The 55,738-nt window shown below is 70.8% G+C and carries 60 protein-coding genes (1 of these 60 cut by a window edge); 33 read left to right on the top strand and 27 right to left on the bottom strand.

What is annotated here, in order from left to right:
* From IT355_19205 to IT355_19190, 4 genes are all read left to right on the top strand, one after another.
* Positions 1-323 carry the final stretch of a class D sortase gene (locus tag IT355_19205; GenBank protein MCC7055410.1) on the top strand. 382 nt of this gene lie to the left of the window's left edge, so the window shows 323 of its 705 coding nt (coding positions 383-705); its start codon lies off the left edge, out of view; the stop codon is at positions 321-323.
* A gap of 51 nt (positions 324-374) precedes the next feature.
* Positions 375-1,301 (top strand): pseudouridine-5'-phosphate glycosidase, encoded by a 927-nt coding sequence (locus tag IT355_19200; protein MCC7055409.1) that lies wholly within the window; start codon positions 375-377, stop codon positions 1,299-1,301.
* A gap of 158 nt (positions 1,302-1,459) precedes the next feature.
* The gene (locus tag IT355_19195) at positions 1,460-2,572 is read left to right on the top strand and encodes a tetratricopeptide repeat protein (GenBank protein MCC7055408.1); all 1,113 of its coding nucleotides are present in this window, start codon (positions 1,460-1,462) and stop codon (positions 2,570-2,572) included.
* Positions 2,569-5,178: an insulinase family protein gene (locus IT355_19190; protein ID MCC7055407.1), complete on the top strand. Its 2,610-nt coding sequence runs from the start codon at positions 2,569-2,571 to the stop codon at positions 5,176-5,178. The genes IT355_19195 and IT355_19190 overlap by 4 nt, the downstream gene beginning before the upstream one ends.
* Before the next feature lie 6 nt (positions 5,179-5,184).
* Here IT355_19190 and IT355_19185 read toward each other — a convergent pair whose 3' ends face one another.
* Entirely contained in the window at positions 5,185-6,663 is a 1,479-nt protein-coding gene (locus IT355_19185) for a hypothetical protein (protein MCC7055406.1), read from the bottom strand.
* A 219-nt stretch (positions 6,664-6,882) separates the two neighbouring features.
* Between IT355_19185 and IT355_19180 the strand changes: the two genes are divergently transcribed.
* From IT355_19180 to IT355_19170, 3 genes are all read left to right on the top strand, one after another.
* Positions 6,883-7,458, top strand: a complete 576-nt coding sequence (locus tag IT355_19180) for a CDP-alcohol phosphatidyltransferase family protein (GenBank protein MCC7055405.1) — start codon at positions 6,883-6,885, stop codon at positions 7,456-7,458.
* Positions 7,459-7,484: 26 nt separating this feature from the next.
* Complete coding sequence (locus IT355_19175; GenBank protein MCC7055404.1) at positions 7,485-7,964, top strand: hypothetical protein; 480 nt, start codon at positions 7,485-7,487, stop codon at positions 7,962-7,964.
* Between the two features lie 143 nt (positions 7,965-8,107).
* Positions 8,108-8,950 carry a hypothetical protein gene (locus IT355_19170; GenBank protein MCC7055403.1) on the top strand — a complete coding sequence of 281 codons (843 nt, stop codon included), beginning with the start codon at positions 8,108-8,110 and terminating at the stop codon, positions 8,948-8,950.
* A 111-nt stretch (positions 8,951-9,061) separates the two neighbouring features.
* Here the strand turns inward: IT355_19170 and IT355_19165 are convergent, their stop codons facing one another.
* Together IT355_19165 and IT355_19160 are read right to left on the bottom strand one after the other, a co-directional pair.
* The gene (locus IT355_19165; GenBank protein MCC7055402.1) at positions 9,062-9,430 is read right to left on the bottom strand and encodes a hypothetical protein; all 369 of its coding nucleotides are present in this window, start codon (positions 9,428-9,430) and stop codon (positions 9,062-9,064) included.
* Between the two features lie 67 nt (positions 9,431-9,497).
* On the bottom strand, positions 9,498-10,439 hold the full coding sequence (locus IT355_19160; GenBank protein MCC7055401.1) for an alpha/beta hydrolase: 942 nt from the start codon (positions 10,437-10,439) through the stop codon (positions 9,498-9,500).
* A gap of 211 nt (positions 10,440-10,650) precedes the next feature.
* On the opposite strand from IT355_19160, the gene IT355_19155 reads away from it, so the two are divergent.
* Positions 10,651-11,388, top strand: coding sequence for a thioredoxin domain-containing protein (locus tag IT355_19155; GenBank protein ID MCC7055400.1), 738 nt, complete (start codon positions 10,651-10,653; stop codon positions 11,386-11,388).
* A gap of 98 nt (positions 11,389-11,486) precedes the next feature.
* Here the strand turns inward: IT355_19155 and IT355_19150 are convergent, their stop codons facing one another.
* Both IT355_19150 and acs read right to left on the bottom strand, forming a co-directional pair.
* Positions 11,487-11,855 (bottom strand): hypothetical protein, encoded by a 369-nt coding sequence (locus tag IT355_19150; GenBank protein MCC7055399.1) that lies wholly within the window; start codon positions 11,853-11,855, stop codon positions 11,487-11,489.
* Positions 11,856-11,922: 67 nt separating this feature from the next.
* A complete protein-coding gene (gene acs / locus IT355_19145) occupies positions 11,923-13,887 on the bottom strand; it encodes an acetate--CoA ligase (GenBank protein ID MCC7055398.1) in 1,965 nt (654 codons plus the stop codon).
* A 108-nt stretch (positions 13,888-13,995) separates the two neighbouring features.
* Here acs and ccmA point away from each other — a divergent pair, with 108 nt between their 5' ends.
* From ccmA to hemC, 6 genes are all read left to right on the top strand, one after another.
* Positions 13,996-14,745 (top strand): heme ABC exporter ATP-binding protein CcmA, encoded by a 750-nt coding sequence (gene ccmA / locus IT355_19140; GenBank protein MCC7055397.1) that lies wholly within the window; start codon positions 13,996-13,998, stop codon positions 14,743-14,745.
* Positions 14,742-15,437, top strand: a complete 696-nt coding sequence (locus tag IT355_19135; GenBank protein MCC7055396.1) for a heme exporter protein CcmB — start codon at positions 14,742-14,744, stop codon at positions 15,435-15,437. Before ccmA ends, IT355_19135 begins: the two co-directional genes overlap by 4 nt.
* A 101-nt stretch (positions 15,438-15,538) precedes the next feature.
* Positions 15,539-16,276: a cytochrome c biogenesis protein CcsA gene (ccsA, locus tag IT355_19130; GenBank protein ID MCC7055395.1), complete on the top strand. Its 738-nt coding sequence runs from the start codon at positions 15,539-15,541 to the stop codon at positions 16,274-16,276.
* Positions 16,276-16,416, top strand: a complete 141-nt coding sequence (locus IT355_19125; protein ID MCC7055394.1) for a hypothetical protein — start codon at positions 16,276-16,278, stop codon at positions 16,414-16,416. Before ccsA ends, IT355_19125 begins: the two co-directional genes overlap by 1 nt.
* A gap of 37 nt (positions 16,417-16,453) precedes the next feature.
* Positions 16,454-17,266, top strand: coding sequence for a uroporphyrinogen-III synthase (locus IT355_19120; GenBank protein MCC7055393.1), 813 nt, complete (start codon positions 16,454-16,456; stop codon positions 17,264-17,266).
* Entirely contained in the window at positions 17,263-18,225 is a 963-nt protein-coding gene (gene hemC, locus IT355_19115) for a hydroxymethylbilane synthase (GenBank protein ID MCC7055392.1), read from the top strand. The genes IT355_19120 and hemC overlap by 4 nt, the downstream gene beginning before the upstream one ends.
* Before the next feature lie 102 nt (positions 18,226-18,327).
* On the opposite strand, the gene IT355_19110 is transcribed toward hemC, so the two are convergent.
* Complete coding sequence (locus IT355_19110; protein MCC7055391.1) at positions 18,328-19,029, bottom strand: PEP-CTERM sorting domain-containing protein; 702 nt, start codon at positions 19,027-19,029, stop codon at positions 18,328-18,330.
* A gap of 319 nt (positions 19,030-19,348) precedes the next feature.
* Here IT355_19110 and hemB point away from each other — a divergent pair, with 319 nt between their 5' ends.
* From hemB to IT355_19095, 3 genes are all read left to right on the top strand, one after another.
* Entirely contained in the window at positions 19,349-20,386 is a 1,038-nt protein-coding gene (gene hemB / locus IT355_19105) for a porphobilinogen synthase (protein MCC7055390.1), read from the top strand.
* Between the two features lie 85 nt (positions 20,387-20,471).
* Positions 20,472-21,020: an inorganic diphosphatase gene (locus tag IT355_19100; GenBank protein ID MCC7055389.1), complete on the top strand. Its 549-nt coding sequence runs from the start codon at positions 20,472-20,474 to the stop codon at positions 21,018-21,020.
* Positions 21,021-21,218: 198 nt separating this feature from the next.
* Positions 21,219-21,698 carry a hypothetical protein gene (locus IT355_19095; GenBank protein MCC7055388.1) on the top strand — a complete coding sequence of 160 codons (480 nt, stop codon included), beginning with the start codon at positions 21,219-21,221 and terminating at the stop codon, positions 21,696-21,698.
* 138 nt (positions 21,699-21,836) lie between these two features.
* Here the strand turns inward: IT355_19095 and IT355_19090 are convergent, their stop codons facing one another.
* From IT355_19090 to IT355_19055, 8 genes are read right to left on the bottom strand one after another with little or no spacing between them, the layout of a single operon-like run.
* On the bottom strand, positions 21,837-22,505 hold the full coding sequence (locus IT355_19090; protein ID MCC7055387.1) for an aquaporin: 669 nt from the start codon (positions 22,503-22,505) through the stop codon (positions 21,837-21,839).
* Between the two features lie 39 nt (positions 22,506-22,544).
* A complete protein-coding gene (locus IT355_19085) occupies positions 22,545-23,789 on the bottom strand; it encodes a beta-ketoacyl-[acyl-carrier-protein] synthase family protein (GenBank protein ID MCC7055386.1) in 1,245 nt (414 codons plus the stop codon).
* 28 nt (positions 23,790-23,817) lie between these two features.
* Positions 23,818-24,354, bottom strand: a complete 537-nt coding sequence (locus IT355_19080; protein ID MCC7055385.1) for an SRPBCC family protein — start codon at positions 24,352-24,354, stop codon at positions 23,818-23,820.
* 40 nt (positions 24,355-24,394) lie between these two features.
* The gene (locus IT355_19075; GenBank protein MCC7055384.1) at positions 24,395-25,096 is read right to left on the bottom strand and encodes a methyltransferase domain-containing protein; all 702 of its coding nucleotides are present in this window, start codon (positions 25,094-25,096) and stop codon (positions 24,395-24,397) included.
* Positions 25,097-25,105: 9 nt separating this feature from the next.
* Positions 25,106-25,582, bottom strand: coding sequence for a flavin reductase family protein (locus tag IT355_19070; GenBank protein MCC7055383.1), 477 nt, complete (start codon positions 25,580-25,582; stop codon positions 25,106-25,108).
* 4 nt (positions 25,583-25,586) lie between these two features.
* Complete coding sequence (locus IT355_19065; GenBank protein MCC7055382.1) at positions 25,587-26,849, bottom strand: FAD-dependent monooxygenase; 1,263 nt, start codon at positions 26,847-26,849, stop codon at positions 25,587-25,589.
* Complete coding sequence (locus IT355_19060; GenBank protein MCC7055381.1) at positions 26,846-27,652, bottom strand: DUF92 domain-containing protein; 807 nt, start codon at positions 27,650-27,652, stop codon at positions 26,846-26,848. The genes IT355_19065 and IT355_19060 overlap by 4 nt, the downstream gene beginning before the upstream one ends.
* Entirely contained in the window at positions 27,649-27,930 is a 282-nt protein-coding gene (locus IT355_19055) for a zf-HC2 domain-containing protein (GenBank protein ID MCC7055380.1), read from the bottom strand. Before IT355_19055 ends, IT355_19060 begins: the two co-directional genes overlap by 4 nt.
* A gap of 280 nt (positions 27,931-28,210) precedes the next feature.
* On the opposite strand from IT355_19055, the gene IT355_19050 reads away from it, so the two are divergent.
* From IT355_19050 to IT355_19030, 5 genes are read left to right on the top strand one after another with little or no spacing between them, the layout of a single operon-like run.
* Entirely contained in the window at positions 28,211-28,816 is a 606-nt protein-coding gene (locus IT355_19050) for a hypothetical protein (GenBank protein MCC7055379.1), read from the top strand.
* A gap of 31 nt (positions 28,817-28,847) precedes the next feature.
* Positions 28,848-30,032, top strand: a complete 1,185-nt coding sequence (locus tag IT355_19045; GenBank protein MCC7055378.1) for an aminopeptidase P family protein — start codon at positions 28,848-28,850, stop codon at positions 30,030-30,032.
* The gene (locus IT355_19040) at positions 30,033-30,944 is read left to right on the top strand and encodes a cation transporter (GenBank protein ID MCC7055377.1); all 912 of its coding nucleotides are present in this window, start codon (positions 30,033-30,035) and stop codon (positions 30,942-30,944) included.
* Entirely contained in the window at positions 30,945-31,673 is a 729-nt protein-coding gene (locus tag IT355_19035; protein ID MCC7055376.1) for a DUF2490 domain-containing protein, read from the top strand.
* Positions 31,674-31,689: 16 nt separating this feature from the next.
* Positions 31,690-32,529: a hypothetical protein gene (locus IT355_19030; protein ID MCC7055375.1), complete on the top strand. Its 840-nt coding sequence runs from the start codon at positions 31,690-31,692 to the stop codon at positions 32,527-32,529.
* Between the two features lies 1 nt (position 32,530).
* Here IT355_19030 and IT355_19025 read toward each other — a convergent pair whose 3' ends face one another.
* The 4 genes from IT355_19025 to IT355_19010 are packed head-to-tail and all read right to left on the bottom strand — an operon-like array spanning position 32,531 to position 35,603.
* The gene (locus tag IT355_19025; GenBank protein MCC7055374.1) at positions 32,531-33,442 is read right to left on the bottom strand and encodes an alpha/beta fold hydrolase; all 912 of its coding nucleotides are present in this window, start codon (positions 33,440-33,442) and stop codon (positions 32,531-32,533) included.
* 36 nt (positions 33,443-33,478) lie between these two features.
* The gene (locus IT355_19020; protein ID MCC7055373.1) at positions 33,479-34,378 is read right to left on the bottom strand and encodes a protoheme IX farnesyltransferase; all 900 of its coding nucleotides are present in this window, start codon (positions 34,376-34,378) and stop codon (positions 33,479-33,481) included.
* A complete protein-coding gene (locus tag IT355_19015; protein ID MCC7055372.1) occupies positions 34,375-35,349 on the bottom strand; it encodes a COX15/CtaA family protein in 975 nt (324 codons plus the stop codon). Before IT355_19015 ends, IT355_19020 begins: the two co-directional genes overlap by 4 nt.
* Entirely contained in the window at positions 35,346-35,603 is a 258-nt protein-coding gene (locus IT355_19010; GenBank protein MCC7055371.1) for a hypothetical protein, read from the bottom strand. The genes IT355_19015 and IT355_19010 overlap by 4 nt, the downstream gene beginning before the upstream one ends.
* A 148-nt stretch (positions 35,604-35,751) precedes the next feature.
* On the opposite strand from IT355_19010, the gene IT355_19005 reads away from it, so the two are divergent.
* The gene (locus tag IT355_19005) at positions 35,752-37,101 is read left to right on the top strand and encodes an amino acid permease (protein MCC7055370.1); all 1,350 of its coding nucleotides are present in this window, start codon (positions 35,752-35,754) and stop codon (positions 37,099-37,101) included.
* 367 nt (positions 37,102-37,468) lie between these two features.
* Here the strand turns inward: IT355_19005 and IT355_19000 are convergent, their stop codons facing one another.
* The 5 genes from IT355_19000 to IT355_18980 all read right to left on the bottom strand — a co-directional run bounded on the left by IT355_19000 (position 37,469) and on the right by IT355_18980 (position 42,670).
* Complete coding sequence (locus tag IT355_19000) at positions 37,469-37,759, bottom strand: MscL family protein (protein ID MCC7055369.1); 291 nt, start codon at positions 37,757-37,759, stop codon at positions 37,469-37,471.
* A 392-nt stretch (positions 37,760-38,151) separates the two neighbouring features.
* Entirely contained in the window at positions 38,152-39,054 is a 903-nt protein-coding gene (locus tag IT355_18995) for an MCE family protein (GenBank protein ID MCC7055368.1), read from the bottom strand.
* Positions 39,051-39,896 (bottom strand): ABC transporter permease, encoded by an 846-nt coding sequence (locus tag IT355_18990; protein ID MCC7055367.1) that lies wholly within the window; start codon positions 39,894-39,896, stop codon positions 39,051-39,053. The genes IT355_18995 and IT355_18990 overlap by 4 nt, the downstream gene beginning before the upstream one ends.
* Entirely contained in the window at positions 39,896-40,969 is a 1,074-nt protein-coding gene (locus IT355_18985) for an LptF/LptG family permease (protein MCC7055366.1), read from the bottom strand. Before IT355_18985 ends, IT355_18990 begins: the two co-directional genes overlap by 1 nt.
* A gap of 3 nt (positions 40,970-40,972) precedes the next feature.
* Complete coding sequence (locus tag IT355_18980; GenBank protein ID MCC7055365.1) at positions 40,973-42,670, bottom strand: LptF/LptG family permease; 1,698 nt, start codon at positions 42,668-42,670, stop codon at positions 40,973-40,975.
* A 178-nt stretch (positions 42,671-42,848) separates the two neighbouring features.
* On the opposite strand from IT355_18980, the gene IT355_18975 reads away from it, so the two are divergent.
* The 8 genes from IT355_18975 (at position 42,849) to IT355_18940 (ending at position 51,290) form a co-directional block, all read left to right on the top strand.
* Complete coding sequence (locus tag IT355_18975) at positions 42,849-43,823, top strand: M28 family peptidase (GenBank protein MCC7055364.1); 975 nt, start codon at positions 42,849-42,851, stop codon at positions 43,821-43,823.
* Positions 43,824-43,935: 112 nt separating this feature from the next.
* Positions 43,936-44,493 carry a helix-hairpin-helix domain-containing protein gene (locus IT355_18970; protein ID MCC7055363.1) on the top strand — a complete coding sequence of 186 codons (558 nt, stop codon included), beginning with the start codon at positions 43,936-43,938 and terminating at the stop codon, positions 44,491-44,493.
* Positions 44,494-44,573: 80 nt separating this feature from the next.
* Positions 44,574-46,463 (top strand): Flp pilus assembly complex ATPase component TadA, encoded by a 1,890-nt coding sequence (gene tadA, locus IT355_18965; GenBank protein MCC7055362.1) that lies wholly within the window; start codon positions 44,574-44,576, stop codon positions 46,461-46,463.
* Between the two features lie 200 nt (positions 46,464-46,663).
* Entirely contained in the window at positions 46,664-47,854 is a 1,191-nt protein-coding gene (locus tag IT355_18960; protein MCC7055361.1) for a type IV pilus twitching motility protein PilT, read from the top strand.
* A gap of 14 nt (positions 47,855-47,868) precedes the next feature.
* Entirely contained in the window at positions 47,869-49,059 is a 1,191-nt protein-coding gene (locus IT355_18955) for a type II secretion system F family protein (GenBank protein ID MCC7055360.1), read from the top strand.
* Positions 49,060-49,127: 68 nt separating this feature from the next.
* Positions 49,128-49,325 (top strand): hypothetical protein, encoded by a 198-nt coding sequence (locus tag IT355_18950; protein MCC7055359.1) that lies wholly within the window; start codon positions 49,128-49,130, stop codon positions 49,323-49,325.
* Positions 49,326-49,340: 15 nt separating this feature from the next.
* Complete coding sequence (locus tag IT355_18945) at positions 49,341-49,949, top strand: hypothetical protein (GenBank protein MCC7055358.1); 609 nt, start codon at positions 49,341-49,343, stop codon at positions 49,947-49,949.
* A 90-nt stretch (positions 49,950-50,039) separates the two neighbouring features.
* Positions 50,040-51,290 (top strand): amidohydrolase family protein, encoded by a 1,251-nt coding sequence (locus tag IT355_18940; protein ID MCC7055357.1) that lies wholly within the window; start codon positions 50,040-50,042, stop codon positions 51,288-51,290.
* 17 nt (positions 51,291-51,307) lie between these two features.
* On the opposite strand, the gene IT355_18935 is transcribed toward IT355_18940, so the two are convergent.
* A complete protein-coding gene (locus tag IT355_18935; protein ID MCC7055356.1) occupies positions 51,308-51,637 on the bottom strand; it encodes a hypothetical protein in 330 nt (109 codons plus the stop codon).
* Positions 51,638-52,192: 555 nt separating this feature from the next.
* Here IT355_18935 and IT355_18930 point away from each other — a divergent pair.
* Positions 52,193-52,762 carry a hypothetical protein gene (locus tag IT355_18930; protein MCC7055355.1) on the top strand — a complete coding sequence of 190 codons (570 nt, stop codon included), beginning with the start codon at positions 52,193-52,195 and terminating at the stop codon, positions 52,760-52,762.
* A 199-nt stretch (positions 52,763-52,961) separates the two neighbouring features.
* Here IT355_18930 and IT355_18925 read toward each other — a convergent pair whose 3' ends face one another.
* From IT355_18925 to IT355_18915, 3 genes are read right to left on the bottom strand one after another with little or no spacing between them, the layout of a single operon-like run.
* Complete coding sequence (locus IT355_18925; protein ID MCC7055354.1) at positions 52,962-53,462, bottom strand: hypothetical protein; 501 nt, start codon at positions 53,460-53,462, stop codon at positions 52,962-52,964.
* A complete protein-coding gene (locus tag IT355_18920; protein ID MCC7055353.1) occupies positions 53,459-53,890 on the bottom strand; it encodes a hypothetical protein in 432 nt (143 codons plus the stop codon). Before IT355_18920 ends, IT355_18925 begins: the two co-directional genes overlap by 4 nt.
* Positions 53,887-54,480 carry an RNA polymerase sigma factor gene (locus IT355_18915; GenBank protein ID MCC7055352.1) on the bottom strand — a complete coding sequence of 198 codons (594 nt, stop codon included), beginning with the start codon at positions 54,478-54,480 and terminating at the stop codon, positions 53,887-53,889. Before IT355_18915 ends, IT355_18920 begins: the two co-directional genes overlap by 4 nt.
* Before the next feature lie 234 nt (positions 54,481-54,714).
* On the opposite strand from IT355_18915, the gene IT355_18910 reads away from it, so the two are divergent.
* Positions 54,715-55,710, top strand: a complete 996-nt coding sequence (locus IT355_18910) for a DUF4349 domain-containing protein (protein MCC7055351.1) — start codon at positions 54,715-54,717, stop codon at positions 55,708-55,710.
* Positions 55,711-55,738 lie beyond the last annotated feature (28 nt).

The following is a 55,738-nucleotide window of genomic DNA, read 5'->3' as shown; positions in this document are numbered from 1 at the left end:
GCGAGAACGGCAACTCCGTCATCTCCGCACACCGCGACCGGCACTTCCACCGGCTCGACGACGTGCGCGTCGGGGACGTGATCGAGACGCAGACGCTGGCGATGAGCGTCATGTGGCGCGTGAAGGAACGCCAGATCGTGGACAAGGATGCGAAGGTGATCTTCGAGGCCGCGTCACCGCGCCTCACCCTCACCACCTGCTGGCCCACGCGCTACATCGGCTCCGCCCCCGATCGCCTCCTGATCATCGCGGAGCCGATCTCGATGCGCGAGCGCACCATCGGGCAGCCCGCCGCACAACCGGCCGCCGCTGCCGCGCAGTAGTATTCCCGCGGTCCTGCACCACCAGACCGCTCCCGACCGACGCACATCCGCATGACCACGCTTCGCGTGCTGCCGCACATCGCCTCCGCGCTCGAACGCGGCCTGCCGGTGGTGGCGCTGGAAACATCCGTCCTGGCGCAGGGACTGCCCGTGCCGCACAACGCCGATGCCGCCGCCCGAATGCTCGGCGCCGTCGAGCGGGCCGGCGCCGTGGCCGCGCTCACGGCAGTCGTCGCCGGCACCGCCACGCTCGGCCTCACCGATCCAGAGTTGCAGCGATTCCTGGCGCGCACCGGCGTGCGCAAGGTCAGCGCGCGCGACCTCGCCGCGTGCATGGTGCAGGGGGCCGACGGTGCCACCACCGTGGCGGCCTCGCTCACGCTGGCCCACGCCGGCGAACTCCGGGTGTTCGCGACCGGAGGCATCGGTGGTGTGCACCGGGGTGCCCCCTTCGACGAATCCGCCGACCTGCAGGCCCTGGCACGGACGCCGCTGGTGGTGGTCTGTGCCGGCGCGAAGTCGATCCTCGACCTGCCTGCCACGCTCGAGCGCCTCGAGACGCTCGGGGTGCCCGTGGTGGGCTATCGCACCGACGAGCTGCCGGGCTTCTTCACCACCGGCACGGGATTGCGCGTGCCGCAGCGCGCCGACTCTCCACTGGAGATCGCACGCATCGCGCGGACGCACTGGGAGCTTGGCGAGCGGAGCGCCGTACTGGTGGTGCAGCCGCCGCCGGCCGATGCGGCACTCGAGCGCGCGCTGGTGGACGCGGCGGTGGCCGGTGCGGTGCGTGAGGCCGAGGCGGCCGGCGTCACCGGCGCCGCCGTGACGCCGTTCCTGCTCGGCGCCGTGCTGGCCGCCACCGACGGGCGCTCACTGCCCGCCAACCTCGCGCTGCTCGAGGCGAACGCCGCGCTGGCGGCGCAGGTTGCCGTGGCGCTCGCGGCGCCGCTGCGCAGCGACCGCGGCGCGCACTGACGCCGGCTGCGCACTGCGGCCTGCCCGGAGGAAACCGGGCGCGGAGCGTCGGGTGATCCGGAACACGTGTGTGGTGTACCATCTGGACGGCGGGCTGGCTGGCGGGACGTCCCGCGGTCTATCTTCCCTGCTGACTCTGTGCCCGGAGGACTGCCGCGATGGCTTCGCAATTCCTGTCGTCCGAAGAGTACGACGAGCGCGCACACCAGCTCTACAACGAGGGCCGCTTCGATGACGCCCTCGCCGTGCTGCGTGAGGGCCTCGTCCTGTACCCGACCTCGGTCGAGCTGCACGTCGGGGAGGGGTCTGCCCGCCTCGCGCGCGAGGAGTACGCCTGGGCGCGCCGCAGCTTCGAGGAGGCCCTCACGCTCGACTCGGAGCACGAGGACGGGCTGGCCGGCATGGGCGAGACGCTGCTGCGCTTCGGCCAGGTGGAGCATGCGCGCAAGAACTTCCGCCGCATCCTCGAGCTCGGGTACCAGGACGACGTCGAGCTGATGCTCCAGGTGGGGCGTGCCCTCTTCCGCGACAACCTCGTGGAGGACGCCGCGCAGTTCTTCGACATCGCGGTGCAGCAGGAGCCCGGCTCGGCCGAGGCGGTGAGCTGCATGGGGTACGCACAGCACCGCTCCGGTGAGGACGATGCGGCGATCTCCACGCTGCGCCGCGCGCTCAAGCTGGATCCCGACTACATCGAGGCCCGCATCTACCTCGCGAACCTGCTCTACGACAAGCAGGAGTACGAGGCGGCGCTCTACCAGTTCGAGAAGTCGTCCCCCGAGGACCACTGGGACGAGCTGGGCATCTGGCGCCTGATCGAGCTGAAGAAGGCGGCCTACCGGCTGCAGGACGACGACCCCGACCTCGCGCCGTGGCAGGCGCAGCTCGAGGAGCTGAACGCCGGCACCGACAGCATCGACGAGATGCTGTCGGAGATCGAGGCGAAGGTGATGGGCGAGGGGGACGACGACTCGGACTCGAAGGGGCAGCTCGAGCTGTTCGGCACGCTGCTGGCGGAGATGCGTGACAAGAAGGAGACGGCGATCGAGCACAGCGTGCTCACGCGCACGGGTGACACCTTCGTCGGCAGCTGGGACGACATCGTGACCGAGATGCGCGACGCGATGTCGGGCGGGAAGTCGCTCTACGAGTTCATGCTCTTCGAGGCGGCGCGGGTGCTGGCGCAGACCGGCCAGCGCGTGCCCACCGATTCCGCCGAGGCGTTCCTGCGCGGCAGCGCCGACGCCGGCGTCCTGAAGATCCTGCATTGACGCTCACCACCCGCACCGTCTTCCCGAACGGCTTCACGCTCCTCGTCCGGGAAGACCGCGCGGCGCCGGTGGTGGCAATCGTCACGCGCGTGAAGGCCGGCTACTTCGACGAGCCGGACCACGAGATCGGCATCGCGCACGTGCTGGAGCACATGTACTTCAAGGGCACGCCGCGGCGGGGGCCGGGGGAGATCGCGAGCGCCACCAAGGCCGTCGGTGGCTGGCTGAACGCGCACACGATCTACGACGCCACGACCTACATCACCGTCCTGCCGGCGGCGAGCTGGGCGCAGGGTGTGGACATCCAGTTCGACGCGTTCGCGCACTCCGCCATCGACGACGGTGAGCTGCGCCGCGAACTCGAGGTCATCATCCAGGAGGCGGCGCGGAAGGAGGACACCCCCGCCGCCGTCACGGCGGAGACGCTCTACGAGGTGCTGCACGACCGGCACCGCATGCGACGCTGGCGCATCGGGCGTGAGGCGGGACTGCGCACCTTCACGCGCGGGATGGTGCACGGCTTCTACCGCAACTGGTACACGCCGTCGAACAGCATCCTCGCGATCGTGGGTGACGTGGATGCCGACGCCGTCTGCGACGCCGTGGCGGCGACGTACGGTGCCCTCCCGGCGCGCGATCCGGTCCCCGACCACGGCCCCGAGGAGCCGCGCTGGCTGGGCGCGCGCTACCGCGCACTCAGGGCGGACGTGCAACAGTCGCACCTGACCTTCGGCTGGCGCACGGTCGGCCCGCTGCACCCCGACACGCCGGCGCTGGACGTGGCCTCCGCACTGCTCTCCACGGGACGGTCCTCGCGGCTCTATCGCGCGGTGCGCGAGCGCGGGCTGGCGATGCAGGCGAGTGCGTACCACTACACCCCGACCCAGACGGGGGTGTTCGCGATCGGCGTGGCCGGCAGCGATGCCACCATCGGTGAGGCGGCGGCCACCGCCTGGAGCGTGCTGCGCACGCTGCAGCACGAGGGACCGTCCGCGGAGGAACTCGAGCGCGTGCGGCACGTACTGCGCACACGCCGCCTGCGCTCCGCCGAGTCGATGGAGGGGCAGGCGAGCGAGATGGTGGCGTGGGAGGCGCTTGGCGGCGCCGACGTGGGCGAGGACTACTGGCGTGCGGTCGGGGCGGTGACGGCGGCCGACGTGCAGCGGGTGCTGGCCGCGTCGTGCCGCGACGACACCGTGGGCGTGGTGAGTCACCGGCCGGCGGGCACCGCGCCGCTGGCCGTGGACGGCACTGCGCTGGTGCAGGCGTGGAACGCAGCGTCGGTCGAGCCGCTGCCGGTCGTGCCGCCGGCCGGGATCATCGCGCCGTCGCCGGCCGCGGTGGAGCCGGAACGGCGCGAGGGTGCGGTGCACGTGTTCCGCACGGCGCACGGCCTGCCGGTGCTGGTGCGGCGGAAGGCCGGCGCGCGCATCGTGCACATGGGCTGTTTCGTGCAGGGTGGTGCGGTGTGCGAGCCCATGGCGCAGGCCGGCCTCACCACCGTGATGGCGCGGTCGTCGCTCAAGGGCACACTCACGCGCACCGCCGCGCAGGTCGCCGAGGATGCCGAGCGGCTGGGGGGCAGTGTCTCGGTGTCGGTCAGCAAGGAGCTCACCGGGTGGTCGATCAGCGTGCCCGCCGGAGATGCCGCTGCGGCGGCCGCGCTGCTCGCGGACGTCGTGCAGTCGCCGGTGTTTCCCGCCGCGGCCGTGGAGGCCGAACGCGCCCAGCTCCTCAGCGAGCTTCGCGCCCGCCGCGACGACATGCTGCGCTATCCGCTGATGCTGGCGCGGCAGGCGCTGTTCGCGGGGCACACGTACGGGCTGGACGCGCTCGGGACCGACGACAGCGTGGCCGCGCTCACGGTGGAGGCAGTGCGAGCGTGGCACGCCGCGACGGTGCAGCAGGGCGACGCGGTGCTCGCGATCGTGGGCGACGACGATCCGGCGGTGCTGGCCGCGCTGGTTGCGGCGTCGTTCACGGGGATGTCGCCGGTGGCACCGGCGGCAGTGCACGCCCCGCCACTGCCGGCCGCGCCGGTGGAGATCGTGGAGCCCCGCGAACGGCAGCAGAGCGCCGTCGCGATGCTCTTCCGCGGGCCGGCCCGCCGCGACGTGGCGCGCTTCGCGGCATCGCTCATGACGGGCGTGGCCAGTGGCCTGGGCGGGCGCTTCTTCGAGTCGCTGCGCAGCCGGCAGTCGCTGGCCTACACCGTGTTCGTGAGCCTCTCGACGCTGCGCGATGCGGGGATGATCTCGTCCTACATCGCCTGTGCACCGGAGCGCGAGCTCGAGGCGCGCGCCGGCCTGCTGGCGGAGTTCGCCGCGTTGCGCGACGCGCCGGTGGGTGCCGAGGAACTCGAGCGTGCGCGCACCTACGCCATCGGCATGTGTGCACTGCGGCAGGAGAGCGCGGGGGCGCAGCTCGGCGACATGGTGGATGCGTGGTGCGCCGGCAGCGGGCTGGCCGAGCTGGAGGACGAGGTGCCTCAGCTGCGTGCCGTCACGGCGGCGGATGTGCAGGGCATCGTGTCGACGTGGTGCGATCCGTCGCGACGCGTCGAGGCGGTGGTGCGGGGCGTGGCCAGGGACGCCCTGCTGCCGTGAGTCGCGTCAGCGCGCAGACTCGTTGAGCCCACGGATCGCCCGGCGCAGCGAGGTGTTCGCGAGCCGCAGCCGGCCCCCCGGCCCGCGCAGGCCGCGCCGCGTGTCGTAGTCGCCGGCGTCGCCCACGATCACGCCACCGATCGTCGGCCGCGCGCTGGCCCACGCCAGCACACCCCAGATCGCGCGATCCTGCGCCTGCTCCCCCTGCGTCCACGGGAAGCCCGCCGCGCGGAGCACCCATTCGTCGGCACGGCGCGGCCCCGGCTGCCGTGCGCGCGCCACGCGCCAGCGATCGGCGGCCTGCAGGCGCGCCTCGAGGCTCACGCCGCCGCGGAAGCCCGGCTGCAGCACGTACCCGATGCCGTCGATCCCCGACGCCGGTGACGTGGCCCACGCCGCCAGCACGCTGTCGCGATCGTCGAACGTGGCGATGGACGCCAGCACCCGCACCCGCGGCCGCAGCGCGTGGGCCGTCTTCGCCGACTCCTGCAGCATGGCCTGCCACTCCGATGCCTCGCGGAACCCGACCATCTGGTTGCCCAGGCCATTCGGGTCGTCCAGCGGCACGAGGATGTCGGGACGCAGGCGGCGCATCACCTGGTCCACCAGGGCGATGCGCTCGCGCTGCCACGCCGTGGGCGCGAGTGTCGCGCGCAGCGCCTCACGGAGCTCCCACCCGAGCGTGACCACCACCAGCGTGCTGTCGGCGCGGTAATCGTCGAGCACGCGCGAGAGCGAGTCGAGTGCGCGCGGCGTCGCGCCACCGGGCGCGATCGTCATCGCGATCACGTCCACGCCGGCGCTGTCCGCGAGGTCGGTGTCGTAGCGCAGCGCCAGCGGCGCCGGTGTGCCCCGCAGCACCGGGAGGATGTGCACCCCCACCAGCAGCGGCGCATCGACCGGGCGCTCACGCAGCGGGGCCAGCGTCCAGCGCGAGAAGCTCTGCACCGCGCGGATCGCCTGCGGCAGCTCGCTGGCGAAGGCCCCCACACCGACCAGCGCATAGAGCGCGATCAGGCCGCGCACCGAGGCGTTGACCGCCCAGCGCGCGCGATACGCGGGTGCCACCACGGGCGGCGCGATCGCCAGCGGTGACCAGAGCGCCGCAGTGCCGGCCACGTACCCCATCGCGCCCGCGGTGGCCGTCGGCACGGCGTGCAGTGACACCGGCAGCGCGATCCCGGTGCCGGCGGCGTACTCGATCCAGGCGCTGGCCGCGATGATCGCGTCGTACACGACGATCGGGGCCACGATCGCGCGCGCACCGAGCCCGCGCGCGAGTGTCAGCACCGCCTGCGACGCGACGAGGGTCAGCACCAGCGGCCACAGCCAACCGAGCGCGGCCACGGTGCGGCCGTCGAGCAGCGAGCTGCCCACCACCCGGATCAGCGCCGCCGGAATGAGCAGCAGCCCCGTCACCGCCGTGAGCGTCGCCCACCCGCGCGGTGCCTCGGCCACCCGCGCCAGCCGGCCGGCCAGGCCCACGTCCCACAGCAGGATCAGGACGGCGACGACCAGCGCCAGCAGCGGCAGTGCGGTGGTCAGCAGGCGCAGGCCTGTCGCTGGGACGGATCGGGTGACAGCACGGCGGGAACGGCGCGGGAACGGGGAATGACGGGCACTGATGACTGGGGCAGCCTATGCCGGCCGCGCATGTCAGGCAACTGCTGGCCGTCCAGCACACGTCTTGCTTTCTTGTCCGGCATGCGCCGAAGTGAAGTCCTCAACACGCCCAACCTGATCTCGCTCTCCCGGCTCGCGATGGCCGGCGCCTTCCTTGGCGTCCGCGACGACGAGTGGCGGCTCTGGATGGTGCTGCTGGCGATGGTGTCGGACGTGCTCGACGGCGTGATCGCGCGCGTATCGCGGAGCACCACGCGCATCGGCGCGCTCATCGACCCGATCGCCGACCGCATCTTCATGCTGGTGGCGTTCATCACCGTGACGGTGGACGACCTGATCTCGCCGTGGCAGCTCGGCCTGCTCATGCTGCGCGACGTGATGACCGTGATCGGCTGGTTCGTGGCGCGCAACGTGAGCTGGCTGCGCAACATCACGTTCCAGGCGCGCTGGCCGGGGAAGGGCGTGACGGTGCTCCAGTTCGTGACGCTGCTCGCCGCGCTGCAGGCGCCGCGGCTGGTGGCGGGGCTGGCGCTGGCCTGCGGCATCCTGGCCGTGGTGGCGACCACGGACTACACCCTGATGCTCTGGGTGAACCGGGCCGGCGGCCCGCGGGACACCGAGGCGCCGGTCACCCCCCGCACCGATCTCGCCGGGTGAGCGACCGTCACCGGTGGCGCACACCGATGTCGCTGCTCCTCCTGGCGCTGGCCGCTACGCCCTGCGGAGGGCAGCGCGTGGGGCCGGTGGTGCCCCGCCCGTCGCGCCTGCAGCCCACGCTGCGAGCCGACCTGCTGGCGGGTACGGACCCGGCGGTGCAGCTGGCTGCAGGCCTGCAGGTGTCGGCGGCCTACAACGTTCGCATCGCCGTCGAGTCCGGCGTCGGCGCGGTGAGCCGTCCCGAAGGGTGGCGACGCTCGGGTCGAGTGGATCTCCTCCTGCGCTGGCTCGCCGACCCGTTCCGGGCCTCGCGCCACGGACTGAACGCCGGCGGCGGGCTTGGCCTCCTGGTGGAGGATGGGCGCGCGCCACGGCCGGTGGCGATCCTGACCGTCGGGATGGACGGCTCGGGCACCGGCCACTGGCTGAAGGGCGTCGAGCTCGGGCTCGGCGGCGGCGTGCGTGCCGGCCTGACCCTGCGCCGCGCCCCTGGCCGCCGGCGCTGAGCGTGTCGGGCTGCGCCCGCGGGCGGCAGCGTGGTGCGGTGGCACTCAACTCCGCCGGCCACGGGACGATACTCAACGGTTGAGCCCGCCGACACAGCACCCGTGCCGGTGATCTGCACATCCCTGCGTACCACCCATCGCCGATGGCCACCGACAGCGCTCCCACCCGGTCCGACGCCCAGGCTCGCGCCACCTCGCTCGTCGCGCGGGCGCGAGGATTGCGCCGCGCGCAGGCGGAGGTGCAGGAGCTCACGGTGCGCGAGGTGCAGGTGATGGCGAAGACCGCGGCGAGTTTCTTCGATGCGATCCCGCTCGTGGAACTGACGCCGTCGCTGATGCCGCACACCGTGCGCGGGCTGCACCGCATCCGCCATCGCATCGTCCAGCGCACGATCGAGGAGACCGGAAGCGGCATGCAGATCCGCGCGCTGCTGCTCGGGCGCGACGGCGTGCTGCGCCTCTTCTCGGCGCGCTCCGCCGATTCACGCGACCTGCTGCAGATCCTCGAGCCCGGGCGCGTGCTCCCCGCGGGCGTGACGCGCGACGTGGTGGACTGGTCGCCGCTGCTGCGGGTCGACGGCTTCCGCCCGTTCGAGATCCTCGACCGCCTCTCCGCATCCCTGGATGCCGTCGAGCAGCAGATCACGGTGGCCGAGGAGCGGGTGCAGGTGCAGAAGGCGGCCCTCACCAGCGGCAACCTCGCCGTCCTCAAGCCGGTGGCAGCGCCGCCGCGGAGCGTGGAGTCGGTGCTGCGGTCACTCGGCGCCGGCCGCACCACCGGCGAGCCACGGCCGCCACTTCGCATCGCTCAGCCACCAATGGTGGAGCCGGACCCGCTCGACCTGTTCGTGCAGGTGGAACAGGTGGCGGATGCGGTGCGGGTGCCGGACGTCACGGAGGACGAGCCCCAGGAGTGGGATGATCCGCCACGCGCGCGGCCCCCGCGGGGCGCGGCCGGCAACGATCGCGTGACGAAGCAGGCCTGACGCCGCGCGTCGGTGGCCCGGTGTGCGGCGCACGACGGCAGACGCCCCCCGCATCAGTGATGATGCGGGGGGCGTCTGCCGAACGTCTCGCACCGGGCGAGGCGCAGCGTGTCAGGCGGGCACTGTCTCCGCGTCTTCCACGTCTGCCGACTCGGTCGTGGTTTCCGTGCCGGTCTCGTTCCCGACCAGTGCGTCGATCGCCTCGGACTCGGGGCTCGCCTCGGCCGTCGTGGTGACGACAACCGGCGTGGCCTCCTCGACGACTGCGGCGGCCTTCGGCGGCTGCACGAACCGCTCGCCAAGCTGGCGCAGGTCGTTCACATCTGCCGGCTTCAGCTCCGGGTACCGCTCGGCGAAGTAGGCCATCGTCTCGGTGAACCATTCCACCTGGTGCTCAGGTGCCGCACCGATGACCTCACACCGCATGATCTGCTGGAACAACTCATCCCGCGCCTGCTCGAACGGGGTCGGCGGCGTCACGACGCGACGCTGTCGATTCTTTTTCGTCAAATTCACCTCATGGGTTGCAGCTTGTAATCCCGGGAATCTAGTCGATTGCATCGCCGCCTTCCAGCGAGACGGGTGAATCCGTCGTGGCGTGCACCCGCTCGAGGATCAGCGCGGCGAGGGGTTCCGGGCGTTCCATCGGCAGCAGGCGCCTGGCGCCCGGCAAACGGATGAGCGCCGCGGAGGCCGGCGCCACCATCGGATCCTCCTCCCCAGTGACGCGCAGCACCCGCGGTTCGCTGACGTCGCCGGCCGCCGCCTCCTCTTCCTCGCCGACGGCGCGGGCGAGATCCAGCAGGTGCCGCGCTCCCTGGCTGCCAGTGTAGGGCGCCGAGAAGCGGGCCACGAGGCGGTCCGGCATCTGCGCCGGATCGGCGACGGCGGCGCGTAGCACCGGACCCAGCAGGTCGACGACACCGAGCGGTCGGCTCGAGATCTCGAGGAGGGCCGGGCCGGCCTGGCCCTGGACGGCCTCGATCTCGGGGCCGGCGGCGCCGCGGCCGGGGGTCGGGGAGCAGAGCACCAGCGCATCGACGCGCTCAGGGCGCATGGCGGCGAGGCGGCGGAGCACCACGCCGCCGAGGTCCTGCCCCACGGCCACGACGCGGCTCACGCGGAGCAGGGCGAGCGCACGGTCGATGTAACGCGCCTGGGCGGCGATGGTGTACGGGCCCCCGACCGGGCGGTCGGATTCGCCGAACCCGAGCAGGTCGGGCACCAGCACCTGGCAGCCGCTGGCGAGCAGGATCGGCGCGACGCGCTGCCAGAGCGGCGTGCTGGTGGTGAAGCCGTGCAGGAGGAGGACGGCAGGGCCGCCGTGGCCGTAGCGGAGCGCATGCAGCGCGCCCGGGCCGACCGGTAGCCGGACGCAGTCACCGTCGAGGTGTGCATGCGGCAGCACGATGCGCGACAGCGGCAGCCGCCGCCGGACGGGCTGGATCGGCGTGAACGTGGGTGTGGCGATGACGGGCGGACGCGGCACGTGCGGAATCTACCATGCCGGCGGGACGACGGCGGATCTGCCGGGTGAACTAGCGGACGCCCCTGCTGTACACCTACCCTTGTGGGCCGCTGCCGAGACGGCTGGGCACTCCGTGCGCGGTGATGCCGTGTCGTCAGGCCGGCGCCGTTCCATGCCAACCACCAGGGGGCGCCCGTTCGGGGGCCCCGGTCACACCTGAGGACGACCCATCGTGAGTGCGCAGGTACGCAAGCAGTCGAGCAACAAGGGGTTCCTGATCGCGCTCGGCGCGATCTTGGTGGCCGGCGGCGCCTTCATCTACTGGAAGATGCAGCAGGATCCGCCGGCCGAGGTGCTGGTGATGCCGACGGTGGCCGATTCCGCGCTCGCCGCCAAGGCGCACGGCTACACGATCGGCTCGGCCACGGCGCCGGTGGAGATCGTCGAGTTCGCGGACTACGAGTGCCCGGCGTGCGGCAACTACTTCACGCTCACCGAAGTCGACGTGCGCAAGAACCTGGTCGAGACGGGAATGGTGAAGTACACGTTCTACGACTTCCCGCTGCTGAATGCGCACCAGAACACGATCCCGGCGTCGATGAGCGCGGCGTGTGCGGACGACCAGGGGAAGTTCTGGGAGATGCATGACGCCCTGTTCACCGACCAGCTCGAGTGGAGCGGCGTCTCGACCAGCAACCCGCGCGGCGTGATCACCGCGTATGCGCAGCGCATCGGGCTCGACATCGGCAAGTGGAACGCCTGCATGGATGCGCAGACGCACGCGGAGCGCATCAAGGCGAACTACGCGCTTGGCCTGGTGAAGCAGGTGGGCAGCACGCCGACGTTCTTCGTCAACGGCGTGAAGATGGTGGGCGCCCCGCCGTACGACGAGATGAAGGCGGCCGTGGACTCCGCCGCTGCGAAGGTGGCCCCGGCGGCCGCAACGGCCCCCGCCCCCGCCGCGAAGTAACACGCCACGGCGCCCGGCGCAGGCAGGACGGCTCCGGTACGACGAAGGGCAACCGCAGCGCGGTTGCCCTTCCGGCGTTCACGGCCCTGCGCGCCGGTTCAGCGGCGGCGTGACGAGTTGTCGGCCGCGATCCGCACCATCGGCAGCACGTCATCGGCCACCATGCTGTCGGCCAGCGGCGTGTTGCGCTCGGGCACGACGTCGTCACCCAGCACCACCAGCGTGCGCGTGGCCACCGTGCTCGCCAGCGGCTCGGGCACGCCCAGCATGCGGATGTAGGTCTCGATGGCGCGGTCGAACGGCAGCTCGCCGGCGAGCGTGTCCACGTAGAGCAGCGCATTGCGCACATGCGTCTCCAGCACGGCCTCCTCGGCACGCGCCTGCGCCAGGCGGAGCCGCCGCTCGGCGGCGTCGCTCAGCTTGCGGGGGAACAGCGTGTCGGGGAAGAGGCGACCGAGAAGGCTCATGCCGGGAAGGGTAAGCGCCCCGTGCGGCCGGTGCCACTGAGCCGCGCCGGCCGGCCGCCCGCCGCCGTCACGACTCCTGGGCCTCGTACTGCTCCTTCAGCCCCGCCACCACCGTCGGATCGGCCAGCGTGGTGGTGTCGCCCAGTGCGCGCCCCTCGGCGATGTCCCGCAGCAGGCGCCGCATGATCTTCCCCGAGCGGGTCTTCGGCAGGTCGGCGCTGAACAGGATGTCGTCGGGCTTGGCGATGGCGCCGATCTTCTCGCCGACGAAATCGCGCAGCTCGTCCCGCAGCGACGACGAGGCGTGGAATCCTTCGCGAAGGGTGACGAATGCGGCGATCGCCTGGCCCTTGAGCTCGTGGTCCTTGCCGACCACGGCCGCCTCGGCCACCGCCGGATGGCCCACCAGCGCGCTCTCCACTTCCATGGTCCCGATGCGGTGGCCGGCCACGTTCAGCACGTCATCCACGCGGCCGAGGATCCACCAGTAGCCATCCTCGTCGAGCTTGGCGCCATCGCCCGCGAAGTAGAGATCGGGGCGTCCCGGCCACTTGGCGAAGTAGGTGTCCACGTAGCGCTGCCGGTCACCCCAGATCGTGCGCAGCATGCTCGGCCAGGGGCGGGTGATGGTGAGCAGGCCGCCGCCGACCGGGATCGGGTTGGCGGCCTTGTCGACCAGCGCCACGCTGTAGCCGGGCAGGGCGTGGGTCGCGCTGCCGGGCTTGGTCTCGGTCACGCCGGGCAGCGGCGAGATCACGATCGCGCCGGTCTCGGTCTGCCACCACGTGTCCACGATCGGGCAGCGCTCCTTCCCGATCACGCGATGGTACCACATCCACGCCTCGGGGTTGATCGGCTCGCCGACGGTGCCGAGCAGGCGCAGGCGCGAGAGGTCGTGCGCATTGGGGAACTGCTCGCCCCACTTCATGAATGCACGGATGGCGGTGGGCGCGGTGTAGAACACCGTCACGCCGTGGCGTTCGCACATGTCCCACATGCGATGGCGATCGGGCCAGTCCGGGGCGCCCTCGAAGAGCAGGCAGGTGGTGCCGTTGGCCAGCGGGCCGTAGACCACGTACGAATGCCCCGTGACCCAGCCCACATCGGCGGTGCACCAGAAGACATCCTCGTCCTTGAGGTCGAACACCTGCCGGGTGGTCGTCGCGGCGCCGGTGAGGTACCCGCCGGTGCTGTGGACAATGCCCTTCGGCTTGCCGGTGGTGCCGGAGGTGTAGAGGATGAAGAGCGGATCCTCGGCGTCCATCACCGCCGGCTCACAGTAGCGGGGCGCCTTCTGCATCAGGCGGTGCCACCAGGAGTCACGCCCTTCCTGCATCTGTGCGAAGGTCTCGTCACTCATCGCACCGGCGCGGCGCTGCACCACCACGCAGTGCTCGATGCTGGGCGTGTCCTGCATCGCGGCGTCGGCATTGCGCTTGAGCGGCACCACCTGGCCGCGGCGGAAGCCGCCGTCGGCAGTCACCAGCACGCGGCACTGCGAGTCGTTGATGCGGTCGCGCAGCGACTCGGGGCTGAAGCCGCCGAACACCACGCTGTGGATGGCGCCGATGCGTGCGCAGGCGAGCATCGCGATCGCGGCCTCGGGGATCATCGGCAGGTAGATCGCGACCCGGTCGCCCTTCCGCACACCAAGGCTCTGCAGGACGTTCGCGAACTTGTTGACCTCGATGTAGAGCTGCCAGTAGGTGAGGGTGCGCTGGTCGCCGGGCTCGCCCTCGAAGATGATGGCGGCCTTGTTGCGCCGGGCGGTGCGGATGTGCCGGTCCAGGCAGTTGGCGCTGACGTTGAGCTGGCCGTCACGGAACCAGGTGGCGAATGGCGCCTCCCACTCCAGGCCCTTGGTGAAGGGCCGGATCCACTCCAGCTCGCGCGCCATGCGCTCCCAGTAGGCGTCCGGGTCGGCGGCGGCCTCGGTGGCGAGCGTCGCGTCTGCCACGATCGCGTCGCGGGTGAACGCGGGCGGTGCGGGGAAGCGGCGATTCTCGGTCAGCAGCGCGTCGATCTCGGACATGGCTCGGTGTCTGGTGAGGGGTGCACTCCGGGAGGCGGAGTTTGGAGCCACGCGCGGTGGCTGGCAACCGCTGCGGCCGCCGGTGGCATCGGCAGTTAGCTTGGCGCCATGACTACGCCGCACCCGACTCGTCCGCTCGCGCCGGCTCCCGTCTGCGAGACGGTGGCGCTGGTGCGCCGCTTCGGGCGACGGCGAGCGGTCTCCGGGGTGGACCTGGCGATCGCGCCAGGCGAGTGTCTGGCGCTCTTCGGGCCGAACGGCGCCGGCAAGACCACGCTGCTGCGCCTGCTCGCCGGCCTCCTGCGGCCGACCAGCGGCGAGGTGCGCCTGCTGGGCCGTCCGCTGAAGGGCGACGCGCGGGCCGAGCGGGGCCGGGTGGGGCTGATCAGTCACCAGAGCATGTTGTACGACGTGCTCACGGTGTCCGAGAACGTGGCATTCGCGGCGCGGCTGCACGGGCTCCCCGACGTGCAGGGTGCCACGGCCGCCGCCCTCGATCGGCTCGGCCTCACCAACCGCGCCCTGACCCCCGTGCGCGCGCTGAGCCGCGGGTGGCAGCAGCGGGTGTCCATCGCCCGCGCCATCGTGCACGGTCCGGCACTGGTGCTGCTCGACGAGCCTTACACCGGCCTGGACGTCGCCGGCGCCCGGGCCCTCACCGACCTGCTGCTCGCGCTGCGACACGACGGCGCCGCGCTGGCCCTCGTGACCCACGCCGTGGACGAGGGGCTGGCCCTCGCCACCCACTCGGCCATCATGCTGGACGGGGCGATCCGCCGGCATGCCAGCACCGCCGGCGTGGACGCGGTGGCGTTCGCCGAGGAGTACCGGGCCCTGGCACTGGAGCCGGCCGCGTGAGCGCTGGCGGCACGCCCGGCACGCTGGCGGTGGCGCTGCTCATCGCCCGGAAGGACCTCGCCATCGAGTACCGGACGCGCAGCGCCTTCTTCGCGTCGCTGGTCTTCTCGCTGCTCGGCGTCAGCATCTTCTTCATGGTCTGGGATCCCTCGGCGGTGCGACCGATCGACATCGCGCCCGGGGTGCTGTGGACGATCTTCGCCTTCGCCGGCATGCTCGGCCTGCACCGGGCGTTCGGCCTGGAGCTGCAGACGCGCGCCATGGACGGGCTGCTGCTGGCCCCGGTGTCACGGGAGGCGATCTTCCTCGGCAAGGCGCTGGCGAACCTGGTGTACGTGACCGCCGTGCTGGCGATCACGATCCCGGCCGTGGTGCTCTTCTACAACCTGGAATTCGGGAGCGGGCTGCTGATCCTCGGCGCCATCGGCCTGCTGGCGGCGATCGGCCTCGTGACCGTGGGCACGCTCTTCAGCTCCATGACGGTGCACACGCGGTTCGCCGAGCTGCTGCTGCCGATGCTGGCCCTGCCATTCTTCATCCCGGTGGTGGTGCCGGCGGCCCAGGCCTCGGCCAAGTTGCTGGTGGGGGCCGACCTGGCCACCGTGATGCCGTGGATCCAGGTGCTGGTGGCGTTCGACCTGATGTTCGGCGTGGCCTGCGTGCTGGCCTTCCCGTTCACGATCGAGGATTGACGGTGCGCCCCGGCGTTCGCGCCGGGATGCAGTAACTTTTTCCCCTTGCGAACGGTTGAATCGGGACGCCGATTCAGGGCAGTACCCTTCTATCGCCTTCCATGTCTGATACTCTTGCGCGCCCGCTGCCGTCGGCCGGCGCCGGACGCCCCTCGCGGGCGCCGGTGGCGGTCTTCGACTGGCTGCTGGCGCTGGCAGTCGTCGCACTCGTGGCCGTCACGGCCCGTGCGATCTGGTTCACCCCGCCTGAGGCGATGCAGGGCGAGGCGCAGAAGATCTTCTACATCCACGTGCCGGCGGCGGTGATGGGGCTCTACGTCGCCTGCCCGCTGGTGGCGATCGGCGGGGCGATGTACCTGTGGCTGCGTGACGACCGCCTCGACCGGCTGGCCGAGAGCTCGGCCGAGATCGCGCTGGTGTTCCTGACGATCGTGCTGGTGACGGGTCCGATGTGGGCGAAGCCGATCTGGGGCGCCTGGTGGACGTGGGACGCGCGGCTGACGAGCACCCTCTTCCTCTGGTTCATCCTGCTGGGCTACACGGTGCTGCGAGGGGCCATCGAGGACCGGCAGCAGCGGGCGCGCTACTCGGCGGTGCTGGGCATCCTGGCCGCGATGCTGGTGCCGTTCATCCACCTCAGCGTGCGCCTGTTCCGCACCATGCATCCGCAGCCGATCGTGCTCGCGCCGGAGAAGCCGAAGCTGTCGGCGGAGATGGGGATGACGCTGTCGCTCGCGTTCCTCGCGTTCGCGCTGCTCCTGGTGGCACTGCTCCGGGCGCGGCTGAAGTATGCGGCGCTGCGCGACCGCGTCGAGGCCCTCGAGATGGGAGAGGCCTGATGCCCGAGAATGCCGGCTACATGTTCGCGGCGTACGGCACGGCCGCACTGCTCTGCATCGGCTACGTGATCGCGCTCGTGCTGCGGGCCCGGGAGATGACTCGCCGCGGGGACGCGATCGATCCAGCTGCGCGGCAGTGAGTGCCCGGGTCGTGCGCGTTCCGCAGGGCGGGTGGCGATGACCGCCGATGGCGCGCGGCCGCTGTCGGGGGCGACGATCGTGGTGACGCGGGCGGCATCCCGTGCCGACCAGCTGGCCGGGCCGCTCGAGGCCCTCGGCGCGACCGTGCTCACGTATGCGGCCACGCGCATCGTCACCCGCGATGTCGAGGCGCTGGGGCAGGCAGCGCGCGAGCTCGCCCGCTATGACTGGGTGCTGTTCACGAGTGCGACGGCGGTGGCACTGACGTTCGAGGCCACCGCGGCCTGCGGCGTGACCGCGGCCGACTGGGTGCACACCCGCGTGGCGGCCGTCGGCACCTCGACGGCGAGTGCGATCCGCGAGCGGGGCGTGGAGCCGACGCTGGTGCCGGAACGGTTCGTGGCCGAGGGGCTGCTCGAGGCCTTCGCGGCGCGGAACGACGTTGCTGGCACACTGGTGCTCTATCCCGCCGCCGCCGGCGCGCGTCGTGAGCTGACCGATGGCCTCAGCGCGATGGGGGCGACGGTGGATCGCGTCGAGGCCTACGACAGCGTCGCCACCGACGAGGACGTGGCCGAGGTGCTGGCGGCGCTGCGCGAGGGGCGCGTGAACGCCGTCACGCTCACCGCCAGCAGTGCTGTCGCCGCGTGGGTCGGCGCCATGTCGCCCCTCCATGACGTGGCCGACGCGGTCTCGATCGGTCCGGTGACCACGCAGGCCGCGCGCGCCGCGGGCATGCGGGTGGCCGCCGAGGCCATGCCCTCAACACTCGATGGGCTGGTGGCCGCCGTGGTGCGCGCCGTCCAGGCCCAGCGTGACCGTCAACATCACCAGACACACCAGACATGAGCTCAGAGTCGCGGTCACTGAAGATCGGCACCCGTTCCTCGGCGCTGGCCCTCGCGCAGGCACACCAGGTGCAGGCCGAGCTGCTCGCGATCGGCGTGGCGAGTGAGCTCGTCACCTACACCACCGTCGGCGACCGGCGGCTCGACGTGGCGCTGACGGCGATCGGCAGCAAGGGACTGTTCACGGAGGAACTCGAGCGCGACCTGCGCGACGGGGTCACCGACCTCTGCGTGCATTCGCTGAAGGACCTGCCGACGGAGGAGCCGGCCGGGCTGACGGTGGTGGCGCAGCTCCCGCGCGAGGATTCGCGTGATGCGCTGGTGGTGCGCGACGACGTGCCCGGGGCGCTCCTGCACGAGCTGCCGCATGGCGCGATCATCGGCACCTCGAGCCTGCGGCGCCGGGCCCAGCTCAAGGCGTTGCGCCCCGACTGCACGGTGGTGGACCTGCGCGGCAACGTCGGCACGCGACTCTCGAAACTGGACAAGGGGCTCTGCCATGCGGCGATCCTGGCGTCGGCCGGCCTCAATCGCCTTGGCCTGGCGTCGCGCATCCGCAGCTACCTCGGGGCGCCGGAGTGGCTCTCGGCGGCGGGCCAGGGGGCCATCGCCATCCAGGTGCGGGGTGATGACACGGCGGTGCGCTCGATCATCGAGCGGCTGAATCACCAGCCGACGATGGACGCCACCACCTGTGAGCGTGCCTTCCTGGCCGCGCTGGACGGGGGCTGTCAGGTGCCGATCGGGGCGCTGATGACGGAGTCGGAAGGCGGCCGGCGCACGCTGCATGGTCTCGTGGCCGGTCTGGACGGCACGCCGATGCTGCGTGCCAGCGCGGTGGTCGGGGCGGACCTGGTGGCCAGTGCGGAGGCGCTGGCGGCCGAGTTGCGCGAGGCCGGGGCGGCCGGCATCCTGGCCACCGCCCGGGCAGCGACGGCGGCGGCGCGCGACGCAGGGTGATATCCACGCTGGTGGCACGCTGCGGCGGGGCCGGATGCCTTGGCGAAACACGAGCGGGGGGACACCGGTTGGTGTCCCCCCGCTCGCATAGCTCCGGAGAACTCAGGCCTTGCGGCGGCGGCGTGCGGCGACGCCCAGCATCCCGAGGCCGCTGAGCATCAGCGTCCAGGTGGCCGGCTCCGGCACGACGGTGCCGGCGGCGATGCCGATGTTCACGTCGTCGATCATCGGGCCGACATTGTCGTCGCTCGTCGTGCCGATGCCGACGGTGAAGCTGCCCGCATTCGCGGCAACGAACTGGATGGTCCAGAGCGAGAACGCTTCCGAGCTGCCGATGAGCCGGCCGACGCCGTATCCGCCCCCGACGAGCAGCGGTCCACCGGAGAACGCGGCGCCGCCGAGGTCCACCGCGTAGGACGCAAAGGTGGTGGACGACGAGAAGTTCAGCGTGAGGTTCAGCAGGTCATCGGCATAGCCGCGCTGGTTACCGCTGGCCATGAACGAGACACCCACGAGGTCGCCGGCGCTGAACGAGAAGGCGGTCTTGCTGATCAGGCTGCCGCTCGAGCTGGCGGTGCCGCTCAGGTCCACGCAGGCGCCGACGCCGCCGACGCAGGAGATGCCGAAGTCGCCGCTCTTCACGAGGTCCACGGCACCGACGACGTTCCACTGGCCGAAGGTGGCGTAGTTCAGGGCGGAGTTGCCGCCGTTCTCGGCGTCGAAGGTGTCGAGCAGGAGCGTCTGGGCGCCGGCCGTGGAGGTGGCGAGCATGGCCGCAGCGGCAAGACGAAGGGTACGCTTCATGGAAGGCTCAGAAAATGGGAGGCAGTCACAACGCCGGTATCTGGACCTCACCAGCGCACTAGCCGTGCCTGACGGGACGGGCAGGTACGGGAGATTGGCCGCTCCCAATCAGCGGACCCAGCCGGAGCGCAAGATCCTGCAGGGCATCGGGTTACCGGCCCCGGCGTTCGCCGCGGCGACGCCTGACGGCACCGTGCGCGGTGGGTGGGCGTGCGACAGGGTGTCGCTCGGCACCAACACTCTGCCGGGGCGGTGCGTCGGTGCCACACCAGCGGCGGGCCCGCTGGACGGTCCCCGATCGATGGGTATTCTCTGCGGTATGGCTTCCACACTCCCGACCCCGTCCCTGGGCAGTGCCGCTGCCCCTCCGGCTGGCGCGCTCTTCCCGGCAGTCCGGCTGCGCCGGCTCCGGAGCACCCCCGCGATGCGGGCTCTGGTGCGCGAGACGCACCTCCATCCGTCACAATTCATCCTCCCGCTCTTCGTGCGGCCGGGCGCCGGCATCCGCCAGCCGATCTCGTCGATGCCGGGGTGCGCCCAGACGTCGGTGGACGAGTGCGTGAAGGATGCGGTGGCAGCGGCGGCGGCGGGCGTCGGGGGGGTGATCCTGTTCGGGATCCCGGCCACGAAGGACGCCACGGGGTCGGGGGCCTGGGACGCCGATGGCCCGGTGGCCGAGGCGATCCGGGCAATCAAGGCGGCGGTGCCGGGGCTGCTGGTGATCACCGACGTCTGCATGTGCGAGTACACCGACCACGGGCACTGCGGGCTGCTGCATGGCGAGCAGGTGGACAATGACAGCACCCTGGAGCTGCTGGCGCGCGAGGCGGTGATGCATGCCGAGGCGGGGGCGGACATGGTGGCACCCAGCGACATGATGGACGGGCGGGTGGGCGCGATCCGTCAGGCGCTCGACGAACACGGGCATGCACACATCCCGATCATGTCGTATGCGGCGAAGTACTCGAGCGCCTTCTACGGACCGTTCCGGGAGGCGGCGGAGAGCACACCCGCCTTCGGAGACCGCCGCGCGTACCAGATGGATCCGGCCAACTCCGACGAGGCGATCCGGGAGGTGGCGCAGGACATGGCGGAGGGTGCCGACATCCTGATGGTGAAGCCCGCCGGTGCATACCTGGACATCATCCGGCGCGTGAAGGACGTGACGGGCATGCCGGTTGCTGCGTATCAGGTGAGCGGGGAGTACGCGATGCTCCACGCTGCGGCGGAGCGGGGCTGGCTGGACCTGGAACGTGCGATGCTGGAGAGCCTGATGGCGATCCGGCGGGCCGGGGCGGACATCATCCTGACGTACTTCGCCGTCGCGGCGGCGCGGGCGATCGCTGCCGGCCGCTGAGTCCGCCGTCGCCCTTCCGAGGTCTGCTATCCTGTTGGTGTGCCGCGGAAGGACCCGCGGCGCGCCCCTCACGAATTCCATGTAAATGTTCAATCCATGGCACGACCTTCCGCCCGGTGACAAGCCGCCCGAGCACGTCACGGCGGTGATCGAGATCCCGGCGAAGAGCCGGAACAAGTACGAGCTCGACAAGCAGAGCGGCCTGCTGAAGCTCGACCGCGTGCTCTACTCGGCGGTGCACTATCCCGGCGACTACGGGTTCATCCCACGCACGCTGCACGAGGACAACGACCCGCTCGACATCATGGTCCGGATCAACGAGCCCACGTTTCCGGGGTGCCAGATCGACGCGCGTCCGGTCGGCGTGCTGAAGATGCTCGACAAGGGCGAGCCCGACGACAAGGTGCTGGCCGTGCCGATGCACGACCCCATCCACGACGAGGTCCACGACCTGGAAGACCTGCCGAGCCACTTCCTGCGCGAGGTGGAGCACTTCTTCAAGATCTACAAGGACCTCGAGGGGAAGCGGGTGGAGATCATCGGCTGGTTCGACGCCGCGGAAGCGATGCGGATCATCACGCAGAGCATCGACCGCTACGACGCGAAGTACGGTGCGGGTTCGGCGGGTGCCTGAACCGGTGGGACTTTAATTGAAGAGCTCGCCAGCCCACGGAGGATGGCGAGCTCTTCTTTTTGTGCCCGTCACACGGTGTGACCCGTTGCCGCGGCACATGGTATGCTTGGGAGAAGACACGGGCCGGCGCCGTGGTGCGCCGCATCGCGAACCGTGCCCGTCGCTCGAGTGTACCGAACGCCGATCTGGAGATCTGACGTGATCAATCTTGCCCGAACTGCCACTGTCCTCGCCGCCGCCTTCCTGGCGGCGTGTGCCTCCGATGGAACGACCAACCCCGCCTCCTCTTCGCCGACGTTCGAGACACGGTTGTCTGCGGCCGCATCGGCGCCGACGGCGTCGCTGGCCGACTCCGTGCTGACGCTGAACTTGGCGGTCACGAATTCGCTGTCGGAGACGGTGTCCGGCGGGATCTGCGCCACGATGGTGCAGGCGCGTGCGGCGAGCGGCACGACCTGGACCGACGTCACCTCTTCCATCGCGTCCTGCCCGCAGTCGGCGGTCCTGCTGCCGCCGGGTGCCACAGTGAACTTCCGGGCCACGGCGGATCCTGCCAAGGTGCGGACGGTCGCGGGCGGGAGCACGGGCATTGTGGTGTTCCGGGTGCGACACACGCTCGCCGGCTCCACCGAGGCGTACACACTCCAGTCGAACGAAGTCACCTGGACGCTGAACTGACGGCGCTCCGCGCTGCTGGGGCGTGACACGGGAGCGGGGCGGCCTTCAGACACGAAGGCCGCCCCGCTCCTCGTTCATCCGTCAGGGCGGTGCGCCTGGGCGGCGGTCACGCCGTGGCGCCACGCACGCTGGCGCCAGTCACTCGGTGTCGAGCATGAGGTGGCGATACAGCAGTGCGGCGACCACGGCACCGACGATCGGCGCTGCGAGGTAGAGCGCCAGGCCCTCGAACACGCCGGTCGCGACCATCGGCCCGATCGTGCGGGCGGGATTCAGGCTTCCGCCCGTGAGCGGGCCGATGCCGAGGATGCACGCCGTGAGCGTGAGGCCGACGGCGAGGCCGCCGATCTTCGGACCCTTGCCGTCTACCGCAGTGCCCATGACGGCGGTCATCAGGAAGCCGGTCGCGATCGCCTCGAGGGCGAAGGCCTGGCCGGTGGTCACGTCCAGCGAGACCATCTGCCGCGTGCCGCGTGACGACTCCCAGAGCGCGGCCGGGAAGAGCCCCTTCAGCGAGAGGGCGGCGACGATGGCGCCGGTGAACTGTCCGGCGATGAAGGTGCCCGCCTCCATCGGCGTGATCCGCCCGGTGACGAGCAGTCCGATGGACACCGCGGGATTGAAGTTGCCGCTGATCTTCATCAGCGCGCTGACCATCACGAAGAGCACCAGCCCATGCGCGAGCGCCACCTCCACCAGGCCGGCGCCGGCATCGACATTGCGCGTCTGCATGATGGCGGCGCCGCCGATGAACGTGAGGGCAAAGGTGCCGAGGAACTCGGCGACGAACTCGCGGGCTGGCTTCATGGCGTCCTGATCGGTTGGAAGTCAGCCCAAGTTAGGGGGTCACGTCGCCTCGCGGAACACGAGGGAGGCGTTGATCCCGCCGAATCCGAACGAGTTCGACATGACGACGCGCGGGGACATGGCCACGCCGGCGGCTGGGAGGTGCCGGAGCTGGCAGGCGGCGTCCGTCTCGACGAGGTTCGCGGTGGGTGGCAGGTATCCGTCCTGCATCGCGAGCATGCAGATCACGGCCTCGATGGCACCGCTGGCGCCCAGGGCGTGGCCGTGGAATCCCTTGGTGCCGCTGACCCAGATGTCGTCGAGCGAATCACCGAAGACGGTGCGCATGGCCTCGACCTCGGTGGGGTCGTTGAGCGGCGTGGCGCTGGCGTGGGCGTTGACGTACTCCACGTCGGCGGGGGCGAGGTCGGCGCGGGAGAGCGCCTGGCGCATGGCCCGCGCGGCCTGGGCGCCGCCGGGCAGCGGTGCGGTCATGTGGTGCGCGTCGTTGGTGGTGCCGTAGCCGACGATCTCGGCGTAGATGCGGGCGCCGCGCGCGAGGGCACGGGAGCGCTCCTCGAGGATCAGCGCCGCGCCCCCCTCGCCCATCACGAAGCCATCGCGGCCGGCGTCGAAGGGACGGCTGGCCGCACCGGGATCCTCGTTGCGGGTGGACATCGCGCGGATGAGTGCGAAGGCGCCGAAGCAGAGCGGCGCCAGCGGGGCCTCCGCGCCGCCGCCGATCATCACGTCGGCGTAGCCGTCACGCACCTGGCGGTACGCCTCGCCGATCGCCATCGCACCCGACGCGCAGCTCATCGCGTTGGTGCAGTTGGGGCCCTGCACCCCGGTCTCGATCGCGATGTTGCAGCTCGACGCCCCGCCGAAGACGGCCAGCGCGAGCGTGGCGTCCACCGCACGCAGGCCGCCGGTGAGGTAGCGCCCGAGCTGCTCCTCGGCATAGCCGACGCCGGCCAGGGCGGTGCCCATCATGACACCGACGTTCTCGCGCGATTCCCGCGCCATGTCGATGCCGGCGTCCGCGAGCGCCATGTTGGCGGCGGTCACGCTGAACTGGCCGAAGCGATCCAGCCGCTTCACGCGCTTCGAGTCGAGGTGGTCTTCCGGGACGAAGTCGTTGACCTGGGCCGCGATGTGCGTGCGGAAAGGGCTGGGGTCGAACCGGGTGAGCATGCCCACCGCCGACTTGCCGGTGCGGAGGGAGGCGCGGAGCGAATCGAGCCCGATGCCGATCGGGGTGATCGCGCCAATGCCGGTGATGACGACGCGACGGGGAGAGGACATCGGGGGGGCGGTGTGGGAAGGAAGCGGATCAGGTGCGCTGCTCGGCCGCGCGTGCGAGGCCGGCGAGGGTGCGTGAGGCGATGCCATGGATGAACACCGGGCCGATCACCGCCATGGCGGCGACGCGGCCGACCAGCGGCCACCAGGGGCCGTCCCAGGCGTGCACGATGCGCACATGCGTGACGGCATCGTCGCGGCGCACGAACTGCCACTCGACCTCCATGCCGGTCGTGATGCCCTGGACGTGCCGGAACCGGATGTTCGGCACCGTCTCGTCCACGCTCATCTCGGAGAGCCACCAGGTGGGCCAGTCGAGTGGTCCGCCGAAGGGCCGGTTCGCGCTCATCTCCACCAGGCCGCCGCCATCGCGTGATCGCTGGCGGAAGGTCACGAACCGGTAGTGCGGGAGGTGGTCCGGCCAGGCCAGCACGTCCTTCGCGACGGCGAAGATCACGTCCCGCGGCGCCTGCACGGTCTGCTCGTCCACGATGATCATGTGGCGCTGCAGCGGCATGGGGCCGAGGCGATAGGGCGAGCGGAGCCGGTCCGTCGTGGGAGAGGTCATGGGCGTGCGTGGATGTGATGCGGGGCCGGCGCGCGCGACGTCACGCGGCGTGTCCGGGGTGCCAGTCTGCGGTCACGCGCCAGCCGAGATGCGTGTGCACGTCGGCCGTGGCACCGGTGGCCTGCCGAATCGCGCTCCGGAGTTCCTCAGGTGCGAAGCCTCGCAGCACACTGACAACCCCGTCGTGACGGCTGACCGGATGAAACCCGAGCGGAAAGCTGCTGGCCCAGAGTCCCGCCGCCGCGATCCAGCTCCGGCGCAGGTCACTGACGAGCACGGCGTGGCGTGCCACGCGATTCAACTCGGCAAGGACGGAATGTACGTCGTGGTGCGGGAAATGATGGATCACCTGCGCCGCGATCACGAGATCGGCGGCAGCCGTCGCGAGCGGCAGCGCAAAGATCGAGCCGCAGATGAAGTGACTGCCGCGCTGCCGCACGGCGGGCGCGAGCGCGACCGCAGTGTCGACGGCAACCGGGCGCGGCCGGCGCCCCCCGTCGCGGAGCACGGCGCAGACGGCGTCGAGGATGTCGCCGCTGCCGGCGCCGACGTCCACCACCAGCGGGGAGGCGGGGAGGCGGTGCTCGATCGCGCGCACACGGGCGACGACGGCGCGCGTGCCGCCGAAGAGCGCATTGGCGCGGGTGATGTCGCGATGCGAGCGCATCACGAGGTCGGGTGATACGCCGGGCTCGTCGAGCACCTCGTGGCCCATGCGCCGGGCGGGCGTCAGCAGGCCCACGCGCGCCGGTCAGCGGGTGAGTGAGGCATACCCACCGCGGTAGTAGAGCAGCGGCTGCAGGTCGCGCGCCATGCCGGCATCCACGCGGCCGACCAGGATCGAGTGGTCGCCGTGCGCGATGCAGTCGACCACGGTGCACTCGACGGCGGCGAGCGTGTCGTCGAGCAGCACCACCCCGTCGCTGCCGCGCGTGAAGCCCACGCCCTCGAACCGGTCCCCATCGCGGCTCGCGAAGCGGCGTGAGAGCGCCTCCTGTGACGACGACAGGATGTTCACGGCGAGCACGCGGGCATCGCGGAAGGCAGGCCACACCGAGGCGGTGTGGTCGATGCAGACCAGCACCAGCGGCGGATCCAGCGACAGCGACGAGAACGCACTCACGGTCATGCCGTGGTCGCGTCCCTCGGCGTCGATGGTGGTGACGATGGTGACGCCGCTGGCGAACCGGCCCAGCACGGCGCGGTAGAGATCCTTGTCGATCGGCATGAGGTCAGGTGGCGCGACGCGGCAGGCGCCAGCGTCGCGGGTCGAGGAAGTGCAGCAGGAATGCGGGGCTGAGCACGGCCCGCGCCGGCACGAAGTCCCCGGTGACGCCGACGAGCAGGTCGGCGAGGTCGCGGCGCGCGCCGAGCACGCGCGCCGCATGGTTCATGAGCATCGGCGACGACACGGCGGCGCCGATCACGCGCTCGACGACCCATTTCTGGCGGAACTCCGCCGTGCGCGCCGCATCGTACGCCTGCAGGGCGCGGAACGCGGCAGCGGGTGTTGGCGCGGCGGCCGCGTCGGCGGCGTACCCACCGAGCAGTTCACCACCGCGCAGCGCGGCATAGATCCCCTCGCCGGTGAAGGGATCGAAGAAATCCACCGCGTCGCCCACCAGCGCCACTCCGGCGGCGGCACCACGCCTGGCGTGCGAGGCGAACGGTCCGGTCACCTGCACCGGGCCGGTCCGCGTGGCACCCTCGAAGCGGGGCGCGAGTTGCGGATGGCGCGCCAGCCAGCGTGCCATGAAGCCGGCCGCGTCACCGGCGGCCTCGCGGGCGAGGCGGCGGGGGACGACGATCGCCACGTTCGTCTCGCCGTGGCCCACGTCGGCCAGGCCTACGTAGCCATCGCGCTCGACGTGCATCTCGCCCTGTGCGCCGATGCCGCGCACCTGCCGCCAGTGCGCCACGAACGCCACGCGGCGCGGCCACGGCAGGCGCGCCTCCAGGCCCATGCGACGCGCCACGATGCTGCGCAACCCGTCGGCCCCGATCACCAGTGGCGCATTCAGCGCGCGTACGGTGCCGTCCACGCGCACGCGCACACCCGACACGGTGCCGCCGTCGGTCAGCAGCGACTCCACCGAGGCATGCTCCATCAGCCGCGCGCCGGCGCGGATGGCGGCCTGCTGGAGGATGGGATCGAGGCGGCGCCGTCGCAGCGCGAGGCCGCGGTCACGGAAGCCGGTGAAGCCGTGCTGCGCGGCGAACTCGCCGTGAATCACGCCGCCATCGGGGCTGCGCACGCGCATGCCGGTGAGCTGGGCGGCGCCTGCCGCCTCCACCTCGCCGAGCACGCCCATCGCATCCAGGATCCGTGATCCCTGCGGGCTGAGGTACTCGGCGCACGGCTTGTCGCGCGGGAAGGTGGCCTTGTCGAGCATCAGCACGTCGATTCCCTGCGACGCCAGCGCCCACGCCGCGGCCGCGCCGGCGGGACCGGCGCCGACCACGATGGCCTGCGCGTGCTGCGGGCCGCGCGTCACGCCGCGCCTCGGGTCATGAGGTGATGCAGTTCGAATGCGATGCCGGCGCCGATGCAGGTGGCGGCGAAGTTCACGCCGTCGTTGTCCAGCCAGCGCACACCGCCGGCCCACTCGGTAGGCGTACCGTCATCGTCGCGCAGGCGTTCCGTGAGGCGTCCGGTGCCTGGCGAGCGCCGCCGTTGCTGCAACGTGGCGCCGATGACCGAGTCGGCCATCGCGCCCGCCGCTCCGCCCGCTGCGGCCGCGATGACCACGCGCCCCGGCCAGCCCAGTGCCCACGCCAGTGTCGCGAGGGTGATCGCGCCTGCGGCGGTGGCGATCAGTCCCTGTGCGGTCACGCCCCCCGACATCCCGGGCTCGAGCGGCGCGCCGGTGAGGATCGAGCGTGGCGGCGCGCCGGCGAGCATGCCGATCTCGGTGCCCCAGGTGTCGGCGGTGGCCGCTGCCACGGCACCGAGTGCGATCGCGGCGATGGCGTCGGTGCCGCGGCCCGATGCGGCCGCTGCCGCACCGAGCGCGAAGACAGCGCCATTCGCGAGCACCTGCATCGCGTCACGCGCACCGGCCTTGCCGATGACGGCGGCACTGCGCTGCCGCTTGCGCTCGCGGCCCACACGGCCAAGCAGCACGCTGCTGACGAAGAAGGCCAGCAGGATGCACATCCAGTCCAGGCCGGCCAGTGCGCTGGTGCTGCCGATGAGTGCGGCGGTCACGGCGCCGCCGGCGGTGAGTGTCCCCGCCCGCCACACGATTGCAGCCACCACCGGTCCGAGCGCGGCTGAGACCAGTGGCGGCAGCGTCACGCCGGCGCGTTCTCGGTGGTGTGCGCGTGCAGGAGTCGCTCCACCCGCTCGCGCAGGCCGGGCGGCGCCGCATCCAGGCGTGCCGCCGCGCGCACGACGTGGTGCAGCGTGGCATCGGCGGTGAAGTGTGCACGACAGCCGGCACACGACGAGAGATGCCCGTCGATGTCCCGGAGCTCCGCTGGCGTGAGCTCACCGTCGCAGGCCGCGAAGACCTGGCGACGGGTGGTCGCGCAGTCGTGGCCAGCGGCATCCTGCGGCGCGGGGCGTGTCAGCATGCGGGGAGACAGGCGGACTGCTGGACTGCGGAGCCGGGAACAGGGGAGTGGGGCATGCGCCTGAACACCGGTGTCTGGGAAGGGGGAACCGCTCGACAATATACGGAAGCCGTGACACGCCGTCCCGGTTCCTGCGCTGCGTCAGTCCGTCGCTTGTTCGCTTTCACGCTTCGGTATAGCTTCGGTCCGATCCGGTGCCGCTGCGGCAGGGACGTGCCTCGCTGTGAGGCGTTCCGCTGCCCACGCGTCACACCGGGCGCTCCCCCCATCATCCCTGCCGATGTCCGCGACCGTCGATGCCCGCCTGCCTCTGAGCCTGCTGGAAGCAGTGCGCGTGGTGGACACCCCGGAGGGCGACGTCGAGGCCGAGTACATCGAGGAGCTGCGGACGAAGCGGCTTGGCCTGACCGACACCGTGTATGCGCAGATCAAGCGCTATGGCGAGGCCGTGCGCCGCAACGAGCGCACCGTGCGGGACGAGGCGGCGGCGCTGGCACGGTTGATCGGGCGCCGCACGGACGCCCACCGGGTCTTCGACTCCGCCGGTACGCTGCTGGCGCACGAGGCGGTCGACACCGTCTCGCGGGTCCGCCGCACGGCGATCCGCCGGCTGCCCGGGGTGCTGGCGCGTCCCATTGCGCTGACCACGGTCCGGCGCCTCGCGAAGCGCTACCTGGATGCGCGCGTGGAGCGGATCGGGGCATCGGTGATCCTCGCCGTCAGCGACCCGGTGACGATCGAGGGGTCGGCGATCGCCGGCTTCGCGTTCTACGCGTCGGCCTTCGCCGCCATGCTCGAGGCGCTGACCGGCGCGCCGGCGGTGGTGACCCGCATCGACGGCACCGGGCGCGGGCAGCAGTGGAAGGCCACGTGGGGACGCGGCTGACGGCCTGCCCGGTGGCGAATAGCTTGCGGGGATGCGAGAACCACATCGGCTGAGCGAGATCCAGGCGGCGTTGCGCGCAGCGCGCCTCGACGGCTGGCTGCTCTACGAGTTCAAGGGCTGCAACCCGATCGCGTCGGGGCTGCTGGGTTTCGAGGGGCTGTCGTCGCGCCGGGCGGTGGCGTGGCTCCCGGCCGAGGGCACGCCGGTGGCGCTGATGCACGCCATCGAGCTCGACTCGTGGCGGAAATGGCCGGCCACGTGGGAGCGCCGGATCTACCAGTCGTGGCAGTCGCTCGAGGGAGAGATCCGCGCACTGGTGCAGGGGAAGCGCGTCGCGATGGAGTACTCGCCGGGTGACGCGGTGCCGTACCTCGATCGCGTGCCGGGCGGCGTGCTGGACCTCGTGCGCGCCTGCGGGGCCACGGTCGAGACCTCGGCGGAGCTGGTGACGCGGTTCTACGCGCTGCTCACCGAGGCGCAGCTCGCCGCGCACTGTCGCGCCGCCGAGGCGCTGGCCGTGATCGGCCCTGCGGCTCTGCAGCGCGCCGCCACTGCTGCCCGCGCCGGCACGCCGCTCACCGAGTACGCCGTGCAGCAGTGGATCATGGGCGAGTTCGCGTCGCGTGGCCTGGTGACCACCCATCCGTGCAACGTGAGCGTGGGCGCCAATGCGGCGAACCCGCACTACGAGCCGCACGCCGATGGCAGCGCGCTGGTCACGATGGACTCCGTGCTGCTGATCGACCTCTGGGCCGGCGAACCGGGCCAGCCGTACGCCGACCAGACGTGGATGGCCACCATCGGCACACCGGCGGATCCCGACGTGCTGCCGGTGTGGGAGGCGATCCGCGACGCGCGCGACGCGGCGATCCGGGTGGTGCGCGATGGCTTCGCGGCTGGCCTGACGGTGCGTGGCGCGGACGTGGACGATGCGGCACGCGCGGTGATCACGGCCCGCGGCTTCGGTGCCGCGTTCACGCACCGCACGGGCCACTCGATCGACGTGCGCGACCTGCATGGCTCGGGCCCGCACATGGATGGCTTCGAGACCCGCGAGGAGCGCCACCTGCTGCCGGGCGTGCTGTTCTCGGTGGAGCCGGGCGTGTATCTCGCCGGGCGCTTCGGCATGCGCACGGAGGTGAACGTGGCCGTGACGCTGGCCGGTACCGTGCTCGTCACGCCGGACACGATGCAGGCCGACCTGTTCCGCCTCTAGATGTCGGCACTCGCAGGCGCGCGCGAGGCGGGGGTGGCAGTGAATGCCGCGCGCCTTGGCATGGTCGTGAACGTCGGGCTGACGGTGGTGAAGCTGGTGGGCGGACTGGTGGGCCACTCGTATGCACTCGTGGCCGACGCGGCGGAGAGCGGCTTCGACCTGTTCGGGTCCCTGGCGGTGTGGACCGGCGTGCGGATCGCGGACCGCGATGCCACCGACGAGTTCCCGTTCGGCTTCGGGAAGGCCGAGGCGCTGGCAGGTGCCACCGTGGCGGTGCTGCTGCTGATCGCGAGCGTGGGGATCGGCGTGGCCTCGGTGCACGAGATCCGCACGCCGCACCATGCGCCGGCACCGTGGACGCTGGGCGTGCTGGCGAGCGTGATCGTGATCAAGGAACTGGTGGCGAAGCGCGTGCAGCGCATCGCGCGGGAGCAGGGCAGCGCGGCGCTCGCCGCCGATGCCCAGCACCATCGCAGCGACGTGCTCACCTCGCTGGCCGCGTTCGTGGGCATCAGCATCGCGCTCATCGGCGGCCCCGGGTGGGAGAGCGCCGACGACTGGGCGGCACTGATCGCCGCCTGCATCATCGCCTGGAACGGCGTGCAGCTGATGCAGGACGCGGTGGCCGACCTGATGGACCAGGCGGCTGACCCGCCGGTGATCGCGGCGGTCCGCGCCGCCGCGCAGGGCGTGGACGACGTGCGCGCCGTGGAGAAGCTGGCCGTGCGCCGCGCGGGCCGCGGCTTCTGGGTGGACATCCACGTGCAGGCCGACCCGCGGATGTCGCTGGAGTCGGCGCACATCGTGAGCGGCAAGGTGAAGGGCGCCATCCGCGCGGCGAACCGGCAGGTGCTCGGTGTGCTCGTGCACATGGAGCCGCACGAGGCACCTTCCAGCAACGTGACCGACTGAATGACGAACCTGCGGACGACCTGCGCGGTGACGACATGCCTGCTGCTGGCCGCACTGCCCCTAAGGGGACAGCAGGTGGCGGACTTCGTGCTCTGGGGCGGGCTGTTCGGCGATCATCGCTTCGGCGCGCGGTCGTCTCTGTACTGGGATTACCACCCGCGGCGGGCGGATGGCGGCCGTGTGTGGCAGCTCAACCTCGGTGCGCTGGGCTACACCCGTGACCTCTCGAAGCAGTGGCGTGCGATGGCGGGACTCGGTGTGTCGCACGGGTATCGCTACGGCGAGTTCCCCGCGCGCACGAACACCTTCGAGCTGCGTCCGCTGGTGCAGTTGATGGGCACGCGCCGGGTGGGTGCATGGACGTGGAGCGATCGCTCGCGGGCGGAGTTCCGGGTGATCCGTGCGACCGGTGACCTGGCCCCCGAGGGTGCCGACTGGAACCCGACCGTGGTGCGGCTGAGGCGGCAGGACCGCCTCCTGCACAACCTCACGCAGGATGGGCGGTGGTATGGCGCGTTCTCGCAGGAGTTCCTCGTGAACGTGCATCCGGCGCGCGCTCGGGTGGCGATGCTCGAGCAGACGCGCACACAGGTGGTGGTGGGCCACGCGCTGACGCCCACCAACCGCGTGGAGCTCGGCTACGGACTGCAGCGGCTGAACCGCACCGGCGGCTTCGAGATGAACCACGGGCTGCTGCTGTATTACCGCACCACGACACCCTTCAGGTGACCCGGATGACGAGGCCGTGAGCAGGCGGTGGGTGGTGGGGCTCCTGGCGGTGGCGGTCGCAGGCACCGGCGCATTCGTGTTCTGGCCCGCGACGGACGGCGACGTGGTGGCGCCACCACGGGCGGTGCCGGCCGCGCAGTCGGCGGCGGCGCGTGCGTTGCGGCTGCCGCGCCTGCGCCCGTCCCCCTCACGCCTGCGCACGCCGGCCGACCAGCCCGTGCAACTCGAGGTGCGCGTGGTGGTGGCGGGCACCCTGCCGGCCGACACGATGGTGAATGCCGGTGCAATCGAGCCGGCCTGCGGCGCGGCATTCGTGGACACGGCGGTCACGCGGCGGGGAAGTGCGGTGCAGGATGCGCTGGTGTGGGTGGAGGGTCCGGCGCCGGTGCTGATCGGCGCTGCGCCCGCCGAGCATCGTCCCACGGTGCGGCTGGAGGCCTGTCGCCTGCAGCCACGCATGCAGGTGGCGGCGGCGGGCAGCATGCTCCAGCTCGTGATGCGTGATTCACTCGCCGAGTCACTGGTGGTGGTGCCGTCGGTCATGGCGCTGCCGGTGGACACCGTTCGCTTCCTGATGGATGGCCAGCTGGTGCCGGTGCGGCAGGTGGCGGACAGCACCGGCGTGGTGGCTATCTATGCCGCGCACCTGCCGTGGGCGCGTGCGTTCGTGGCCGTCACACCGACGGCGTCGGGGGCGGTGAGCGACAGCACCGGCACGGCGCGCTTCACCCTCGACGCGCGCGGCGCACGCACCACCATCCGCGCCTGGCATCCGTCGCTGGGCGTGGTCTCGGCGAAGGTGAAGCTCGGCGCTGGTGGGTCGACGCAGGTGGTCACGCTCACCTTCCGGCGCTGACTCAGCCGGCCGGCGCGGTGATGAAATCCACGATGCGCTGCACCACGCCCGCATCGCGCAGGATGCGCAGGTGGCCGCACCCGTCCGGGGCCAGCCAGCGCACGGCACCGGGCCAGTCTGCCGCCAGCCCCTCCGACTCGATCACGGGCACCTGCTCGTCGTCGGCGGCGTGCACCACCAGCAGCGGCGCACCGCCGGCCGCCAGCGCCTGGGCGCCGAGATGCACCGTGTCCATCGCCGCCCACGAGAACTGCCAGCGCGACTCGAGCTGTGCGAGCATGGCGCGGTGCACCGCCTCGCTGCCGCGATGCCGGTTCAGGAAGCGCCGGAGCGGCCGGTCCACGTTGTTCGGGGCGCCGATGCTGACGGCGCGTGGCAGCGGGCGCTGGTCCGCCGCGGCGCGTTCCGCGATCGCTGCCAGCACCGCGAGGCCGCCGAGCGAGTGGCCGACGAGCGCGCGCGGCGCGCCGGCGGCATCCAGCACGCGCAGCAGGGCGTTGCGGTAGGCAGGAAGCGAGGCGCGGTCACCGTCCGAGGCGCCATGCGCCGGCGCATCGAGCACGACCACGCGGTGCTGCGCCGCGAGCAGCGCGGCCGCCACCGGTCCCCACTGCGTGCCGCGTCCGCCCCAGCCATGCACGCAGGCAACCAGCGGCCAGTCCGGCTGTCCCCAGGACCACCAGGCGATGCGTCCCTCGCTGCCGACGGCATCGTGGTGGACGGCGCCGGGGGGCATGTGCTTCGGCATCGCCGCGCGTTCGACGGGATCCGTGATGCGACGCGTGATCGCCGGCGGCGTGGTGAAGCGCCGGACGGCCTCGGTGGCGGCGGCGTGCACGTCGGCGATGTCGGTGAGTGGCCCGAGGTCGGGCGGGAGCGGTGCGGGGGGGCGCAGGTCTGGCGGCAGCGGCATGGTGAAAGCTACCGCCTCCCGGTGGCCACCGGCCGGTCAGGCGGCGAGCTGTCGATCCACCACCATCGCCACGAACAGCAGGGCGAGGTAGAGCAGCGAGTAGCCGTACACCCACCACGCCGGCTTCACCCAGTCCTTCGCGCGCATCATGCGCACCACGCCGCCGAGCAGCAGCGCGCCGAACACCGCGGCGCTGGCGCCGTAGATCCACCCGAACGCCCCATAGGTCACCGGGAGGAGCGTGACGACGAGCAGAACGATCGTGTACCAGAACATCTGCCGCATCGTCTCCCGCTCACCCCAGACCAGCGGTGCCATGGGGACGCTGGCATTGCCGTAGTCCTTCTGCTTGTTGAGCGCGAGCGCCCAGAAGTGCGGCGGCGTCCAGTAGAAGACGATGAGGAACAGGTAGACGGCGGTGAGGTCGATGCGGCCGGTGACGGCGGCCCAGCCCACCAGCGGCGGGAAGGCGCCGGCGGCCCCGCCGATCACGATGTTCTGCGGCGTGGAGCGCTTGAGCCAGCGGGTGTAGATGAACACGTAGAAGTAGAACCCGCCGAGTGCGAGCGCGGCGGTGAGCACGTTCACGTAGAACGCCAGCAGCCAGGTGGCGGTGGCCGAGAGGGCAATGCCGAACGAGAGCACGGCCAGCGGTGTCATGCGGCCGCTGGGGATGGGGCGACGGCGGGTGCGCGTCATCACGTTGTCGATGTCGCGGTCGAGGTACATGTTGACCGCATTGGCCCCGCCGGCCATCAGGTAGCCCCCGAGCATCACGATGCCGAGGAGCCAGATGTCGGGGCGGCCGGCGATGTACATCGGGGCGGCAGTGGTGACGAGCAGGAGCGAGATGATGGTCGGCTTGGTGAGCATGACCAGGTCGCGCCAGAGCGGGCGCACCGTCACCACGTCGGACGTGAGGGCCGGCGTGGTCATGCGGCGGCGCCGGCCATCTGCGGGGCGCGCGGGCGCACGGTGGCGCCCACCGGTGCCCCATGCCCGGGTGGGTGCTGTGCCTGGCGCGCCGCATACGTGAGCGTGAGCGTGCTCACCCAGAGCAGCACGCCGGTGGCCTGGTGCAGCGATCGGATCACGATCGGGAAGCCGTCGAGCACCATCACGGCGCCGAGCACGATCTGGAGCACCACGACCACGGCGGCCACGCCGGCCAGCAGCGTGATGGTGCGATGCTCGCGCCGGCGCATGATCGAGACCGACATGAACACGACGTGGAAGGCCGTGAGGTAGGCGAGCACGCGGTGCGTGAGCTGGATGTGCTGGCCGCCACCGCCGAGCGAGTCGGGGCCGCAGAGCGGGAAGCCGGTGCAGGCCACGGCCGCCCCGGTCCACTTGGCCACCATGCCGCCCATCATCACCGTGAGCAGTGCCAGTACGGCGGCGATGGTGGAGGCGCGCACGGTCTTCGACGAGACGAGGCGCTCCGACGCAGCCCAGAGCGACGGCATGCCGCCGGCGCGGATCCAGGCCGCACTGAGCGTCGCGAGCAGCGACATCGCGACAGCCTTGTGCGCCAGCGTGGCCCACCACTCGTTGCGGTAGTTCACCGTCACCGCGCCGAGGGTGGCGGCCACGATCACGATCGCGAAGGCCCCCGCTGCCGCGCGCAGCACGCCGCCGCGCCCACCCACGCCCGCGCTGGTGCGGCGGAGGAAGGCGAACAGCAGGAACACCGCCACCACGGTGGACAGGGTGGCGGCGAAGTAGCGGTGCATCACCTCGATGACGAGGTCGGGCCGGTCGAACGGCGGGAACCAGTAGCCGTAGCACTTCGGCCAATGGTCACCGCAGCCCATGCCGGAGCCGGAGATGCGCACGAAGCCGCCGAAGATCACGTGGCCGAGGGCGGCCAGCAGCGAGACACCGGCCAGGCGTCGAAGCAGCGTCATGGCGTGACCTCGGCCGCAGCCGGGAAGGCCTGGCGGAACTGGTGTTCGCCGATGGCGCGCCAGGTGGCGACGAGCAGGAACACCAGGGCGATGGCGGGGAGCACCACCCAGACCACCTCCACGGCGCGGCGGGTGGGGGGCAGGGTGTGCGAGTGCTGGACGGCGGCGCCGGCGGCGAATGCGGAGCGCAGGATGTAGCGGTGCGCGATCACGCAGAGGACGACTGCCACCCAGAAGATCGTCGTAGCGATCATTCGGAGACCGGGGTTACGGGCGAGAGAGACGGTTACCGCGACTGAACGCGCACCGCAGCGCGGAAAGTTCGCCGGTCCCGCGGGGGATCGGTAGGCGGTTACGTCGCGCGCGTTGCGCCGGCGGGAGCCGGGGCGTAGGCTGGCGGGGATGAGCGCCCCTCCCGCCCCCACCCTCCGCCGGCAACTTGGCCTGTGGAGCGCCGTCGCCGTGCTGGTTGGCTCCACGATCGGGTCCGGGATCTTCCGGTCACCGGCCGGGATCGCCCAGAAGCTGCCGGGGCCGTTGCCGCTGATGGCGGTCTGGGTGGCCGGTGGCATCGTGGCCCTCTGCGGCGCGCTGACGCTGGCCGAGATCGCGGGGGTCTACCCGAAAACGGGGGGGCTCTACGTCTACATCCGAGAGGGGTGGGGCCGGCTCCCCGCCTTCCTGTTCGGGTGGTCGGAGTTCGTGGTGATCCGCGCCGCCTCACTGGGGGCGATCTCGACGACGTTCGCCGAGTACACGCTGCGGGTGATGGGGTACGACCCGGCGGTGGCGCCGTATTCCGACTATGCGCACTACCTCGCGGCGGTCGCGATCGCGCTGACGTCGGTCTTCAACATCCTGGGTGTGCGCTGGGGCAGCCTGGTGCAGAACCTGACCACCCTGGCCAAGTACGGCGGCCTGGCGTTCATCATCATGATGGCGTTCGCGATCGGGCTGCCGAAGACCGGCGGGCACTTCACGCCGGCGATGCCACCCGGCTCGTTCGCGATGGGGGCGTTCGGGCTGGCGCTGGTGAGTGCGCTGTGGGCGTTCGATGGCTGGGCGGACCTGAGCTTCGTGGGTGGCGAGGTGAAGGACCCGCAGAAGACGCTGCCGAAGGCGCTGATCATCGGCACGCTGGCGGTGGTGGTGATCTACCTGCTGGCGAACCTGGCATACCTGTCGGTGTTCACGGTGGACCAGATCGCGAACTCTCGGCTGGTGGCCGCGGATGCTGCGCAGCTGCTGGTGGGTGACTGGGGGGTGACGTTCGTGGCGATCACGGTGATGCTGTCGACGTTCGGCACGCTGAACGGCACGCTGCTGACGGCGCCGCGCATCTTCTTCGCGATGGCGGATGACGGGTTGTTCTTCCGCGGGCTGGCGAAGGTGCACCCGAAGTACGAGACGCCGTACGTGGCGATCATCACCTGCGCGCTGCTGGGCATCGTGTTCGTGCTGATGCGGAGCTTCGAGCAGCTGGCGGATGCATTCGTGACGGCGATCGTGCCGTTCTATGCGCTGGGGGTGGCGAGCGTGTACGTGATGCGGCAGAAGCCGGGGTACAACCCGCCGTTCCGGACGCCGGGGTATCCCGTGGTGCCGGCGCTGTTCGTGGCGTCGAGCCTGTTCCTGCTGGGGAACGCGTTGTGGGACGAGAGCAGCCGGTGGGCGACGCTGGGGGTGTTCGGCGCGATCCTGGTGGGGATTCCGGTCTACTACGTGGTGTTCAACAAGCGGGCGTCGGCGTGATGGGGTTCACGGGGACGACGTTCAAGGGGACGGAGATCTTGAACGCGCGTTCAAGGGGACGGGGATCTTGAACCTCGGGGGCTCGGTGTGATGCGGGAGATCGCGGTTCCCACGGAGTCACGGAGACCACGGAGGCCACGGAGGAGAGCAACGGCGTTGTTGAGGAACTGCTCGAGCGAGGCAGCGGCCGGATCCGCGCGAGCAGTTCCTCCAAGCAGTTCCTCCGTGTGCTCCGTGGTCTCCGTGACTCCGTGGGAACCGCGATCTCCCGCATCACACCGCGGCAACGTCACCGAACACCATCACCGGAACGCACAACGGGCGACCCATCGGGTCGCCCGTTCGCACAGCGGACCTGCGTGTCCGATCACTTCTTGGTGACGGAGTCTTCCTTGAGGAGCTTCTTGGAGGCCCAGAACACGAAGTACGCGACGATGATGAAATTGATCAGTGCGCCGATCACCTGACCGATCATGAACGGTCCGATCTGGGCCGTCTGCCAGGAGGTGCCGAGCGGCTTGAGCGCATAGCCGATGATCGGCATCAGCAACCCGTCGACGATCGACGTGACGAGCTCGCCCGCCTTGCCGCCGATGATCACGCCGAGGGCGAGACCGATGACACCGTACTCCTTGAGGAACGCCTTGAATTCACCCACGTGATACCTCGCGCTGTTGAGAGTCACCTGTCAGAGCGGAACGCGTGTAACTCAAGCGTAACCGGAGATCCACGCCATCGGTGGCTAGGTTTCATCTCGTTTCTGATTGCGGCAGTCTAATGTTCCAGTCGGATAACGGAAGTAGATAAGTCCGCTTTCTCGCAAACTGGCTTGGCGTGCCATTGTCGAGTCCGGCACCGATTCCGGCACCGATTCCGGAAACGGACTCAGGCGGAGGTACTTCTCACTGCAGGCTGCGACCGCGTAGCGGAAGCCGCCGCCATTCCGTGCCGGCGGCCTGCTGCGGCCGTGCCGTGCTGATCTGTGCAGTCTCGCGCGGCGCGGGCCGAGGCGTTCCGCACCGATCGGTCCGCCAGGCGCCCCGCCGCCGGCTAGAAGACCGAGAACTTGATGTACTTCCGCGGGTCGCGCTTGAAGTCGGCCGTGACGCTGTCGAGGCGTGTCACGAGGCGCCGGACGTCGTTGTAGAGCAGGGAATCGGTGAGCAGCTTGCCGGCCGTGCCCTCGCCGCGCTCCAGGCGCGCCATGGTGGCGTTCAGCGACTGCATCGTGTGCCGCAGCGAGTCGGTGATGGCGGCCACGTTGGCGGTCGCGCGGCCCGCGTTGCGGGTCAGGCTGTCGACCCGCATCGAGTCGAGCGCGCTGGTGGTGCGCTCGAGCGCCCGCAGCGAGCGGTTCACGCTGCTCATCGCGATCGCGAGCTGCGCGTTCTGCGCGATGATCACGCCGTTGAGCTGCTTCGTGAGCGCACTGGTGCTGCGCAGGATCTCACGGATGTCCTGCACGCCGCCGCTATCGGCGAGCTGCTGCCGCAGCGGCAGCGTGATGCCGCGGATGTCCTTCGCGATCGAGTCGCCGGTGGCGATCACCTCGTCGGTGGTCGCGCCGGCCTTGCTCACGATCAGGCTGTCGCCCTCGGGCGTCATCTCGGTGACGCCGATGACCGGCTCGATCGCGATGGCGCGGTCGCCGAAGAAGCCGACCGGGATCGACGAGGCCACGCTGCCCTTCGGCACGTGGAAGTTCTTGTTCATGCGCAGCGTGACGCGCACGGTGCCCTTCGGGTCGTACTCCACGTCGGCGACGGAACCGGCGGTGACACCGGCGAGCATCACCGGCTGGCCGGGCTTGAGGCCGGCGCCCCACGGGAAGCGGGCGAAGAGGGGATAGCCCTGGTTCAGGCTGCCGCGCACGAGCCAGATCGACCCGAAAATGGCGATGGCGCCGCCGAGGAGCAGCAGCAGGCCGACGAGGATTTCGTTGGAGCGCTTCATGCCTGGATGAATGGTGCGAGGAGCGCCGCGATGATGGCGTCGTACACGAGGATGGCGACGGAGGTGATCACGACCGCCTTGGCGGTGGAGCGGCCGACGCCCTCGGCGCCGGACCCGCTGACATACCCTTCATAGGTGCAGACCAGCGCGATGGCCGCGCCGAACCCGACCGACTTGATGACGCTGTACCAGACCTGGAACGGGATGAACGCCAGCTGCAGGCCGGCCTTGAAGTCGAGCGGCGTGACGTCGGTGGCCATGATCAGCGTGATGAAGGCGCTGATGATCGCCATGAAGTTCGCGATCAGCACCAGCACCGGCACCATCACCAGGGCGGCCAGCAGGCGCGGCACCGCGAGGAACGCCACGGGGTCGAAGGCCAGCGTCTCGAGCGCGTCGATCTGCTCCGTCACGCGCATCGTCCCGATCTCGGCCGTCATCTTCGCGCCGACGCGGCCGGCGAGCACGAGCGCCGTGAGCAGGGGCCCGAGCTCGAGCACGATGCTCTGGCGCACGATCAGGCCGATGACGCTGAGCTGCACGCCGGGAAAGAGCTGGTAGCGGGTCTGGAAGGCCGACACCGCGCCGAGGAACGAGGCGACGATCACCACCAGCGGCAGCGAGTCCACGCCGATGCTGCGCATCTGCTTGATGACTTCCGGTGCCCAGGTGCCGACCTCCGCGAACCCGCGCCCGATGTCCCCCATGAACTGCGCGAACCGGCCCGTGTGCGCGAGCTGCGCGACCGTCAGCCGCCCCAGCGCCCGCAGGCCGCGGACCGGCAGGATGTCGACGGCCTCGGTGACCGTCTTCACCGGGGTGGGCACATGTGCGCTGCCCATCAGGTGCGCACGCGCCAGAGCAGCACCGCACCCACCACGCCGAAGATCAGGCTGGGGACCCACGCCGCCAGGTCAGGCGAGATGATCCCCTTGCCGCCGAAGCCGCGCATCAGGTTCACGAGAACGAGGAAGATGACCGTCGTCAGGAGGCTGACGCCGATGCCCCACGCGGCACCTCCACGCTGCGTGCTCGTGGCTAGGGGGGCGGCGAAGAGCAGGATGATCACGCAGGTGACCGGAATGGCGAGCTTGAGCATGCGCTCGACCTTCAGCGGATTCACATCCGAGCCCGATCGCTGCAATGCACGAATGTAGCGCCCGAGCTCCTGCCAGCCCATGTCCGCCGGCGCCTTCGTCGCCGCATTGAGCTCGAGCGGGCGCTCGGTGAACGACCGGTCGAGCAGCGAATCGTAGGTGAAGACGATGTCCACGGTGGCGTTCGGTACGATGTGCAGGTTGCCGCGCACCATCATCCAGTGGCTGTTCTTCCGGTAGAACGCCTGCTCGGCCAGCGCGTACATCGTCGGCATGGCCGGGCCGCGGCCGAGGCGCTCGACCTCGAGGTTCTCGATCATGTTCCGCGACGCGTGGAGCGCACCGACCTTGTAGGTGCGGCCCTCGCCGGTGGCGAAGGCGAAGTTGTAGCGCTCGCCGGTGTCCTTGAACTTCTGCTCCTGCAGCAGGTTGAGCTTCTTCTGGTTGAGCGGCGGGATGATCACGTTCAGCGAGAACCCGATGCACATCGCGAACACGGCACCGAGCGTGAGCGGCCGGATGAAGCGATGGAACGAGATGCCGCTGGCCTTGGCCGCGGTGATCTCGGAGTACCGCGTGAAGGAGCTGACCGTGAACACCGTCGCGAACAGCACGGCCGCCGGCAGCACCTGGAACATCGTCTCCGGCACACCATACAGGTAGCTGACGGCGATGTCGCGGGCGGGGATCTGGCGCTGCAGGTAGGTGTCGAGCTTCTCGGTGAGGTCCACGATCACGATCATGACCGGGAAGCCGAAGGTCGTGATCAGGAAGATCCGCAGCCATTCCTTCAGGACGTAACGATCGAGTGCGCGCATGACTCAGCGGTCGATGGCTGGCACGGCGGCTGCGCGCCGTGCCGCAGGGCGGAGCGACGCGAACCAGTTCCGGATCCGGTCCTTCACCTCGTCGAGGTCACCGCCGCGCGCCGTGCTGCCCTCGCGCCCCATGCGGAGGAAGAGCACCACGCCGACGAGCGTGAAGACGAGGTTCGCCGCCCACATCGCCACCCACGGCGGCACCACGCCGTCGTCGGCCATGGACTCGCCGGCGATGAGGCAGATGTAGTACAGCGCGAAGACCGCGAGGCTCGCCCCGATCACGAGGCCCACGCCGCCGCGCGGGAAGCGCAGCGCGATCGGCGCACCGAGCAGCACGAACACGATGCAGGCCACCGCGAGCGAGAACTTCTTGTGGATCTCGACCTCGTACTGCTGCCAGGTGGAGCGCGCGATGGTGCCGCGCTGCAGCGTCTGCTCGAGCTGCGAGCCGATCCCCGACGACGCCATCGAGGGGGTGACGGTCGACGGGGGCAGCAGTGACTGCGGTGCCTCGACGGTGGCACTCCCCGACGGGGTGGGGGCGGGCACCGTGACCGTGGTGCCGCTGGCCGGTGCGGCGGTGTCGGGCACGCCGGCCGGCACCGGCGTGACGGCGCGATCGGCCGGGGTGACCACGGGGCCGATGGTGGGGCTCACCGGCGCGGCGGCCGTGGTCGGCGTGCCGCCCCGCGTCGTGGTGCTGTCGCCACCGCGGAAGAGTGCGGTGAGTGCGGCGGTGGCCTCGCAGTAATAGCGGCCGATGCCCGGTGAGGCCGTGCGCAGCGAGTCGGGGGGGCGCAGCGTGTCCACGATGCCGCGCGTGAGGGCGCGGATCGCACGCGCCTGCACCGCCGCCGCACTGCGCTGCTCGGCATACAGCTCACGCTCGGCGCCGTACACCTGCGCCTGCATCTCGCAGACCCCCATCTCGCGCTCCGACTTGTAGTTGTCGGCGCTGTCGCGCGAGAAGCTGTTGGCGACGCCGCGCACGGTGATGCGGTCGCGCTCGTACGCGAGGCGCGTGAGCTGCGTGGGCTGCGCGGTGGGAATCTCCGTCATGGTGCCGTGGAACAGCAGCATGGTGAGGTCGCCGGTGCCCTCGGTCAGCGTGAGGTCGCCGCTGTCGGCGACGATGGTGCGCCGCTTGCTGCCGTCGCCGAAGTCGTAGATGACGACGTCGTGCAGGCGGTTGCGCGCCTTGTCGATGCGCAGCGCGCGGAGGAAGAGGCGGCCGGGGATGATGTCGTTGATCACCTGCTCGCGCAGCGCGAAGGTCGGCTTGGTGCGGCCGATGTCGGTCTGCAGGATGCGGAGCTGGTGGTTGGCCTCGGGAAGCACGAAGTCGTTGAAGTAGACCATGCCGAGGGCGAGCACCGTGGCGCCGCCGAGGACGGGCGTGAGGATGCGGCCCATCGAGACACCGCTGGCCTTGAGGGCGGTGATCTCGCTCTCGGAGGCGAGTCGGCTGAAGGCGTAGAGCACGGCGACGAGCACGGCCATCGGCAGCGTCATCGCCACGGTGAATGGCAGCGCGAGCAGGAAGAACTCGGCGATCACGGAGGCGGGCAGGCCCTTGCCGACGATGTCGCCGAAGCGCTTGGCGATGAAGTTCAGCATCAGCAGCGACGTCAGTGCCGTAAGCGCGAAGGCGAGTGGCCCGAGGTGCTCCCGGAGGACGTACCGACTGAGGATCTTCACGGCGTGAGGACGGGGTGGTGCAGCGTGGTGCTGCCGGGCCGTATATTCGATGGCCACGACACATGGTTCAAGCCTAATTGTGACACGGGTTTAAGTGTCGGGTTCCCGAACTCCCGTCCGGATCGGCCGCCAGCCGCCCCCTCCGGACCTTTCCGCTTCCCGTCGTGTCCCTGATCCCATGATGCTGCGTCGCGTGGTGCCGACCCTTACGCTGGTGGCGCTGGCGGGCCTTGTGGCCTGCAGCGGGGAAACCCCGGGGGCGACGGCCGGGCCGGGGGCGGATTCGCTCGCGTTGCGGTCGGCGGCCGCCTTCGACGGTGAACGGTCGATGACCTACCTCCGCACGGCCCTCGGCTTCGGCACGCGCGTGCCGGGCTCGACCGGACACGTGAAGACGGGCGACTGGATCGTTGCCGAGATGCGGGCGCGGGGCGCCACGGTCACCGAGCAGACCTGGACCCACACGACCAAGGGCGGCACCGCGCTGCCGATGCGGAACATCATCGCACGGTTCAACCCGACCGCGGCGACGCGGGTGCTGTACGTCACGCACTGGGATACGCGCCCCCGTTCCGACGGGCAGGGGGTGGCGCCGGCCGACACGGGGAAGCCGATCGTGGGTGCGAACGACGGCACCAGCGGCATCGCCCTCTTCCTCTCGATCGCCGACGCCCTGAAGGCGAAGCCGACGACGGTGGGCGTGGACCTGGTGTTCGTGGACGGTGAGGACTACGGCTCCTTCGGGCCCCCCGAGGTGGACGTCTTCATCGGCTCGGAGTACTTCGCCCGCCACCTGCCCGACCCGGGCTACGCCCCGGAGTTCGCGGTGGTGTGGGACATGATCGGCGACCGGAGCCTGCAGATCTTCCAGGAGCAGTTCTCGCTGGACAATGCGGGGGCGGTGGTGGCCCGGGTGTGGAGCCGGGCCGAGGCGCTGGGGTATGCCAACTACTTCATCCAGCGGCCGAAGCACCCCGTGAACGACGACCACATCCCGCTCCAGAAGGTGGGGCTGAAGGCGATCGACGTGATCGACCTGGACTATCCCTACCACCACACGCAGGAGGACACCGAGGACAAGGTGTCGCGCGAGAGCATGCAGGTCGTGGGGACGGTGGCGGTGTCGCTGATCCGCGAGCTCGAGGCGCCCTGACGAGTGGGTCGGCGGTTGCCGTCCGGGTGTTTTCGCACCGGTCGGCGTGATTCCGGTGTGCGCTGCGGGGTGAACCGGCGCACCGTGGCTCCGTGCAGAGCGCGGGGTCGGGATGTCCATGACGCAGGGAGAGCGGCGGGCGCTGGCCTGGCTGCTGGCGGTGTCCGCCGTGGGTGCTGGCGTTCGTGTGGTTCGTCACTGGCGCGATCGTGGCGATGCAACGCCGGCGTCGGCGGAGTCGCTGGCGCGGCAGCTCCTGGCCGTCGATTCGGCGCAGGGCGCGGCGCGGGGGGCTCGCGCCGGCCGGACTGCCGGGAGTCGTGGCAGACGGCGTCGCGCCGTGGCGGACTCATCCGAAAAAAGTGGTGCGGGCGGGACCGGTGGCCGGCGCCGGACCGGGCGGCGCGGCGGTGAGGACAGTTCGGCCGCGCGGGTGACGACACTCCCGCCGGTAGACCTCGACGTGGCGGACTCCGCCGCGCTCGAGCGATTGCCACGGATCGGCCCGGCGCTCGCGCAGCGCATCGTGGCGGAGCGTGGTGCCCGTGGGCCATTCGGCTCACTGCAGGGTCTCGAGCGCGTGCGAGGCATCGGCCCGAAGCTGGCCGCCAGCCTGGCCCCGCACGTGACGTTCTCGGGCACTCGGCGTCCCTCCCCGGTACAGCGCTGATCGGGCCCACCCGCTCGTGTCATCGGCGTGCACTCTTCCGACCCACCCGTCACATGTCCGACGCCCGCTCGACTCTCGAAATGCGTGCGATCCCCTCGTCCCCGGGGGGAGCACGGCCGCAGGGGTACCGCCCACCGTCGCCGAGCACGGCGTCGGGCAGTTCACTCGTGCAGCACCTCATCACGTCGCAGTTCCTGACGCAGGAGCAGGTGGCGAAGCTGGTGAAGGACCTGGCTGCCGCCAACGGGCACGGGTCGGTGCCGCTGTTCGCGATCCGCGCCGGGTTGCTGAACGAGGTGGCGCTGCTCAAGTCGCTGTCCAAGGTGCACGGGATGCCGGCGGTGGACCTGCTGAAGGTCGAGCCGGACGAGAAGGTGCTGCGCGCGGTGCCGGCCGACATGGCGCTCAAGTACCGGCTGCTGCCGCTGCGCCGCGAGGGCCAGAAGCTCACGGTGGCGATCACCGACCCGTGGAACCACGAGGCCACGGACACGCTCCGGTTCGCGACACGCTACGAGATCTTCCCGGTGCTGGCGGGCGAGGTCTCGATGCAGACGCAGCTCGAGCGCTACTATCCCGCGCCGGCGAAGTCGAGCACCGAGGAGACGGTGAACTCGATGCTCGCGGACATCACGTCCGAGATGTCGGAAGTCGAGGTGCTGGAGACGGATGCCGACGAGAACAACGCGTCGCTGGGCGTGGACGAGGCGCCGGTGGTGCGCCTCATCAACGCGATCCTGATCGAGGCGGTGCAGCGCGGGGCGTCGGACATCCACTTCGAGTGCTTCGAGCACGAGCTGCGCGTGCGCTACCGCGTGGACGGGGCCTTGCAGGAGGTCATGAAGCCGCCCATCAAGCTGCGGGCCTCGCTGGTGAGCCGCTTCAAGATCATGTCGAGCCTGAACATCGCCGAGCGCCGCGTGCCGCAGGACGGCCGCATCAAGCTGAAGTTCGGTGGCAAGGTGATCGACTTCCGCGTGAGCACGCTGCCGACGCTGTTCGGCGAGAAGATCGTGCTCCGGATCCTCGACAAGGGCAACCTGACGCTCGACCTCGAGAAGTTCGGCATCGAGCCGCGGGCCGAGCGGGAGCTGATGGAGGCGGTGCAGAACCCGTACGGCATGGTGCTGGTGACGGGCCCGACGGGCTCGGGCAAGACGACCACGCTGTACTCGTGCCTGTCGAAGATCAACACCGGCGACACGAACATCATGACGGCCGAGGACCCGGTCGAGTACAACCTGTTCGGCATCAACCAGGTGCTGGTGCGCAACGAGATCGGGATGACGTTCGCGGCGGCGCTGAAGGCGTTCCTGCGGCAGGACCCGAACGTGATCATGGTGGGTGAGATCCGCGACCTGGAGACGGGCTCGATCGCGATCAAGGCCGCGCTCACGGGGCACATGGTGCTGAGCACCCTGCACACCAACAGCGCGCCGGAGACGATCACGCGCCTGATGGACATGGGGCTCGAGCCGTTCAACGTGTCGAGCGCGCTGAACCTGATCCTGGCGCAGCGCCTGCTGCGGCGGATCTGCAAGGGGTGCCGCGAGAAGTACGTGCCCTCGGACCTGGAGTTCGCCGGCGCCAAGGTCACGGCCACCACGACGCTGCGCGAGCTGCGCTTCTCGCAGGAGGCGCTGGACGGCGCCAAGCGTGGTGCCTCGCCGGATGCGCTGCCGTTCCTGGAGGGGCTGACGCTCGACTCGCAGCTGGGCGCCCTGCCGTACTTCCGCGGCAAGGGGTGTGACGCCTGCAACGGCACCGGCTACAAGGGCCGCCAGGGCCTGTACGAGGTCATGAACATGACGCCGGCCATCCGGAAGGCGGTGATCCAGAACCTCGGCGCGGCGGAGCTGAAGGACGTGGCCGTGTCGGAGGGGATGCTGACGCTGCGCATGGACGGCTGGCTCAAGGTGCTGCGCGGGATCACCACGCTCGAGCAGGTCGTGCGGGAAACGGCGGCGTGACGCCGCGGGCCGGCTGACAGTCTGTTTCCGATCGCTCCATCCTGATCCCCCTGACACCACCCATGTCCTCAAGCCTTCCACCGCTGCCCCGCCGCCTGACGCCCTCGATGCCGATGGGTGGCATTGGCGCGACGCGTGGTGCCCCGATGATCGCCCCGCATCCGGGGGCGGCACCGGCCGGCCATGGCGCGGGTGCGCCGATGGCCGGTCACCTGCCGCCGCCGCCCACGCGGCCGGCGTCACCGTCGGCGCCGGCCTCCTCGCCGGCCGCCGCGCCGGCGGCACCGGTGGTGCCCCCGCTCAACCTGCGGGCGCTGCTGGAGGAGGTGATCGACCGTGAGGCCTCGGACCTGCACATCACCGTCGGTGAGCGCCCGATGCTGCGCGTGGATGGCGACATCGTGCCGGCGCGCACCCCGCACGTGCTGAGCGGCAAGGACACGCTGCAGCTGGCGTACAGCGTGCTGACCGAGGGCCAGAAGAAGCGCTTCGAGCTGGACGACGAGCTGGACTTCTCGTTCGGCATCGCGGCGCTGGCGCGGTTCCGCGGCAACCTGTTCAAGCAGCGGGGCCAGGTGGCGATGGTGGTGCGCCGCATCCCGATGATCATCCCGACCTGCGAGGAGCTGAAGCTGCTGCCGGCGATCGTGAAGTTCGCCGAGCGGCCGCGCGGGCTGGTGCTGGTGACGGGGCCGACGGGGTCGGGGAAGAGCACGACGCTGGCGTCGCTGCTGGACAAGGTGAACAAGGAGCGCCAGGCGCACATCCTGACGGTCGAGGACCCGATCGAGTTCGTGCACAAGCACCAGCAGTGCATCGTGAACCAGCGCGAGGTGGGGACCGACACGAAGAGCTTCGCGCAGGCGCTGAAGTCGGCGCTGCGTGAGGACCCGGATGTGATCCTGGTGGGTGAGATGCGCGACCTGGACACGATCAGCTCGGCGATCACGATCGCGGAGACGGGTCACCTGGCGTTCGCGACGCTGCACACCAACAGTGCGGCCGAGGCGGTGAACCGCATGATCGACGTCTTCCCGAGCCACCAGCAGAGCCAGGTGCGGGCGCAGCTCGCGTTCACGCTGGAGGGGATCGTGACGCAGGTGCTGCTGCCGAAGATGAACGGCAAGGGTCGGGCGATGGCGTGCGAGGTGCTGGTGGTGACGCCGGCGATCCGCGCGCTGATCCGTGACGACAAGATGCACCAGGTCTACAGCATGATGCAGGCCGGCAAGAAGTACGGCATGCAGACGCTGAACGACTCGCTGTACCAGCTGTACATGTCGCGCGAGGTGGCGGAGGAGGAGTGCCTGCGCGTGAGTGGCGACCCCGTGGAGTTCCTGCGGATGATCGGAAAGCCCGTCCCGGCGCACATGGCGTCATCGTCGATCTGATGGAGAGCTGAAGCATGGCAACGTTCACGTACACGGCCCGGTCCGCGGGTGGCGAACTCAAGACCGCGTCGGTGGAGGCGAACAACCGCGACGAGGTCATCCAGATGCTGCGCAAGCAGCGTCTGACGGTGGTCAAGGTGGATGCCGAGAAGCCGGCCAAGCGGCTCGGCAGCATCGGGATGCGCGACATCGTGGTGTTCACGCGGCAGTTCTCGACGATGATCAACGCCGGCCTGCCGCTGGTGCAGGCGCTGGACATCCTGTCGAAGCAGAGTGAGAACAAGGCGCTGCAGGCGGTGACGAAGGAGGTCGTGTTCGACGTCGAGAGCGGCCAGACGGTGGCCGACGCGCTGCGGAAGCGGCCGAAGGCGTTCAACGAGCTGTACGTGAACATGGTGGCGGCCGGTGAGGCCGGCGGTATCCTGGACACGATCCTGATGCGCCTGGCGACGTTCATCGAGAAGACCGATGCGCTGGTGCGGAAGGTGAAGAGCGCGATGATCTACCCGGTGACCATCATGACGGTGGCGGCGGCGGCGATCGCGATCCTGCTGATCTTCGTGATCCCGACGTTCGAGAAGATGTTCGCGGGGGTGGGCCTGGCGCTGCCGCTGCCGACGCGCATCGTGATCGCGTGCTCGAAGTTCCTGCAGGGGTACTGGTGGGCGCTCATCGGCGGCGGGTTCGGGGCGTTCGTGCTGGGGAACCGGTACTACGCGACCGATGCTGGCCGGCTGCGGATCGACGGCTTCCTGCTGAAGGTGCCGGTGCTGGGTGACGTGCTGCGGAAGAGTGCGGTGAGCCGGTTCACGCGGACGCTGGGCACGCTGATCAGTTCGGGTGTGTCGATCCTCGATGGCCTCGAGATCACGGCGCGGACGTCGGGAAATCGTGTCATCCAGAACGCGATCATGGCGAGCCGGGCGTCGATTGCCGGCGGTGAGACGATCGCGGGTCCGCTGCAGAAGTCGGGGGTGTTTCCGCCGATGGTGATCTCGATGATCTCGGTCGGTGAGCAGACCGGTGGCCTGGACGAGATGTTGTCGAAGATCGCGGACTTCTACGATGAAGAGGTGGACACGGCGGTGGGCGGGTTGTTGTCGCTGCTCGAGCCGTTGATGATCGTGTTCCTGGGTGTGGTGGTCGGTGGCATGGTGGTGGCGATGTACCTGCCGATCTTCGACATGATGAACACGGTGCAGTAGGGCGGGCCCGCTCTGCTGTGCACGCAAAGGCCCCGCCGGATGGCGGGGCCTTTGCCGTTCGATCGTCCATGCATGCCGTCGCCGGCATCCACTGCGCCGGTCACGGCCGCAGCACGCGGATCGGCACCCGCAACACCGGCGCCGCCGCGTTCGCGCGACTACGTCACTTGACGTATGCCCCGCTGCGGCGGCGTGGGCGAGACTGGCTCTGGTGGAACCGCACTGCCACGACTGCCAGCACCACCCTCGTGTCCCGCCCGAAGTAGAGGAACCCCGCGCCCATGCCTGTCACGCGCCCTGTCACCGCCACCACGCCAGTGAGGTCCGCGGCCGCCTGCCGCCGGCGGGCGACCCGCGCATCTGACCTCGTGCGCCTGGCCTGCCTGCTCGCACTCCCCTGTCTGTCACCGGCAGCCGGCGCGCAGCGGCTCCCGATCATCAGGCCCGGGACCCTGCTCCAGTTCACGGACCGAACCGGCACGCGCATCGTGGCACCGCTCGCGGCGATCAGCGGGGATACGGTGTACCTCTCCACCACCCTCGAGCGGACGGAAAGCGCCGTCCCCCTCACCCACATCGCGCGCCTTGCCTATGCGGATGGCACCGAGTTCCACGGCCGGAAGGGCGCGGCCATCGGTGCCGGGATCGGCCTGGCCGTGGCCTTCATCCTCGGGCGCACCGAGAGCGGCGAGTGGCGCCTGTTCAGCACGCGCGATGGACGGAATACGATGGCGATCCTGGGCGCCGGCATCGGTGGGTTCATCGGTCTTGCGCACCGCACACCGCGCTGGGTGGTTGCCCGCGGTGACGTCGGACTGCACCTGCGATCGCGGAACGCAGTGCCGGCACTCGCCTTCCGCCTTCCACTCCACGCTCGCGCGACCCGGTAGCCGCCGACAGTCCACGCCGCCTGGAGCTGCAGTCGCACGGGCGCGAGACTGACAGTCGTCTGGCACGGCGCCCTCGCACAGATTGGTGCCATGCGCCTCCGCCAGCACCTCCTCGTTCTTGCCCTTGCCGCCCTGACGGGCGCGGGCGTGCCGCTCCCGGCGCAGCCGTCATCCTCGCCGAAGGCCTTCACCGGCGTCACCCTCCTCGACGGCACCGGCCGCGCCCCCGTCGCCAACGCCACGATACTCGTCCGCGCCGGCCGGATCGTCGCCGCCGGCCCCGCCGCGCGCGTCCGCATCCCCGCCGGCGCGGAGCGCATCGCACTCACGGGGAAGTTCGTGATGCCGGGCCTCGTCAACGGCCACGGGCACGCCGGCAGCGTGCGTGACCTGGCCACCTACGCCGCCTACGGTGTCACCACCGTCTTCTCGCTCGGTGATGAACCGGCGGACGTCTTCGCCGCGCGCCGGAGCCAGGCGAAGGAAGCACCCGCCCATGCGCGTGTCTTCCTCTCCGGCCCGGTGCTCACCGCCACCTCGCCCGATGAGGCGCGCGCCCAGGTGGCCGACGTGGCGGCGCGTGGCGTGGACATCGTCAAGATCCGCGTGGACGACAACCTCGGCACCGCGCGCAAGATGGCGCCCGAGGTCTATCGCGCGGTGATCGAGGCGGCCCATGCGCGCGGACTGCGGGTGGCGGTGCACCTCTACTACCTGGACGACGCGAAGTTGCTGCTCGCGGCCGGCGCCGACTACATCGCCCACAGTGTGCGCGACCTGCCGGTGGACAGCGCCTTCGTGAGCGCGCTGGTGGCAGCGAAGGTGTGCTACACGCCGACGCTGATGCGCGAGGTGTCCACCTTCGTGTACGAGTCGACGCCGGCATTCTTCAGTGATTCGCTCTTCCTGGCCCACGCGAACCGCGACTGGATGGCCACCGTGCTGCAGCCGGCGCGGCAGGAGGCCACCCGCACCAGCGCGAGTGCGCAGCGCTACAAGGCCCAGTTGCCGGTGGCGATGCGGAACCTGCTCGCGGTGCATCGCGCCGGCGTGCCGATCGCGATGGGCACCGACACCGGGCCGCTGGGCCGGTTTCAGGGCTACTTCGAGCTGATGGAGCTGGAGATGATGGTGGACGCCGGCATGACGCCCGCCGCCGCGCTGCAGTCGGCCACGTCGGTGGCGGCGCGCTGCATGGGCGTGGATCGCGAGGTCGGCACGCTGGAGCCGGGCAAGTGGGCGGACCTGCTGGTACTGGACGCATCACCGCTGGAGCGGATTTCGAACCTCCGGCGGCAGCACTCGGTGTGGATCGGTGGGGAGCGACTGTCGGCGCCGTGACGTCGCAGCACGTCAGCTCACCGATACCCCAGCCCCGCGAATTGCGCCTTCAGCCACGAGTAGGTGCCGAAGGCCACCGCCGTCACCACCAGCATCAGCACCCACCCCGCGATGGTGAACGTGCCTTTCGCGGTGTTGCGGTACGGCATGGTGTTGCCGAACAGGATGAAGAACAGGCCGAACGCGAACGCGGCCGGCACCAGCACGAAGACCTTCAGGTGAAAGCGCACGTCAGGCTGGTGCGCGAGTGCCGCCTGGTACGGCTGCCAGATGCCCCACCAGGCCACCGCCAGGCTGAGGACCACCAGCAGGAGACCACCCATCCGGTGCTGCGTGTTTTCGCTCATGGATCGACGTGCAGGCAGTCGCGTGTGTCGCGCCATCAGCGCGCGGAACCCACAACGTAGCGGGTGCCGGCGTTGCCAATCACCGCCATGGGCGTCAACAGCCGTGACCTGCCCACAGGCGTGCCGCATGGCGCCGGGCAGGGGACACCGCAGGGCTCGCCGGCATGGAAGCCTGACCGGTGTCCGGGGTAGCAGGAGGCAGGAAATGACCCCGCAGCCCGATGTTGTGACGCCCGGAAAGGTGGCGCGTCTTATGGATGAGATCGCTGTGCGCGACCCGCAAGAGCACTCAGCGCCCCACCCGGCAACGAGTGAACGACGCAGGAAAGAAGGCCGGCAACGGCCGACAGCGACCACGAGATTCGTGTGGACGGGCGGGTGGGCCCTGAAGCACGTTCAGCCCCCGGTGAGCGACGGCTTGCCGGGGGCACCTCGTGTCCGCCAGCCCCGCCGCCGCCGGCCGGGGCACGCGCCCGGGACGCGCACACCCGATGCGCACGCGCCGGCTACGCAGACGCCTGATGCGCACGCGCCGGCGCGGCGTAGATTCGTGAAATGACTATCGCACGCCCCCGCATCGCCTTCCAGGGAGCACCCGGCGCCTTCAGCGAGGACGCCATCCGTGCATTCTGGGGCGATGACACCATCGCCGTGCCCTGCCACACCTTCAGCGACACCCTCGCGGCGGTGCGCTCCGGGGCCGCCGACGGGGCGGTGATCCCGGTCGAGAACCTCGTCGCCGGTCCGATCACGCCGGCGCTGGACGCCCTCGACGACTTCAGCGATGGCCTGACCATCGGCGGCTCCACCGAGGTGCCGATCGTGCATGCGCTGATGAGCGTGCCGGGTTCGTCGCTCGACCAGCTGCGCCTGATCACCACGCACCCGATCGCGATCCTGCAGTGCCGCAAGTACCTCGACACGCTCGGTGTGCGCGTGGAGGAGTTCTTCGACACCGCGGGCGCGGCGCGCATGGTGCGCGAGTCGGGTGACCCCAGCATCGCCGCGGTCGCGAGCCACGCCGCCGCGGCACGCTACGGCCTCGAGATCCTCGTCGACGGCATCCAGGACGTGCCCGACAACTGGACCCGCTTCGTGCGCATCGAGGCGGGCGGCGGCGCCTAGTGGCGTGTAGTCGAAGTTCCGGACGCAGTCGCCGGTCGGGGCATCCCGGCTGGCGGCGTTGAAAATCCTCGCAATACCGCCGGTATTGCTGCGGTGTTCGCCTGGCCAACCAGGCACCCCATCCGGCTTTGTGCTATCCGAACTTCGACTACACGCCACTAGCCACCCGCCCCGTCACGGCACCACGCGCGCGCTCCCGTCAGCGCCCGCCGCCATCCTCGCGCGACGGCTCGTCGCCACCGCCGCGACGGCGCTGCTCCATCCGCTGCCGTGACGTCGCGAACTTCTCGCGCTGCGCCGGCGTCAGCACGGAATCGATCGAGGCGCGCATCTGGTCGCGCAGCGAGTCGAGCTGTGGACCGACCCGTGCGCGCAGCGTGTCCAGCTGCCGCTCACGGACCACGAAGATCGAGTCCACCGACTTCACCTGGGCCGGCGTGAGCGTGAGGTCGTCGGCGATGCGCCGCACGATGCGCGCACGCATGCGGTTGCGGCTGGCCGTATCCGGCGGGGCATCCATGATGCCGAACGGGCCGCCGCCGCCGCGGCGCCCACCACCACCACCACCACCGCCGCTCCCACGCACGTCGGCACGCCGGTGCAGCAGCGAGCGATCGAGGCCGATGCCGGCCACGATCCCCACGCAGAGCACCGCCACCACCGTGAGCACGGCCATCAGCGTCGAGCGCGGCGTGGTCACTGTGCCCCCGGCTCGGCGGCGGGCAGAGCGTCGCTCGCGATCAGGTGGTTCGCCAGCCCGCTGCTGCCGTCGGATTCGAGCGCGCTGAGCAGCGCGGCCGGGTCGCTGTCACGGAGCTCGGCATCGGCGATGGTGCCGGTGACGGTCGCTTCCATGCGCGGGATGAAGGTGGCAGCGAAAATCGCCGCGGCAGCCGCCATCGGCAGCGCCACGCGCACCCAGGCGGCGAGTGTGTCGGCCATGGAGGTGCGCGCGGCACGCCGCCGGCCGGCCAGCGCGAAGGCGGCGCCGTCCAGGATGCGCGCATCGAGGCCAGCTGGCGGCACCAGCCGTGCCGCCGGGTCGTGGCGCCGGAGCAGCGCGTCGAGCGCCGCGTCGGGCACGTCCTGGAAGCGTTCGTTGCGGGGCACGTTCGGGTCGTCCGTCATTCCTCGTCTCCACCGTCGCCGAGCCACGACTGCAGCTGCGTTCGCAGCGCCTTCCGTGCCTCGTGCAGATGCCATCGTGCCGTGCCTGCCGGGATGCCGAGCATCGCTGCGGCCTCCGTTGGCGTGAACTCCTCGTACGTCACGAGCTCGATCAACTGCCGCTGCGTGGGAGGGAGGGTCGCCAGTGCGGCCGCCACCTCGTCCTGCAGCACGCTGGCCGTCGCGAAGTCCGACGGCGTCACGCTGTCACCCTGCTCCGTTTCCGACAGTTCGTCGGTCTCGCGCCGCTTTGCCGACCGCTGCCGGTTGATGGCGGTGGTCGCGACGATGCGGAAGAACCATGGCCCGAACTGCCGTCCCCGCTCACACTGGTCGATCCGCTCCAGCGCCCGCAGGAACGCCTCCTGCACCGCATCCTCGGCATCCTCGTGATGCCGCAGCACGCGCCAGGCGATGCGGAGCCCGCGCGGCAGGTGCCGCCGCACGAGCAGGCCGTACGCCTCGGTGTCGCCCTGCTGCACCTGCTCCACCAGCCGAGGCTCGTCATCGCCTTCGACGGGGGGACCGGCGCCGACTCCAGCCCAGGTCATGAAGCCACTGAAGGAGCGCCACGCGGCGCGATCGAGAAGGGAGGGGACGGGTGCCGCAGCCGTCCCTGTGGGTGCATACACGGTCGCCGGCTGGAGCGTTGGCGTCCACTGGCGCTCGCGAATCCGGGCGGGATGCCCGGGCTGTGCATGCGGGCGCGGGTGGGGCATCTCCCGGCCGATGCGGTGCGCGACCCCCGTCCGGGGGGCACCGGCAGGTCACCCACGGGAGGCAGCATGTCACGCTGGACGATGTCGAGCCGGAGCAGGTCGGGCAGGGTGCTGTGGCTGGTGGCAGGACTGGCCGCCTGCAGCCGGGGCGCCGCGGACCGGCAGGACGGGGCGGTCGCCGACGGCGCAGTGCCGGCCGTGGCGCCGGCGCCGGAGGCCCCGGCGATGGCGGGGGACGCCGCGGTCTCCGCCGAGGCCACGATGCCGGCGCCGCTGTCCCGCGCGAAGCTGGTCGCGACCGTGGCCGCCGGTGGCGCGGCGACCGCCGTCACCGGCGTCGCCGAGCCGGCCCGCATGATCGTGCGCACGGCGCGCCTGTCCATGCAGGTGGCCGACGTGCGCCGCGCGGTGCAGGAGGTCACGGCGATGACCGGCGGGGTGAAGGGTTTCGTGGGTGATGCCAGGCTCTGGCGCGATGGTGAGGCGGACCGCGCGAGCCTGACCCTGCGCGTGCCGTCCGATGTCCTCGATGCCACGCTGGGGCGCCTGCGCGGGCTGGCCGTGCGCGTGGATGACGAATCGATGAGTGGCGAGGACGTGACGCGTCAGGCCGTGGACCTCGGCGCGCAGCTCACGAACCTGCGTGCCACCGAGGCCGAGCTGCGTGCGCTGCTGACGACCGTGCGCCTGAACGCGAAGCGCGCGGCCGACGTGCTCGAGGTGCACCAGGAACTGTCGCGCATCCGTGGTGAGATCGAGCAGCGGACAGCGGAGCTGCAGTCGATCACGCAGCTCGCGGCGATGTCCACCATCGCACTCGAGATCCGGCCCGACGTGGGGGCGGTGCCGGTGGCCGACGGCGGCTGGCAGCCGAAGGGTGTGCTGCGCGAGGCCATGCGCGCGCTGCTGGCGACGGGACACGTGCTGGTGGACGGCGTGATCTGGGCGGTGGTGTACGCCGCGCCGCTGCTGCTGCTGGCGGGGGGCGTGCTGCTGGCGGTGCGTCGCGGCTGGCGGGTGCTGCGCCGGCGCGGTGCGCCGGTCGCACCGGCTGCGGGTTGAGTCGGCGGTGACACATGAGGCGGCCGGG

It is taken from the genome of Gemmatimonadaceae bacterium (genome assembly GCA_020851035.1).
GTDB lineage: Bacteria > Gemmatimonadota > Gemmatimonadetes > Gemmatimonadales > Gemmatimonadaceae > JACMLX01.
The sequence above is the reverse complement of the archived record's forward strand: the minus strand, read 5'-3'. Positions and strand labels throughout refer to the sequence as shown.

Bases quoted from the DNA above. Each gene is read 5' to 3' on its own strand.
- IT355_19025 (MCC7055374.1), bottom strand. From the start codon at position 33,442: ATGCCGCTGCCGCCAGACCTGCGCCCCCCCGCACCGCTCCCGCCCGAC.
- acs (MCC7055398.1), bottom strand. From the start codon at position 13,887: ATGTCCGAGATCGACGCGCTGCTGACCGAGAATCGCCGCTTCCCCGCA.
- IT355_19045 (MCC7055378.1), top strand. From the start codon at position 28,848: ATGCGAGAACCACATCGGCTGAGCGAGATCCAGGCGGCGTTGCGCGCA.
- IT355_19020 (MCC7055373.1), bottom strand. From the start codon at position 34,378: ATGACCACGCCGGCCCTCACGTCCGACGTGGTGACGGTGCGCCCGCTC.
- IT355_18975 (MCC7055364.1), top strand. From the start codon at position 42,849: ATGATGCTGCGTCGCGTGGTGCCGACCCTTACGCTGGTGGCGCTGGCG.
- IT355_18940 (MCC7055357.1), top strand. From the start codon at position 50,040: ATGCGCCTCCGCCAGCACCTCCTCGTTCTTGCCCTTGCCGCCCTGACG.
- IT355_18985 (MCC7055366.1), bottom strand. From the start codon at position 40,969: ATGCGCGCACTCGATCGTTACGTCCTGAAGGAATGGCTGCGGATCTTC.
- IT355_19050 (MCC7055379.1), top strand. From the start codon at position 28,211: ATGTCCGCGACCGTCGATGCCCGCCTGCCTCTGAGCCTGCTGGAAGCA.
- IT355_19170 (MCC7055403.1), top strand. From the start codon at position 8,108: ATGGCCACCGACAGCGCTCCCACCCGGTCCGACGCCCAGGCTCGCGCC.
- IT355_19040 (MCC7055377.1), top strand. From the start codon at position 30,033: ATGTCGGCACTCGCAGGCGCGCGCGAGGCGGGGGTGGCAGTGAATGCC.
- hemB (MCC7055390.1), top strand. From the start codon at position 19,349: ATGGCTTCCACACTCCCGACCCCGTCCCTGGGCAGTGCCGCTGCCCCT.
- IT355_18995 (MCC7055368.1), bottom strand. From the start codon at position 39,054: ATGAAGCGCTCCAACGAAATCCTCGTCGGCCTGCTGCTGCTCCTCGGC.
- ccmA (MCC7055397.1), top strand. From the start codon at position 13,996: ATGACTACGCCGCACCCGACTCGTCCGCTCGCGCCGGCTCCCGTCTGC.
- IT355_18910 (MCC7055351.1), top strand. From the start codon at position 54,715: ATGTCACGCTGGACGATGTCGAGCCGGAGCAGGTCGGGCAGGGTGCTG.
- IT355_18960 (MCC7055361.1), top strand. From the start codon at position 46,664: ATGGCCGGTCACCTGCCGCCGCCGCCCACGCGGCCGGCGTCACCGTCG.
- IT355_19085 (MCC7055386.1), bottom strand. From the start codon at position 23,789: ATGTCCTCTCCCCGTCGCGTCGTCATCACCGGCATTGGCGCGATCACC.
- IT355_19100 (MCC7055389.1), top strand. From the start codon at position 20,472: ATGTTCAATCCATGGCACGACCTTCCGCCCGGTGACAAGCCGCCCGAG.
- IT355_19180 (MCC7055405.1), top strand. From the start codon at position 6,883: ATGCGCCGAAGTGAAGTCCTCAACACGCCCAACCTGATCTCGCTCTCC.
- IT355_18915 (MCC7055352.1), bottom strand. From the start codon at position 54,480: ATGACCTGGGCTGGAGTCGGCGCCGGTCCCCCCGTCGAAGGCGATGAC.
- IT355_19120 (MCC7055393.1), top strand. From the start codon at position 16,454: ATGACCGCCGATGGCGCGCGGCCGCTGTCGGGGGCGACGATCGTGGTG.
- IT355_19010 (MCC7055371.1), bottom strand. From the start codon at position 35,603: ATGATCGCTACGACGATCTTCTGGGTGGCAGTCGTCCTCTGCGTGATC.
- hemC (MCC7055392.1), top strand. From the start codon at position 17,263: ATGAGCTCAGAGTCGCGGTCACTGAAGATCGGCACCCGTTCCTCGGCG.
- IT355_19090 (MCC7055387.1), bottom strand. From the start codon at position 22,505: ATGAAGCCAGCCCGCGAGTTCGTCGCCGAGTTCCTCGGCACCTTTGCC.
- IT355_19125 (MCC7055394.1), top strand. From the start codon at position 16,276: ATGCCCGAGAATGCCGGCTACATGTTCGCGGCGTACGGCACGGCCGCA.
- IT355_19195 (MCC7055408.1), top strand. From the start codon at position 1,460: ATGGCTTCGCAATTCCTGTCGTCCGAAGAGTACGACGAGCGCGCACAC.
- IT355_18930 (MCC7055355.1), top strand. From the start codon at position 52,193: ATGACTATCGCACGCCCCCGCATCGCCTTCCAGGGAGCACCCGGCGCC.
- IT355_19055 (MCC7055380.1), bottom strand. From the start codon at position 27,930: ATGCTGACACGCCCCGCGCCGCAGGATGCCGCTGGCCACGACTGCGCG.
- IT355_19150 (MCC7055399.1), bottom strand. From the start codon at position 11,855: ATGAGCCTTCTCGGTCGCCTCTTCCCCGACACGCTGTTCCCCCGCAAG.
- ccsA (MCC7055395.1), top strand. From the start codon at position 15,539: ATGTCTGATACTCTTGCGCGCCCGCTGCCGTCGGCCGGCGCCGGACGC.
- tadA (MCC7055362.1), top strand. From the start codon at position 44,574: ATGCGTGCGATCCCCTCGTCCCCGGGGGGAGCACGGCCGCAGGGGTAC.
- IT355_18945 (MCC7055358.1), top strand. From the start codon at position 49,341: ATGCCTGTCACGCGCCCTGTCACCGCCACCACGCCAGTGAGGTCCGCG.
- IT355_19175 (MCC7055404.1), top strand. From the start codon at position 7,485: ATGTCGCTGCTCCTCCTGGCGCTGGCCGCTACGCCCTGCGGAGGGCAG.
- IT355_19070 (MCC7055383.1), bottom strand. From the start codon at position 25,582: ATGCCGATCGACAAGGATCTCTACCGCGCCGTGCTGGGCCGGTTCGCC.
- IT355_18920 (MCC7055353.1), bottom strand. From the start codon at position 53,890: ATGACGGACGACCCGAACGTGCCCCGCAACGAACGCTTCCAGGACGTG.
- IT355_19005 (MCC7055370.1), top strand. From the start codon at position 35,752: ATGAGCGCCCCTCCCGCCCCCACCCTCCGCCGGCAACTTGGCCTGTGG.
- IT355_18950 (MCC7055359.1), top strand. From the start codon at position 49,128: ATGCATGCCGTCGCCGGCATCCACTGCGCCGGTCACGGCCGCAGCACG.
- IT355_18970 (MCC7055363.1), top strand. From the start codon at position 43,936: ATGTCCATGACGCAGGGAGAGCGGCGGGCGCTGGCCTGGCTGCTGGCG.
- IT355_19110 (MCC7055391.1), bottom strand. From the start codon at position 19,029: ATGAAGCGTACCCTTCGTCTTGCCGCTGCGGCCATGCTCGCCACCTCC.
- IT355_19200 (MCC7055409.1), top strand. From the start codon at position 375: ATGACCACGCTTCGCGTGCTGCCGCACATCGCCTCCGCGCTCGAACGC.
- IT355_19080 (MCC7055385.1), bottom strand. From the start codon at position 24,354: ATGACCTCTCCCACGACGGACCGGCTCCGCTCGCCCTATCGCCTCGGC.
- IT355_18935 (MCC7055356.1), bottom strand. From the start codon at position 51,637: ATGAGCGAAAACACGCAGCACCGGATGGGTGGTCTCCTGCTGGTGGTC.
- IT355_19015 (MCC7055372.1), bottom strand. From the start codon at position 35,349: ATGACGCTGCTTCGACGCCTGGCCGGTGTCTCGCTGCTGGCCGCCCTC.
- IT355_18990 (MCC7055367.1), bottom strand. From the start codon at position 39,896: ATGGGCAGCGCACATGTGCCCACCCCGGTGAAGACGGTCACCGAGGCC.
- IT355_18955 (MCC7055360.1), top strand. From the start codon at position 47,869: ATGGCAACGTTCACGTACACGGCCCGGTCCGCGGGTGGCGAACTCAAG.
- IT355_19035 (MCC7055376.1), top strand. From the start codon at position 30,945: ATGACGAACCTGCGGACGACCTGCGCGGTGACGACATGCCTGCTGCTG.